This is a genomic window from Actinomycetospora cinnamomea (genome assembly GCF_003096675.1).
GTDB classification, from domain to species: domain Bacteria; phylum Actinomycetota; class Actinomycetes; order Mycobacteriales; family Pseudonocardiaceae; genus Actinomycetospora; species Actinomycetospora cinnamomea.
Window position 1 is genome coordinate 1 of record NZ_QEKW01000004.1, and the last position, 56363, is coordinate 56363.

Genomic DNA, 56363 nt, shown 5'->3' on the forward strand with positions numbered 1-56363 from the left:
GCGGCGCGGGCGGGTTTCGTGAGCTCGATGGCCGGCAGCGAGGTGGGCGAGGCGGTCTCCGAGCTCCACGACCTGCGGCGCACGTTCACCGAGCGCGCGCTCATGGCGGGCACCGACCTCGTCGTGCGCCCGCTGATGCGCGAGGGCGCCACACCCGAGCAGGTCGCGGCGATGACCCTCGGCGACGCCCCTCCGTCGGGCGATCTCCGCCGGCTGCGGGCCAGGCGCCGGGAACTCGGGATCCCGGACGGCGACGACGCCCCGCTCGTCGTCGACCCCACCGGAGCGACCGTGGGTGTCGACGCCCTTCCCCTGCACCTGCGCAAGGCCCGCTCCTACCAGGTGGGCGTCGACGCCAACACGAGCATCTGCCGCGGCCAGCTCGCGGCGCGCTACGGGGTCTGACCGGTTTCCCGGAGCGAACGCGCTGTTCGCTGCTTCTATGCGTTCGAACTCCGCGTTCGCCTCCGGGACATCGAGGCATGCGGGTGGCGCCCGGTGCAGCGAACGCGCTGTTCGCTGCTCTCCTGCGCGCGAGGCGCCCGTGCGCGGCGGAGCGTCCGCTCCGATGGTGTGTCAGGACACCGGAACGACGCGGATGTCGGGGCAGGGACGACCGGCCGCGAGCCGGTACTGCCCCCACAGCTCCGCGACGACATCCGCCTTCTCCTGCCGCAGTCGGCGCGGGCGGGTGTGCGCGACGACGAGACCCGCCGCCTGCATCCGCGCGCGCCGGCGCAACGTCGCGTCCCAGTCCTCGAGCGTGAGGTGGTGCGCGAGCGAGTCGATCTCCCACGCCAGGCCGACGTCGGGGAAGTACGCGTCCGCCTGGGCGAGGTACGTCCCGTCGGTGGTGTAGAGCTTCGGGTTCCACAGCACCGGCGGGAGGTCGCTGTCGCGGTGGAGATCCCGCGCCCAGGCCTCGGCGACCGAGCGCACGCCGGCCTCGAGCTCGTCGAGGACCTGGCGCGGCAGCGCGGTCCCGCGTTGTGAGCCGGCAGCCAGTTCCACCCTCAGTCGGGCGACGGTCGTCCGACCCTTCTGGACGACCTCGGCGAGGACGGCACGGACCGCGTCCCGCCGGTCGAGGCGCCGCACCGTGCAGATGACGGCGCGCTCGAGCGGGGCGAGCGGGAGACCGCCGACGTCGACCGGTGCGGGGAGTCGCTCGGTCCGTTCGATCTCCACGAACGCCGAGGACGTGCGCTGGCGCTGTGCGTCGACGAGGACCAGCAGCCGACCGGCGGGCGACGGGTTCGTCAGCCCGTACCGCCGGAGGGCCTCGCCCCCGCTCAGCACCGCACCCGGCCCCGCGTACAGCAGCGCGGCGGCGGCACGCTGGTCGTCGGTCGGCTCGTCCGGACCCTCCTTGACGACGCCGCGCAGGACTCGCCGGGCGTGGCCGGCCTGGACCCGCCGGGAGATGGTCGACGACGACATCCCGAGCGAGGTCAGGTCGGCGACCGCCGCCACCCCGAACAGGCCGACGGAGGCGATGGCGACGGGATCGAGGCGAGCGCGTCGGGGCATGTGCCCGAGCCTCGCCCGCCTGGCGACGGCAGCGGTAACGACGCCCGCCGCGCCTGTGGACGCATTCGGCGGATGGGGACGGGCGCCCGGACCTGAACACGCCGAACCACGGGGAGCGAACGGGGACTTCGCGCGCATAGAAGCAGCGAACAGCGCGTTCGCTGCAACGGACCCGCTCAGCCCCAGACGTCGCGAGCCACGGAGACGATCAGTTCGAGCTTGGCGCGCTGCTGGTCGGCGGTCAGGTCGTTGCCCTCGACCGTGGAGGAGAAGCCGCACTGCGGGGACAGGCAGAGCTGCTCCAGCGGCACGTACTTGGTCGCCTCCTCGATACGACGCTTGAGGGTGTCCGGGTCCTCGAGCTCGCCGGTCTTGGTGGTCACGAGACCCAGCACCACCTGCTGGTCGCCGCGGGGCAGGAAGCGCAGGGGCGAGAAGTCGCCGGAGCGGGCGTCGTCGTACTCGCAGAAGAAGCCGTCGACCTGCAGGCCGCCGAAGACGGCGTCGGCGACGTAGTCGTAGCCGCCCTCGGCCGCCCACGACGAGCGGTAGTTGCCGCGGCACATGTGCGTGGTGACGCGGAGGTCGTCGGGGCGGTCGCGGAGCACCTCGTTGATCGTGTCGACGTAGCGCTGGTGCATGGTCGTGGCGTCCTCGCCGCGGGCGGTCATCGACTCCCGCTGGGCGGGGTCGTTGAGGTAGGCGAGCGAGGTGTCGTCGAGCTGCAGGTAGCGCACGCCGAGGTCGTAGAGCGCGTGCACCTCGGCGCGGTAGGCGGCGGCGAGGTCGTTCCAGAAGTCGTCGGCGTCGGTGTACACCCCGCCCTCCTGCACCGGGGCGCCCCCGAGGCGGTAGTGCAGCATCGACGGCGAGGGGATGGTCAGCTTCGGCACCGCGGTGGTCACCGTGGACGCCAGCATCGAGAACGCGTCGCCGAAGATCGTGGTGGACAGCCCGATCCGCTGGTCGATGACCATCGCCTTCGAGGTGAAGCTCAGGTCGCCCGAGGCGTTGTGGAACGCGACCTGGACCGACGAGTCCTGCGACGGGCGCACCCCGTCGAGCTGGTACAGGAAGTCCATGTGCCACGACGTGCGGCGGAACTCGCCGTCGGTGGCCGCCTGCAGGCCCACCGACTCCTGCAGCGCCACCACGTCGCGGATCGCCTCGTCCTCGGCGGCCCGCAGGTCGGCGTCGGAGAGGCGACCGGCGGCGTGGTCGTCGCGGGCCTGCCGCAGGGCGGGCGGGCGCAGGAGGCTCCCGACGTGGTCGGCACGGAACGGTGCGGTGGTCCGGGCACTCATGCGGCGGAGGTTATCCGCGCCGGACCGCGCCCGGGCCCCCGTCGTCCCACCCAGTGGAAACCGGATCGCGCAGCGCGTCCGCCAGCCGCCGCGCCCCGTCCCGGACGGCGCGCTCGAGGCGCTCGCGGCGGTCGGCGATGCTGCCCGGACCGCCCGCCGGCACGACCGGGACGGCCACCGCCACGGCGCCCACCAGCGCCGGCGCCCCGCGCGGGCCCGGCACGCGGACCGGCGCGGCCATGCACGCCAGGCGCTCGCGGAACTCCCCGCGGTCGACGGCGAGGTCGCGGCGGCGCACCCCGGCGAGCTCGCGGTCGAGCGCCTCGAGGTCGGTCATCGTGCGGTAGGCGTGCGAGGGCAGGCCGTCGCGGTCGAGGATGGCGCGCCGGGCCACGTCGTCGGCCTCGGCCAGCAGCAGCTTGCCGACGGCGGTCGCGTGCAGGGCGCCCCGCCAGGTCGAGATCATGGGCACCGGGTGCTCCGCGCAGTCGTCATGGGCCACGACCACCACGTCGTCGTCGCGGAACGCCGCGTAGAGCGCGCCCGCGCCGGCGGTCGCGTGCACGTCGCGCAGGATCGCGCCGAGCCCGCGCGGCACGGGCAGCTGGGCGACGAGACGGTCGTGCAGCGCCGGCAGCTTGGGCCCCAGCCCGAAGCCGCGCGAGGCCTCGAGGCGCACGAGGTAGCCGTCGACGACGAGGCTCTCGAGCAGGTGGTAGGTCGTCGACAGGTTGTACTCGAGGCGCCTCGCCACGGCCTTGGCGCTGATCCCGTCGCCGGCCGCGGCGACCACCTCGAGCACCTGCAGGGCGCGGTGCACGGAGGAGAGCGCGCTCACACCCGCCATGACACACGGGTGCGACCCGGGGAGTCCAGATCAGGCGTCCAGCCGGGTGTCCTCCGAGGCCTCGGTGAGCGCGGCGAGCTCGTCGGGGGCCAGCGTGAGCTCGGCCATCGGCAGGATCGTGCCGAGCTGGTCGAGGTTCCGCGCGCTCGCGATCGGCGCCGTCACCGTCGGCTGGGCGGCCAGCCAGGCCAGCGCCACCGCCGCCACCGGCGCGTTGTGCCCGGCGGCGACCTCGTCGAGCACGCCGAGCACCCGCACGCCGCGGTCGTCGAGGTAGGTCACGGCGCCGCCGGCGCGGGCCGAGGCCATCGGGCCGCTGGTGTCGGGCGGCGTGTCGCCCGGCCGGTACTTGCCGGTGAGGAAGCCCTTGGCCAGCGCGAAGTAGGGCATCACCCCGAGATCGGCCGACGCCGCGATCTCGGCCAGCTCGTCCTCGTAGCCCGCGCGCTCGACGAGGTTGTAGTGCGGCTGCAGGGCCACCGGCCGCACCAGCCCGTGCCGGTCGGCGACGGTCAGCACCGAGGTCAGCCGATCCGCCGAGTAGTTCGACACCCCGACGTGGCGGACCTTGCCCGCGCGGACGAGCTCGTCGAACACGGCGAGCATCTCCTCGACCGGCGTGTCCGGGTCGTCCCGGTGGGCGTAGTAGAGGTCGATGCGGTCGGTGCGCAGCCGGCGCAGCGAGTCCTCGCACGCCGCCCGCACGTTGTCCGGCGACAGGCCCGGGCGCTCGGGCCACGAGCCGACCTTGGTGGCCACCACGAGGCGGTCGCGCACCCCGCGGTCGGCCATCCAGTCGCCCAGCACCCGCTCCGAGTCGCCGCCGGTGTTGCCCTCGACGCGCCACGTGTAGGAGTCGGCGGTGTCGACGAAGTCCCCGCCGGCCGCGAGGTAGGCGTCGAGCACGGCGTACGAGGTCGGCGCGTCCGCGGTCCACCCGAACACGTTGCCGCCCAGGCAGAGCGGGTGGACGTCGAGGTCGGTGCGCGGGATGCGGACGCGTGCAGCCATGCCCCCACCGTAGGCACGCGCGGCGGGTGGCACCGGAGGAAGCGACTACGCTGCCCGCCGACCTCCGCGGGAGAGCGACGCCGCTCCGGCGGGCCCGAGGGCGCACCCCGCGCGCGTCCTCCAGCGGACGAGGAGAACCGGTGATCACCAACGCGTTCCGCGTCGAACCCTGGACCATCCACGAGGCCCACGTCGACCTCGACTTCCTGCCCCAGACGGAGTCGCTCTTCGCGCTGGCCAACGGGCACGTCGGGCTGCGCGGCAACCTCGACGAGGGCGAGCCGCACGCCATGCCGGGCACGTACCTCAACTCGTTCTTCGAGTCCCGCCCGTTGCCGCACGCCGAGGGCGGCTTCGGCTACCCCGACGAGGGCCAGACGCTGGTCAACGTCCCCAACGGCAAGCTGATCCGCGTGCTCGTCGACGACGAGCCGCTCGACGTGCGCTACGGCCAGGTGCTCGAGCACCACCGCACGCTCGACATGCGGGCCGGCACGCTCACCCGCCACGTCGACTGGGTCTCACCCGCCGGTCAGCGGGTGACGGTGACCTCGGAGCGGCTGGTGTCGTTCTCCCAGCGCTCGGTGGCCGCGATCTCCTACGAGGTCGCCGTGCCCCCCGACGCCGGGTCCGAGGCCCTCCTGGTCATCCAGTCCGAGCTCTTCGCCAACGAGCAGATGCCCGTCATCGAGGGCGACCCGCGCGTGGCGGCGGCGCTGCAGAACGTCCTCGTGCCCGAGCACCACTCGTTCTCCAGCCACGGCGCCCGCATGACCCACCAGACGCGGCGCTCGGAGCTGCGGGTGGGTGCCGCGATGGAGCACCAGGTCTACGGGCCGGACGACGCCCAGGTCACCAGCTCCTGCTCGAACAACGTCGGGCGCACCACGGTCATCACGCGGCTCAAGCCCGGCCAGAGCCTGCGCGTCGTGAAGTACATGGCCTACGGCTGGTCGAGCTCGCGGTCGCAGCCCGCGATCGTCGACCAGGTCGAGGCCGCGCTGGACGCCTCGGTCTACACGGGCTGGGACGGGCTGGTCGCCGCGCAGCGGGCGTACCTCGACGAGTTCTGGGCGCGGGCCGACCTCGAGATCGACGGCGACCCGCGCCTGCAGCAGGCGCTGCGGTACTGCCTGTTCCAGGTGCTGCAGGCCGGCGCCCGAGCCGAGAAGCGCGCCATCGGCGCCAAGGGCCTCACCGGCCAGGGGTACGACGGCCACACGTTCTGGGACGGCGAGACGTTCGTGCTGCCGGTGTTCATGTACACCCAGCCGCGCGCGGCGGCCGACGCGCTGCGCTGGCGACACTCGACGCTCGACATCGCCTACGCCCACGCCGCGCACCTCGGCCTGAAGGGCGCCGCCTTCGCCTGGCGCACCATCCGGGGCGAGGAGTGCTCGGGCTACTGGCCCGCGGGCACCGCGGCGTTCCACGTCAACGCCGACATCGCCGACGCCGTCATGCGCTACGTCGCCGCCACCGACGACAAGGAGTTCGAGCGGGAGGTCGGCGTCGACCTCCTGGTGGCCACCGCCCGGCTGTGGCGCTCGCTCGGCCACCACGACAGCGACAGCGCGTTCCGCATCGACGGCGTCACCGGCCCCGACGAGTACTCCGCGGTGGCCGACAACAACGTCTACACCAACCTCATGGCGCAGAAGAACCTGCGCGGTGCCGCCGACGCCGCCGTGCGCTGGCCGCGCGAGGCCGAGCGGCTGCACGTGAGCCCCGAGGAGATCGCGAGCTGGCGGTCCGCGGCGTCGGCGATGGTGATCCCGTTCGACTCCGCGCTCGGCATCCACCAGCAGAGCGAGGGCTTCACCCGCCACGCCGTCTGGGACTTCGAGAACACCCCCGAGAGCGCCTACCCCCTGCTGCTCAACTACCCGTACTTCGACCTGTACCGCAAGCAGGTCGTCAAGCAGCCCGACCTGGTGCTGGCGATGGTCCAGTGCCCGGACGCGTTCACCCCGCAGCAGAAGTACGACAACTTCGTCTACTACGAGCGCATCACCGTCCGCGACTCGTCGCTCTCGCCCGGCACGCTGGCGGTGATGGCCGCCGAGACCGGCCACCTCGACCTCGCCTACGACTACCTGTGCGAGTCCGCGCAGATGGACCTCGCCGACCTCGAGCACAACGTCCGCGACGGCGTGCACCTCGCCGCGCTCGGCAGCGCGTGGACGGCCGTGGTCATGGGGCTCGGGGGCATGCGCACCCACGACGGCGGGCTGAGCTTCGCGCCGCGGCTGCCCGAGCAGCTCTCCGGCCTGCGGTTCCGCGTGCAGTGGCGCGGGCGCTCCCTGCACCTCGCGGTCAGCGGCACCGAGACCACCTACACCCTCGAGCACGGCGACGCCCTCGAGCTGCGCCACCACGAGGAGGACGTGAAGGTGGCCGTCGACGAGCCGGTCACCGTGGCCGTCCCGCCGCCTCCGCACGTCGGCGACGTCGAGCAGCCGCCCGGTCGGGCGCCGCTCTTCCGCCGCCACAGCTAGCGGGGAGCCACCGGGACGAGACGGTGGCGCCGGCGCGCCGCGCACACGCCCAGCGCGCGCCAGGGCAGCGGCGGGCCGGCGGCCTGGTAGCGCGTGCGGACGGGGTGCCACAACCCGTCGGCACCGCGGTCCCACCGCGCGACGCCCGGCACCTGGCCCAGCACGGTCACCGAGCTGACGCCGCCGGGTTCGGGGTCGACCGCGACGTCGTAGCCCTCGCCGCCGGCCGGCAGCCCGCAGCGGCAGTGCGTCAGGGTCGCGCGGTGCCCGGTGGCGGTGGTGGTCGTCGTCCCGCAGATCGGCTCGGCGGGCAGGATCCAGGCGTCCCCGGCGGGGGACGCGGCCCCGGTCACGGGGTCGACGGAGCGGTCGGACACCGGGCCCTCCACGTCACCTGGCCGCACGCCTACATGTAGGGCGAAGAGTAGTTCACCGGTTCGGGGCGGCTGCGCTGGCTACCCTCCATCCCGACCGGTGCCGACCCGGCGGCGCCGCGAGCCCCGGAGGACCGGCGTTTGGCCGACCGCACCGACCCCAGCGCGCTGCGCTGGTTGATCGGGCACGAGCTGCGTGCGGCCCGCGAGCAGGCCGGGCACACGCAGAGCGCCGCGGCGCGCGTGCTCGACTGCACCCACGCGAAGATCAACTACCTGGAGCAGGGCAAGAACCAGCAGCGCCCCGACGAGGTCGTCCGGCTCCTGCACTCCTACGGCGCCGATCCCAGCGACGTCGAACGCCTCGCGTCGCTCGCCTCCGCCGCCGACCGGGGCACCTGGTGGGCACCTTTCGCCGACGTCGTGCCCGACTGGCTGCGCACCTTCGTCGGCCTCGAAGGGCTCGCGTCGGCGTCGTTCGCCTACGAGCCGCTGCTGCTCCACGGCCTGCTGCAGACTCGTGCGTACGCCACGGCCCTGCTCGCGGACCCCCTGCGCGTCCCCGTCGTCGACGTCGAGCGGGTCGTCGCGCTGCGCCTCGCGCGCCAGCAGCGCCTGCACGACCCGGTGCGCCCGCTGCGCTACGAGGCGGTCATCGAGGAGACGATCCTCGACCGCCACGTGGGCGGGCCCGCGGTGATGGCCGAGCAGCTCGACCACCTGCTCGCCCTCTCGGAGCAGGACAACGTCGTCATCCGGGTGATGCCCCTCGCCGTCGCCGTGCACGACGGGCTGGACGGCGAGTTCACCCTGCTCGACTTCGACGCTGCGCGATCGATCGGTTACGTGGAGTTCCAGGACGGCGCCGTCTACGTCCAGGATCCTGACCGGATTGGCGGATACCGCACGGCCGCTGCGAGACTGCGCGACGCGGCGCTCCCGGAGGACGCCTCCCGCGAGGTGATCCGGGACCGGCGGGCGGCGCTGGGCGCCTGACGCACGACACCTCGAGGTCGTCGCGACGGGCCCGGTGCCGCACGGGCCCCACCGCTCCCCCTGTGCAAGGAGACTCGGCCATGACCCACGGCACGACCCCCCGATGGCGGACCTCCCGCCACAGCTCCAACGGCGCGAGCTGCGTCGAGGTCCTCGAGGCCGACCGCGCCACCTACCTGCGCGACACCAAGCAGCACGGGCAGGGCCCGGTCGTGCACCTCGACGGGCCGGCCTGGTCGGCGTTCCTCGACGAGGTCGCCCGCGACGCCCCGTCGGCCAACGGTGCGGTCGAGGTGACCGCCACCGCCGAGGGCGGGCGCACCGTCCGCGAGGCGTCGTCCGGCGCGGAGCTGCATTTCCGCGCCGACGAGTGGGCCGCCTTCCGCGCCGGCGTGCTCGACGGGGAGTTCTCGCCAGGCGCGGCCTAGCCGCCGAGCCCGCCGACGGCGCCGCCGTCGTCGTCCCCGCCGTCGCCACCGCCACCACCCGTGCCGCCACCGGGCGCCGGGGCGCTCGTCGTGGCGGTCGTCGTCGTCGGCTCGGCCGGCGGCTGGGTCGTCACCGGGGGCGGGGCGACGGTCGTGGTCGGCGGAGGCGTCGTGGTGCGCCGCGTGGTGCGCTCGGTCGTCTCCTCGACGGTGGTCGTGGTGGTGCTCGACGTGCTCAGCACCGGCGGCAGGACCGGCGGCGCGGCCGGGGCGGGCTCGTCGCGGTTCGACAGCAGCAGGTAGCCGCCGATGCCGCCCGCGAGCAGCAGGCCCACGAGCGCGAGCACCGCGGCCGCGCGCCGGCGTCCACGGCGGGGCGCCTCCCCCGGCGCCGCGCCCGGCTCGCCACCGACCAGCGCGGTCGGGTCGCCGTACCCGGTGCCGTACGCGCCGGCGGCCGCCGCGGCCGCGTAGCCGCCGGGTGGGGTCCCCATCCGGCGGGTGGGACCCGAGGAAGGCCCGCCCATCGGCGCGTAGGCGGTGGGCCCGGTGCCCGGCCCCATCGCCGCCGTGCGCATCGCGCCGCTGCCCGTGATCGGCGCGGGCGCCAGGACCGTCTGGGCGTCCATCCCGCTCTCGCGGGCGATCATGCGCAGCTCGCCGACCACCTGCTCGGTGGTGGGCCGCTCCATCGGCTCGTCCAGCGTCATCCCGGCGAGCAGCCCCCCGAGCGGCCCGGGGAGGTCCGGCGGGATCTCCGGCGCCCGGTGCAGCCGCGCCACGGCCGCCTCGAGCGCGTTGCCCGGGTACTCGCGACGCGCGGTGATGCACTCGAGCAGGACGAGGCCCAGCGCGTAGACGTCCGACGCAGGCCCGACCTGCTGGCCGCGCACCTGCTCCGGCGACAGGTACGACGCGGTACCGATCACCATGCCGGTGGCGGTGATGTTGGTGGCGTCGGCGAGGACGGCGATGCCGAAGTCGGACAGGTGCGGTCGGCCCTCGGTGTCCAGCAGGACGTTGCCCGGCTTGATGTCGCGGTGGACGACGCCGTGGCGGTGCACGTAGGTCAGGGCGTCGGCCAGCGCCGCACCGAGGGCGACGACGTCGCCGAGCGCGAGGGGGCCGGAGCGGATGCGGTCCGCCAGCGACTCGCCCTCGATGAGCTGCATGACGAAGTAGGCGCGGTCGCGCTCCTGGCCGACGTCGTAGATCGTCACCAGGCCCGGGTGGTTCATCCCGGCCAGCGTCTGGACCTCGCGCTGGCGCCGGGACTCGTCGGCCTCGCCGACCCCCGCGGGGAAGAGCTTGACGGCGACGTCCCGCCCGAGGAGCTCGTCACGCGCGCGGAACACCTCGGCCGCACCGCCGCGGCCGATGAGGTCGCCGAGGGTGTAGCGCCCGCCGCCAACAGTGGGCGGCGGGCCCGCCTCCGTCGAACTCACGCCCGCGCGCCTCCTCGTCCCCCGTGCCCTGTCCGGTCCGTCTCCCGGACCCCCGATGTCGGGGTGTCCACGCGCCCATCGTGCCTGGCCGCCCGGCGCGCCCGACGGCCACCCTGCCGCAGACGGCCGTGGGGGCGACACCTCCGGCCGCTCACGAACGGGTGTGGACCCGGTCGTCACGCGGGTACCGTCCTGTCCCGCACCCCGGTACGTGGAGGACCCGTGAGTCGCGACGACTACGCCAAGCAGGGCAAGCAGTTCCTCAACGATCTGCGCGACACGGTCGGCAAGAAGGTCGCCGACAACGAGCAGGGCATCCGTGGCGGTATCGGCAAGGCCGCGCGGTGGTTCGACCAGAAGACCGGGGGCAAGTACCACGACCAGATCGGCCGGGCGGAGGCCAAGGTCGGCGAGGGCGTCGGCTGGGCGGCCAAGCAGGGCGGCCCCGCGAGCGGTGACCCGCAGGCCCCGGGTGCCCGCGCCGGTGAGGGCACCGAGCCGGTCACCCCGCCCTCGGGTGCGGCTCCGGGTGGCCCGGGCGCCGCGGGTCCGCCCCCCGGCGGGCCCCAGGCCGCGGGTGGGTACGGCGCCCCCGGCGGGCCGCAGGCTCCCGGCGGGCCCCGGGCGCCCGGGGGGCCGCAGGCTCCCGGCACCGCGGGCGGCACGGAGGACGTCACCGGTCCCGTCGGCCCGCCCACCGGTGGCCCGCAGGAGCGGCCGACCCGGCCCACCTCGCCTCCGCGCGACGACGCGGCCGACTGGCCGCGCCCGCCGCAGTCGTGACCCGGGTCCTCGTCATCCGGGCCCACACGATCCGGGCCGCGAGCGCGGTCCGTGGCTGACTTCGAGAAGGCCACGCGCCCCGAGGCGGGCGACGAGCCGGGCCGGTACTCGATCCTGCTCGACGCGCAGTGGGGCATCGGCCCCAAGCTGCACGGCGGCTACCTGCTCGCGGTGACGGCCCGCGCCGCGCGCGAGGCCGTCGCCGCGCAGCGCCCGGAGCACACGTGCCCCCAGGCGGTGACCGGGACGTTCCTGCAGGCGCCCGAGCCCGGCCCGGCGACGCTCGACGTGGCCGTGCTGCGGACCGGCCGCGGCGCGTCCCAGCTGCGGGTGCGCCTCGACCAGGACGGACCCTGCGTCGAGGCGGTCTGCGTGCTGGGGCCTCCGGCCGAGCCCTCGCCGCACGACCACGAGCCGCCCCCGCCGGACCTCACGCCCCGCGAGCAGTGCCCCCGCAGCCCGTCGACCACCGACGACGGCCGCGGGTCGCTGCCGCTCATGGACGTCGTCGACACCCGCCTCGACCCGCGCACCACCGGCTTCCTCCGGGGCGAACCGTCGGGCGAGGGCCGCATCTCCGGGTGGGTCGCGCTCGACACCGGCGAGCCCTGGACCCCCGAGGGCCTGCTCGTGGCCCTGGACGTCCTGCCGCCGGCGACGTTCGACATGGGCGTGCTCGGGTGGTCGCCGACCATGTCGCTCTCGGCCCACGTCGTCGCGGAGCCGGCTCACGGACCGCTGCGGGTCACGCAGTGGGTGGAGCACGCCGGCGCCGACCGCATGCACGAGAACTGCCGCGTCTGGGACCCGACGGGCCGGCTGGTCGGCCACGCCCACCAGCTCGCGGCGATCCGGCGCTAGTCGGTGCTCCCGTCCGGGAGCAGGCGCCGGAAGCCGGTGAAGGGGACGAGGGCCTCGGGCAGCGTCACCGAGCCGTCCTCGTCCTGGCACTGCTCGAGCACCGCGGCCATCGTGCGCCCGATCGGCAGCCCCGAGCCGTTGAGGGTGGCCACCTGCCCGCGCCCGCCGTGGGCGTCCTTGGCGCGGATGCCGGCCCGCCGTGCCTGGAACGTCCCGCAGTCCGAGCACGACGAGATCTCGCGGTAGGTGTCCTGGCTCGGGAGCCACACCTCGACGTCGTAGGTGAGCTGGGCGGCGAAGCCCATGTCACCGGCGGCCAGGCGCACGACCCGGTAGACGAGGCCGAGCTCCTGCAGGCAGGTCTCGGCGTGCCCCAGCATCGTCTCGAGCTCCCGGCCGGACTCCTCGGCGGCGCACAGGCGCACGAGCTCGACCTTCGAGAACTGGTGCAGCCGCAGGATGCCGCGGGTGTCCCGCCCGTACGAGCCGGCCTCGGAGCGGAAGCACGGCGTCCAGGCCGTGTAGGCCAGCGGCAGCTCCTCGGCCGGGAGGATCTCGTCGGCGTGCAGGTTGGTCAGCGGCACCTCGGCGGTCGGGATGAGGTAGAGGTCCCGATCGCCGGTACCCGTGCGGAAGAGATCCTCCTCGAACTTCGGCAGCTGCCCCGTGCCGGTCATCGTCTCCCGGGTCACGAGGTGCGGCACCGAGAACTCGGTGTAGCCGTGCCGTCCGGTGTGCAGGGCGAGGAAGAACGACGCGAGCGCACGCTCGAGCACCGCGCCCGGACCGCGCGCGACGCTGAACCGCGCACCCGAGAGCTTCGCGGCCCGGCCGAAGTCGAGGATGCCCATGGCCTCGCCGAGCGCGACGTGGTCGCGCGGGGTGAACCCGAACGCCGGCGGCTCGCCGACGCGGCGGACCTCGACGGCGTCGGCGTCCGAGTCGCCGTCCGGCGCGTCGTCCGAGGGCAGGTTGGGGATCGTCAGGAGCACGTCGCGCAGCGCCGCCTCGGCGGCCTCGACCTCGTCCTCCGCCTCACGGATGCGGTCCTTGAGCTCGCGGGCCCGCTCCTTGAGCGCCGTGAGCTCGGCGGGGACCTCCGTCGACGACGACCCCGCCTTCGCGGCCCTCCCGACCTCGCCGGCCGCCCGCTTCGACTCCGCCCGCAGCTCGTCCACGCGTCCGATCGCCCTGGCCCGGCGCGACGACAGCGCCTCCAGGCCGGCGAGGTCGAGCGTGTAGCCGCGGCGAGCGAGGCGGCGCACCGCCTCGTCACCCAGCTCGAGCAGGAGCCGTGCGTCGTGCATCCGGGTCGGTGTCCTCTCGCGCGGGCCGGTACCGGGACGACGAAGGCCCCGGCCGTCTCCCGACCGGGGCCTTCGTGGTGGTGGGCGAGGGGGGAGTTGAACCCCCACATCCTTCCGGATACACGGACCTGAACCGTGCGCGTCTGCCATTCCGCCACTCGCCCGGAGTGATCTGCTGACGAACGATACACGGGCCCGCGCCGCCACCCCGAAGGAGGTCCGCACCCGCGTCGCGGCGACCGATACCATCGACCCCGGCCCACCGGTGTGGCGACATGCCGGACGGGGCAGCAGGACCGAGGGGCGGCCGAGCGGACGTCGGACGAGGAGGGATCGCGGTGGGGCGCGCACAGCGCTTCGAGCGCAAGCTCGAAGGTCTGGTGGGTGACGCCTTCGCACGCGTGTTCGGTGGCAAGGTCGTCCCGCAGGAGATCGCACAGGCCCTTCGCCGTGAGGCGGAGGACGGCGTGCGAGAGTTGGCAGGTGGGCGTCGCCTGGCGCCCAATCAGTACACGGTGGTGCTCAGTCCCGCGGACCACGAACGCTTGGCCGGCGACGAGGAGACCATCACCCACTCGCTGATCGACGTCGTCGAGGAACACCTCGGCGAGGGCGGGTGGGAAACATACGGTGAGGTCGTAGTCTCTCTGGAGCGTTCCGACGCGCTGCACACGGGACAGTTCCGCACCAGGTCGTCCGTTGACCCCGACGCGTCGCGGCGACGGGCCGCGAGCCCCCGAACCGCAGGAGAACACCCCATGAGTCAGGCACCCGGCCGCTACCCGGACGACCAGCAGGGTCGCGACGGCAACTACGGCCAGCAGGACCCGTACGGCCAGCAGCAGGGCGGCTACCCGCAGCAGGGCTACCCGCAGCAGCAGGGGTACGGCCAGCAGCCCGGCTACGACCAGTACGGGCAGCCCCAGGGCTACCCGCAGCAGGGCGGCTACCCCCAGCAGGGCGGCTACGACCCCTACGGCCAGCCCCAGGGCTACCCGCAGCAGGGCTACGGCCAGCAGCCCGGGTACGACCAGTACGGGCAGCAGGGCTACGGCCAGCAGCCGGGGTACGACCAGTACGGCCAGCCGCAGGCCTACGGCCAGCCCGGCTACGACCAGTACGGCCAGCCCCAGGCCTACGGCCAGCCCGGCTACGACCAGTACGGCCAGCCCCAGGGCTACCCGCAGCCGGGCGGCTACCCCCAGCAGGGCGGCTACGACCCCTACGGCCAGCAGGGCGGCTACGGCGGCCAGTACGGCCAGGGCGGCTACGACCCCTACGGCCAGCAGGGCGGCTACGACCAGTACGGGCAGCAGGGCGGCTACGGCGGTGTGCAGACCCGCCAGCTGACCGCGTCGCTGACGCTGGATGACGGCTCGAACCGCTCCTACCAGCTGGTCAACGGCTCGAACGTCATCGGCCGCGGCCAGGACGCCCAGTTCCGCCTCGCCGACACCGGTGTCTCGCGTCGCCACCTCGAGGTCAACTGGGACGGCCAGCAGGCCACCCTGTCCGACCTCGGGTCGACCAACGGCACCACCGTCAACGGCACGCCCGTGCAGACCTGGCAGCTCGCCGACGGCGACACCATCCGGGTCGGGCACTCCGCGCTGCTCTTCCGCGCGCAGGGCTGACGGCCCGAAGGCCCGACGGCGTGCCCGAACTCGTCCTCCAGATCACGAGGGCCGGATTCCTGGCCCTCCTGTGGCTGTTCGTCCTCGCCGCGTTGCGGGTCGTGCGCAGCGACCTCTACGCGGCTTCGGGTCTGCGGGCCGCGGCGCCCGGCGGCCGACGTCCCCCTCGCGGGGGCACGTCCAAGCCGGCCCGCGGCGGCGGTCGCTCCGGGCCCCGTGCCCTGATCGTCACCGCCGGTGCCCTCGCGGGCACCCGCATCGCCCTGGACGGCCGGCCGATCATGATCGGTCGCGCGGACGACTCCACGCTGGTGCTCGACGACGACTACGCCTCGACGCGCCACGCGCGGATCTCGCAGTCCGGCGACGACTGGTACGTCGAGGACCTGGGCTCGACCAACGGCACCTACCTCGACCGCAACAAGGTCTCCGGACCGACCCGTGTCCCGATCGGCACCCCGATCCGCATCGGCAAGACGGTCATCGAGCTCCGGTCATGATGCGTTGCCCGGCACCCGCGTCCGCCACCCGGACCCGGGTGTCCCCGTCCCATCCCCTTCCGTGCAGGATCGACCCGTGACCCTGGTGCTGCGCTACTCCGCTCGCAGTGACCGGGGCCTGGTACGTCAGAACAACCAGGACTCGGTCTACGCGGGCCCGCGCCTGCTCGCCCTCGCCGACGGCATGGGCGGACACGCGGCCGGCGAGGTCGCCTCGAAGCTGGTCATCGCCGCGCTCGTGCCGCTCGACGACGACGAGCCCGGCGACGACCTGCTCGGCGAGCTCGCCGAGGCGACCGCCCAGGGCAACGATGCCATCACCGAGCTCGTGGCCGAGGAGCCCGACCTCGACGGCATGGGCACCACGCTCACCGCCGTGCTCTTCGCCGGCAGCCGGCTCGGCATGGTCCACGTCGGCGACTCGCGGGCCTACCTGTTCCGCGACGGGGTGCTCACCCAGATCACCCGCGACGACACCTTCGTGCAGTCCCTCATCGACGAGGGGCGGATCACCGAGGACGAGGCCGCCAGCCATCCCCAGCGCTCGCTGCTGCTGCGCGCCCTGACCGGCCACGACGTCGAGCCCGCGCTGACCGTGCGCGAGGCCCGCGCCGGCGACCGCTACCTGCTGTGCTCCGACGGCCTGTCCGGCGTCGTGAGCGCGGAGACGCTCGCCGAGGCGTTGACGATCCCCGACCCGCAGGACTGCTCGGACCGGCTCATCGAGCTCGCCCTCAAGGGCGGCGGGCCGGACAACGTCACCTGCATCGTCGCCGACGTCGTCGACGTCGACTACGGCGAGCACGTCCCGATCTACGGCGGTGCCGCCGGCGACGGCCGCGCCGACCCCCCGCCCGGCGACTCCGCCGCGGCCCGCGCCTCCGCCGCGACGCTCACCCGCAGCGAGCCCGAGCCGCGCCCCACCCCGGCCGCCCCGGAGTCCGCGCGCCGGCGTCCACGCCGCGGCCGGCTCCGCCTGGCCCTCGCCGCGCTGGCGGTCGTCGCGCTCGCCGCCGTCGGGGTGCTCGCGGCCAAGATCTACGTCGACAACCAGTACTACGTGGCCGCCAGCGGCGAGCAGGTCGCGATCTACCAGGGCGTGCCCGGGTCGTTCCTCGGGGTGCCGCTGCAGGAGGTCGTCGGCGAGCCGGGCCCGCGCCTCGCCGACCTCACCCCCGTGGCCCGCCAGCAGCTCGCCGGCGAGGGCATCCGGGCCGCCGACCTCGACGGCGCGCGCGAGACGGTCGCCCGGCTCACGGCGGAGCAGATGCTCCCGCCCTGCGCCCCTCCCGCGCCCCCGGCCGCGGTCCCGACGCCGGCGCCCGGCGCCGCCCCCGGGGTGGCGGGCTCCGCGCCCGTCGCCGCACCCAGCACCGCCGAGCCGCAGGTCCCGGGGCGGGACTGCCGCCAGGTGCCGTAATGGCGCGCCCGACCGCTCCCGGCGCCCACTCCGGCGCGCCCGGGGCTCCCGGCATCGAGCGCCCGGCCGATCGCACCGCCATGCGCCCGGCCGTGGCGGCGGCCGTCTCCACGCGCCGCGGGGTCGAGCTCGCGCTGCTCGCCTTCGCCGCGGTCATCACCACCGGCGCGCTCGTGCTGGTCGAGGCCAACCAGGAGCAGGAGCTCACCTGGGCGCTGCTCTACCTCGGCGCCGCCTACCTCGGTCTGCTCGCCGCCGCCCACCTCGCCGTGCGCAAGTTCGCGCCGTACGCGGACCCGCTCGTGCTGCCGGTCGCGGCGCTGCTCAACGGCATCGGGCTCGTGATGATCCACCGGGTCGACCTGGCCCGGATCGCGCGTGCCGCGAGCCTCGGGAACTCCGAGCCCACGCAGGAGGCGCTGCGGCAGATCGGCTGGACCGCGATCGGCCTCGTGTTCTTCGTCGGTGTGCTGGCCTTCGTCCCCGACCACCGGACCCTCTCGCGCTACGGCTACACCGCGGGATTCGTCGGCCTGGTGCTGCTCGCCCTGCCCGCGGTGCTGCCCGCCTCGCTCTCCGAGGTCAACGGCGCCCGGATCTGGATCCGCATCGGTCCGGCCAGCATCCAGCCCGGCGAGTTCGCGAAGATCCTGTTCGTCGTCTTCTTCGCCTCGTTCCTCGTCGTCAAGCGCGACCTGTTCACCACCGCGGGCAAGCACTTCCTGGGCATGACCTTCCCCCGGCCCCGCGACCTCGGCCCGCTGCTCGTGGCCTGGGGCGTCGCGATGGCCGTCCTGGTCTTCGAGTCCGACCTCGGGACGTCCCTGATGTTCTTCGGGATCGTCCTGGTGATGCTCTACGTGGCCACCGAGCGCATCTCCTGGGTCATCATCGGGCTCTCGATCTTCGGTGCCGGGGCGTTCGCGGCGTGGACGTTCGTCACCCGCGTCCAGACCCGCGTCTTCGTGTGGCTCGACCCGTTCGCCGACTACAACGGGCGCGGCTTCCAGGTCAGCCAGGGGCTGTTCGGCCTGGCCACCGGCGGCATCGGCGGCACCGGGCTCGGCGCCGGCCGCCCCGAGCTCGTGCCGTTCGCGAGCACCGACTTCATCTTCACCTCGCTGGGCGAGGAGCTCGGCCTCGTCGGGATCGCCGCGCTGCTGCTGCTCTACTGCCTGCTGGCCACCCGCGCGATGCGCAGCGCCCTGGCCGTGCGCGACACGTTCGGCAAGCTGCTCGCCGCCGGCCTCGGGTGGGCGATCGCGTGGCAGGTGTTCGTCGTCGTCGGCGGCGTCATCAACCTGATCCCGAACACCGGCATCACGGCCCCGTTCGTGTCCTACGGCGGCTCGTCGCTGGTGGCCAACTATGCTCTGGTCGCCCTCGTGCTGCGGGTGTCGAACGCCGCCCGCCAGCCGGCCGCCGAGAAGCGGCCCGGCGCGGCCCCCGGGCCACACCAGGGTCCGCTCGCTCCCCTGGCCGAGGCCAGCACGGAGATGGTGTCCCGCGACCAGGTGCGCACACCCCCGCACGGCGTGGGCCACCAGCCGGCCGGCCGGCCCGGACCGGGCGACCCCACCGACCGTGCCCCGCGAGGAAGGACCCGAGGAGAGTGAACACCCCGCTGCGACGGGTCTCCCTCGCGGTCATGGTGCTGATCCTGCTGCTGCTGGGGCAGGCCACCTGGATCCAGGTCGTCAAGGCCGACGAGTACCGCGCCGACCCGCGGAACGCCCGCGTGCTGCTCGACGAGTACTCGCGCCAGCGCGGCCAGATCTCGGCCGGCGGCGAGGTGCTCGCCCAGAGCGTCGAGAGCCCCGACCCGGGTGACCGGCTGCGCTACCTGCGTCAGTACACCGAGGGCCCGCTCTACGCGCCGGTCACCGGCTACTACTCGCAGATCTACGGCGCCGGCGGTATGGAGCGGGCGATGGACCCGGTCCTGAACGGCACCGACGACCGGTTGTTCGTGCGCCGCATCTCCGACGCCATCACCGGGCGCGACCCGGCCGGCGGCAACGTCGTGCTGAGCATCGACCCGCGGGTGCAGCGGGCCGCCTACGAGGCGATGACCCGGCGCGGCTACCAGGGGTCGGTCGTCGCGATCCGCCCGCAGACCGGCGAGGTCCTCGCGATGGTGTCCACGCCGTCCTACGACCCCAACCCGCTCGCCAGCCACAACGGCGAGGTCCAGCAGGAGGCGTGGGAGGAGCTCACCGAGGCCGACCCGCCGCGGCTGACGAACCGCGCGATCAGCGAGACCTACCCGCCCGGGTCGACGTTCAAGGTCGTGAACACGGCCGCCGCGCTGGAGGCCGGGCTCATCAGCCCGCAGACCCCGGTCACGGCGGCGCCGCGCATCACCCTGCCCGACAGCACGACACAGCTGGAGAACTACGACGGCAAGCCGTGCGGACCGGGGGCGACGGTGCCGTTCGCGACGGCGTTCGCGAAGTCCTGCAACGGGCCGTTCGCCAACCTCGCGGTGCAGGTCGGCCCGGAACGCCTGCGGGCCATGGCGACGTCGCTGGGCTTCGAGAACCCGGCCCTGACCGTCCCGATGCCCGTCCAGCCCTCCCGGGTCGGCGACCTCGACGACGGGGCCTCGCTGGCGCAGTCGGGCATCGGCCAGCGCGACGTGCGCCTGACGCCCCTGCAGAACGCGATGATCGCCGCCACCGTGGCCAACGGCGGCGTACCGATGTCGCCGCACACGGTCGCGCAGATCCAGGGCCAGGACCTCTCGACCGTCGACACCACCGAACCCGACCGCCTGGCGCGCGCCTTCTCCCAGTCCACCGCCGACACGCTCACACAGCTGATGATCGGCTCGGAGAACAACGGCTCCGGGGAGGGCAAGATCCCCGGCGTCCAGATCGCGTCCAAGACGGGCACCGCCGAGTGGGGTGCGTCGCCGAAGACCAACCCGCCCCACACCTGGTACGACGCCTTCGGCCCGGTGCCCGACCCGCAGATCGCGGTGTCGGTCATCGTCGAGCGCGGCGGCAACCGCGGCGAGGAGGCGACCGGTGGCTCGGTGGCCGCACCGATCGGCCGCGCCGTCATCGCCGCCGCCCTGGGAGGGGACTCGTAGTGGCACCCACGACGGGCTCCCTCATCGGCGACCGCTACCGGCTCGGCCGGCGGATCGCGGTCGGTGGCATGGGCGAGGTCTGGGAGGCCGAGGACTCGCGGCTGGGCCGCACGGTCGCGGTCAAGATCCTCAAGGCGGAGCTGACCGGCGACCCGGAGTTCCTCCACCGCTTCCGCACCGAGGCGCGCACCGCGGGGAGCCTCAACAACGCCGGCATCACGGCCGTGCACGACTACGGCGAGACCACCACCGAGTGGTCCACCGCCAGCGGCACGGTGCAGGTGCCCACCGCGTACCTGGTCATGGAGCTGGTGCGCGGCGAGCCGCTGGCCCAGATCCTCGCGGTGCACGGCCGCCTGGGTGTCGACTACACCCTCGACGTCCTCGAGCAGAGCGGCCACGCCCTCGAGGCCGCGCACGAGCGCGGGCTGGTGCACCGCGACGTCAAGCCCGGCAACATCCTCGTGACGCCGACGGGCCAGGTGAAGATCACCGACTTCGGCATCGCGAAGGCGGTGGACGCGGCGCCGGTGACCCGCTCGGGCATGGTGATGGGCACCGCCCACTACATCGCCCCCGAGCAGGCCGGCGGCGGCGACGCGGGCCCCGCGTCGGACGTGTACTCGCTCGGCGTCGTGGGCTACGAGTGCCTCGCCGGACGGCGACCGTACCTGTCCGAGAACGCGGTGACGGTCGCGATGATGCACATCCGCGACCCGCTGCCGCCGCTGCCGAACGACATCCCGCCCGTGGTCCGGCAGCTGATCGAGGCGACGCTGGCCAAGGACCCGCGCCAGCGCTACGCCACCGGCGGCGAGTTCGCCCACGCCGTCGCCGCCGTGCGCCGGGGCGAGCCGCTCCCGCTGCCGGGCTCCGCGGGTCCGGCGCCCACCGAGCGCGTGAACCCCGCGACCCGGGTGGCGCCGGCGATGTCCCGCGAGCCCTCGCCACCGCGGGGCGCCGAGCGGCCCGACCGCTGGGCCGCGCGCTCCGAGGAACCCCGCCGACGGGGCCCGTGGGGCACCGTCGCCGCGCTCGCGCTCGTCGCGCTGCTGCTCGTCGGCGGGGTGTTCTGGGTGATCAACTCCGCGGAGACCTCGGCTCCGCCGCCGCCCGCGGCCACGACGGCCTCGTCGACGACCACCACCCCGGCCCCGACGACGACGACGCGCAGCAGCCGGACGACGACCACCACGACGACCGCCGGCAACACGGTCAACGTCAACCCGGCGAGCTACTTCGGCCGGACCGCCGACACGGCGACGGCGGGCCTGCAGGAGCTCGGGCTCGAGACCGAGGTCCGGACGGCGCTCGGCAACACCCCCGACGACGAGTCGGCGTGCCGCGTCTTCTCCGTCTCCCCGGCCGGTGAGGTCCCCCGCGGGGAGACCATCACCGTCACCTGTCAGGAGCTCTGACGATGACGACCCCGCGGCTCCTGTCCGACCGGTACGAGCTCGGCCCCGCGCTCGGCTACGGCGGCATGTCCGAGGTCCACGGGGGGCGCGACGTCCGGCTCGGACGGGACGTGGCGATCAAGGTGCTGCGCGCCGACCTCGCGCGCGACCCGCAGTTCCAGGTGCGGTTCCGCCGCGAGGCGCAGAACGCCGCGGCGTTGAACCACCCGGCGATCGTCGCGGTCTACGACACCGGCGAGGCGCCGTCGAGCGACGTGCCGCTGCCCTACATCGTCATGGAGTACGTGGCGGGGCGGACGCTGCGCGACATCGTCAAAACCGAGGGGCCGATGGACCCCTACCGGGTCTGCGAGGTCCTCGCCGACGTCTGCGCCGCGCTCGACTTCTCGCACCGCCACGGGATCATCCACCGCGACGTCAAGCCGGCCAACGTCATGATCACCCCGGACGGGGCGGTCAAGGTGATGGACTTCGGCATCGCGCGGGCGCTCTCCGACGCCCAGCCCGCCGTCACCCAGACCGCGGCCGTGATCGGTACCGCCCAATATCTCTCGCCCGAGCAGGCCCGCGGCGAGTCGGTCGACGCCCGCTCCGACGTGTACTCCACCGGCTGCGTGCTGTTCGAGCTGCTCACCGGCCGGCCACCGTTCACCGGAGACTCGCCGGTCGCCATCGCCTACCAGCACGTGCGCGAGGACCCGCCGGTGCCGTCGTCGGTGAACCCGCGGGTGCCGCCCGAGCTCGACGCGATCACGATGAAGTCGCTCGCCAAGAACCCGTCGAACCGCTACCAGAGCGCCGACGAGATGCGCGAGGACCTCTACCGCGTGCTGAACGGCGAGCGCCCGGGCGCGCCGATGGTGATGACGGCCGAGGAGCGCACCGAGTACGTGACGGGTGGCCACCCCGTGGCCGCCGTGGACGACCGCCACGACGAGGTCGACGAGTTCGCGCAGTGGCAGGCCGAGCAGTCCGAGGCCCGGCGCCGACGTGGCCGGAAGCGCGTGCTCGGGTTCGTCGCGGTGCTCGCGCTCCTCGCGGGGCTGGCGGGCGCCTTCTTCCTGTTCTCCCCGTCGGCCAACACCGTGGCGGTGCCCTCGGTGGTCGGGCAGCCGCAGGCCGCGGCCCTGCAGACGCTGTCGAACGCGGGCCTGCGTCCCACCGTCGTGCCGGTGGCGTCGACGCCGCAGCAGGCCGGACAGGTCGTCACCACCAACCCCTCGGGCGGCATCGACGTGGCTCCGGGCAGCGTCGTCGAGCTGCGCGTCGGGCGCGGGCCCGACCCGGTGCAGGTGCCCGACCTCGTGGGTCAGACCGCGAACGAGGCGCAGGCCAGCGTGCAACGCCTGGGCCTCACGCTCGCCCCGGTGCCCCAGCAGCGCGAGGTCGACGACCCCGGCCAGGTCGGGCGGGTGCTCTCCCAGGAGCCGGCGGCCGGCCAGTTCCTCCAGCCCGGCACGCCCGTGCTGCTGACGATCGGGCGGCAGCGCGAGACGCTGCGCGTGCCCGACGTCGTCGGCCAGGACCGGCAGACCGCGACGACCACGCTCGAGGGCGTCGGGCTGCGCGTCAGCGTCTCGGAGGTCGACAGCGACCGGCCCGCCGGCACGGTCGTGGACACCTCCCCCGGCTCGGGCGACACCGTGACCCGGAACTCCCAGATCACCCTCGAGGTCTCGCGCGGCAGCAACCAGCTGTCGGTCCCCTCGGTGGTCGGTCAGACGCCGTCGCAGGCCGCCCAGACGCTGTCGAGCGCGGGCTTCACCGGGTCGGTGGCCCAGACCTCCCAGCAGGTCTCGGACTCCTCGCAGGTCGGCAAGGTGCTCCGCCAGAGCCCGAGCGCGGGCAGCCGGGCCGGCGCGGACGACACCATCCAGATCGTCGTGGGCGCCCGTGGTGGCGGGAACGGCAACGGGAACGGCGGCGGGGACGACGGCGTCGGCGGCCTCTTCGGCAATTAGGTCGGCGGGGCCGCGGCGAGGGCCAGGGCGCGCAGGCCCTCGGTGAGGTCGTGGACGACGCGGTCGTCCACGGGGTGCCCGCAGGCGCCCATCCATGTGGCGAGCAGCCGGTGGCCGTCCTCGGTGAGCACCGACTCGGGGTGGAACTGGACGCCCTCGAGCGGCAGCTCGCGGTGGCGCATCGCCATGAGCACGCCGTCGTCGGTCCACCCCGTCGGCTCCAGCGCGGCCGGCAGGGTGTCGGGGCGCACGGTCAGCGAGTGGTAGCGGGTCGCGGTGAACGGGGTCCGCAGGCCGGCGAGCACGCCGGCGCCCTCGTGGTGGACCAGCGACGTCTTGCCGTGGCGCAGCTCCGGCGCGCGCTCGACGACCGCGCCGTGCGCGGCCCCGAGCGCCTGGTGGCCGAGGCAGACCCCGAGCAGCGGACGCGCGGTGGTCGCGGCGCGACGGACGACCTCGGTGCTCGCGCCGGCGTCCTCGGGTGTGCCGGGACCGGGGCTGACGAGCACGCCGTCGACCTCGTCGACGAGGTCGACCACCCCGTCGGCATCGTTGCGGAGCACCACGGGCTCGGCGCCCAGCTGCGCGAGGTACTGGACCAGGTTGTAGACGAAGCTGTCGTAGTTGTCGACGACCAGGACGCGCATCCCCCGAGCGTACGGCCGGGCGGGACGGTGGAGTGCACTAGCATGGGCGTCGAGTGGTCCCGCCCGTTCGCGATCCGGAGCCGTCCGTGCCGAAGTCCAAGGTCCGCCGCAAGCCGGCCTACACCCCGCCGCCGAAGGCCGGGCCCGCGCCCGCCGGGCCGTCGCACCCCGCCTACGTCGTCGTGATGCTCGGCGTCGGCCTGCTCGGGCTGGCGTGGCTGGTGGTCAACTACCTGGCCTCCGAATCCATCCCGTTCATGCAGGACCTCGGGCCGTGGAACTTCCTCATCGGCTTCGGGCTCATCGTGGTCTCCCTGCTGATGACCATGAAGTGGCGCTGAACCACACGCGTGTCATTCGTCCACCGCTGTGGACGGACCCTGTGGACAACTCCCGTGCCTGATCCGGACGAGGCCGACCCCGTCGCCTGGGCGGCGCCCTGGCCCGCGGTCGTCGCGGGGCTCCTCGCCGCAGTGGGGTCGGGCGCCTGGGCGGTGGCCGCCGACGACCCGCCCGGCCGGTTGCTCACCGGCGTCGCCGCCGTCGCGCTGGCGGTCGCGGCCGGGATCGGCGCGCTGGCGCGGCCGCGTCTCGGTGTCGACGAGTCCGGTCTCGTGCTGCGCGGGGTGACGGGCACGCGGCGCTGGCCGTGGGAGCGGGTCGACGCCGTGCGCACGGTGCGGATGCGGCGGATGGGCCTGCCCGCGTCGTACGTGGAGATCGAGGCCCGGGACGACGAGGTCCCCGACGGGCGGCTGCTCGTGCTGGGCCGCCTGGAGCTCGGCACGGACCCGGTCGAGGTGGCCGACGCACTCCAGCGCCACCGCGCCCGCGCGGGCCGGCGGGTGCCGCGGCACGGTTCCGCCGGGTCAGCCCCCGAGCGTCAGGGCGCGGACGGCGACGAGCACGACGAGGACCACGGCGATCCCACCGACGGCGAGGAGCCCGGCCGCCGGACGTGACCGTGCCGGGCCGTGCACGAGCACGGCGGCGACGGCGAGGCCCGTCGCCAGACCGCCGAGGTGCCCCAGCACCGACAGACCGGGAATGGTGAACGTCAGGACCACGTTGATCCCGACCATCAGCAGGGCGGGGCCCGGCGAGAGCCGCAACCGGCGCAGCACGATCACCAGGGCGCCCATCAGCCCGAACACCGCGCCGGAGGCGCCGAGCACGGGCCGGAAGGGCTCGCCGAGCAGCGTCACCGCCGTCGAGCTCCCGAGCAGGGAGACGCCGTAGAGCAGGCCGTAGCGCAACCGGCCGAGCACGAGCTCGAGGTCTCGCCCGAGGATCCACAACGCGATCATGTTGAACGCGATGTGCAGCGGTCCGGCGTGCAGGAAGCCCGCGGTCACCAGCCGCCACCACTCACCCGCGGCCACGTCGGCGGGCACCAGCCACGCCGCGGCCACCAGGGGCGAGGCGACGTTGTCCCACGCGCTGCCCGCCGAGAGCGCCGTGAGCACGAAGACGGCGACGTTGACGACGACCAGGGTCGTCGTGACGACGGGCCGCGCCGACGGGCGCACCGGGCCGCCCCCGACCGTGCGCGCGGTCCGGGTGGTGCGCTCGCCCTCGGCGATGCAGTCGACGCAGTGCGCACCGACCGGTGCCGGGCGCAGGCAGTCGGGGCACGCCGGACGCCCGCAGCGGGTGCAGGCCAGCCCGGTGGGCCGGTCGGGGTGGCGGACGCAGTGCGGCGACGCGTCCGGCCCCGCCGAGGGCCCGGGTCCCGGGGCGGTCACGCCGTGCTCACCTCGCGAGTCAGTTGACCGTCACCGAGTTGATGACGATGTCCTGGACCGGGCGGTCGCCCGGGCCGGTGGCGGTGGCGGCGATGGAGTCGACGACGTCGCGCGAGGACTGGTCGGCCACCTCACCGAAGATCGTGTGCTTGCGGTTGAGCCAGGTGGTCGGCGCGACGGTGATGAAGAACTGCGAGCCGTTGGTGCCGGGGCCGGCGTTGGCCATGGCCAGCAGGTAGGGCCGGTCGAAGCGCAGGTCGGGGTGGAACTCGTCGGCGAACTTGTAGCCGGGGCCGCCACGGCCGGTGCCCGTGGGGTCGCCAGTCTGGAGCATGAAGCCGGCGATGACGCGGTGGAAGATCGTGCCGTCGTAGAAGGGCCCGCTGCTGCCGCCCTTGGCGTTCGGCTCGCTGTAGTCCTGCTCGCCGGTCGCCAGACCCACGAAGTTCGCGACGGTCTTGGGCGCCTCGTTCGGGAACAGGCGCACGGTGATGTCCCCGTTGGACGTGTGCAGCGTGGCGGTCGGGTGCTCGGCGGTGGTCACCCGGCCATGGTGCCACCAGGTCCGTGAGACCTTCGAATGGAGTAGCGGGTGTGACGTCCCGGCGGGTCGGGCACTTGCAGCACAGGGCCGGGGGCATCATGGCCGCCCCACGACGAGTGAGGTGAAGTGTTGAGCAGCAAGACTCTGATCGGCGCCAGGGAGGACCTGGACGATCTGCGCAAGGAGGGCCAGAAGGCTCGCAGGAAGGCCGAGAAGCGCGCGCAGAAGGCCGCCGAGCAGGCCCGCAAGGACCGTGAGAAGGCGCGCAAGCAGGGCGCGAAGAAGCGCGCGGAGGTCCGCAAGGACGTCCGCCAGGCCGCCGACGAGGCCCGCCAGCGCGTCCTGGACGCGCGCGCCGAGGCCCGCAAGCGTGCCGAGGAGGCGCAGAACGAGGCCCGCCAGCGTGCCCAGGAGGCCCGCGCGGAGACCCGCAAGCGCGCCAACCAGGCCGCCAAGGAGGCCCGCAAGCAGGCCAAGGCGTACGCCAAGGACGCCCGCAAGCGCCTCGAGAAGTCGTCGGTGCCGACCTCGGCGGACGAGCTGCGCGACCTCGGAGACACCGTGCGCGGCCAGCTCGAGGAGCAGCTGACCTCGGTGCGCAAGGATCTCGCGACGCGCATCGAGCCCCAGGAGACCAAGCGTCGCCGCTGGGGCCTGTGGCTCGTCGTGCTCGCGGTGCTCGGCGCCGGCATCGCCGTCGTCGCGACCCGCCGCGAGCCCGAGCTGCCGCCCGCGCCGCCGCCCGCACCGCGGCCGCGCCCGGCGACCTCGTCGGCCACCACGTCGTCGGCTCCGTCGTCGGCTCCGTCCTCGGCCCCGTCGACCTCCCCGTCGACGGCGCCCGGCTCGGGCGCGGTGCCGTCGCACACGTCGACCGACGCCGTCAGCGGCTCCAGCCCGAACGGTGCGGTCACCTCGGACAAGCCCGCCACCGGCGGCAAGGACTGACACCGGCCCCCGCGCTCGTCGACACGGCCCGTCCCCCGGCCATCGCCGGTCGGGGGGCGGGCCGTCGTGCGTGCGGGGCTCATCGCCCCACCAGGCGTCGCAGCCGGTCCCCGGCATCCACGCCCCGGTCGAGCACCGCGTCGCCCGGGCGCCCGCCGATCACCGCGGCCACGTTGGCGGCGCTGGCCGAGCCCGGCGTGAGGTAGTCGCCGTGCCCGCGGGACGCGTCGAGCACCTGCCCGTCGGGCAGCGCGACCTCCCGCGCCGAGAGCCCCGTGACACCGGGCATCCGGTTGGGGTCCGGGCCGAACCATGCGGTGTCGGCCACCGGGTCGCCCGCGGCCTCGACCACCCACGCGTGCCCCGGCGGCCGTCCGGGAGCGTCCCCGACGCCCGGGCTGCCGAGGTACACCGCGTCGTCCACGCCGTCGGCCCCGCCCGGCGCGAGCGCCGCGGCCGTGACGACCGAGCCGTACGAGTGCCCGATCGCCGTCACGTGCGCGTCGGGTCCGCGGGCGGCGTCGAGACCGTCGAGGAACGACGCGAGACGCTGCCCGCCCTCGTCGGCCGCTCCGCGCCCGAGCACCGACCGGTCGGCGTCGAGCACCTCGTGCACCTGCGGCGCGTCGTAGCCGTACCAGGCCACCGCCGCGGTGCCCGGTCCCGCGGCCGCGGCGAGCGCGTCCAGCTCGCCGAGACGTGCCGGGAGCTCGTCGACACCGGTGGTGAAGCCGGGGGTGTAGACCCCGACGTGGGCGGCCGTGTCGACATCGCCCCGGGCCACGGCGGCCCGCACGCCCTGCCCCTCGGTCGTGCCGGGTCCGACCTCGAGGTCGAGCAGCACGCGCCCCGGGCGGTCGATCGCCGTGGCCACCGCCGTCAGCCGCGCGAGGCGCGTGCGCACCTCGTGGAGCCGCCGGCCGGTCCGCGCGAGCTCCACCGGGTCGCGGGCCCGCGCGAGCCGCTCGGCGGTCGCACGCTCCTCCTGCTCCGCCTGCTGCCGCGCGCCCGCGAGCACGGCACGGTTGGCGCGGTCGCGCACCGCGGCGGGCAGGCCGTCGAGCCCACCGACGAGCGTGGCCCGCTCGCGCTCCAGCACCGCGCGGGCGTCGGGGTCGAGGCCCGCCCACCAGCGGGCGACGGCCTCGGCGTCAGGGCCCCGCCCCCCGCCCGCGGGCACGGTCGCCGGCGGGACGGGCGGCGGGTGCCCGGCGGCGTCGAGGGCCGCGGCCAGGGCCGCGTCGGCGACGGGCGTCCCGCCGGCCCGCCCCGCCGCGTTTAGGGCCGCCACCACCGCGTCGAGGTCGGCGAGCAGGGCGCGGTGACGCCCGTCCAGCGCCGCGCGGGCCGCCGTCGCGGCCCCGGCCGCCGACCCCCGCCACGGCAGCTCGGTGGCCAGCACCATCCCCGCCCGGGCGAGGGCCTCGCGCGCCGCGCGCAACCGGTCGGCGGCCGCGGCAGGCCCGCTCACCGGCCGCCCCCGGCGAGGGCGCCGGCCCCGTCCGCGTCGCCCCGCGCGTAGGCCCCGGCGGCCGCGGCGAGGCGCTCGCCGAACGCGACGAGGTCGGCGCTCCACAACGCCACAGCGATCTCCCACCGGTCGGCCAGCGCCGCCGCGGCGGGACCCGCGCGCCCGCCGGGCACCACCTCCACGCCGCGCACCGCCTCCGCCGGGGCCGTGACCGGCACGGCGAGCGCGGCGGCGACGCACGCCCCGCCGGAGGCGTCGAGCTCCTCGGGCCGCACGACCGGCCCCTCCTGTTCGTCCACACCCGTTCCGACGTGGCACGGCGGCGGACGGATCCGGGGCGCCTCGCGGCCTGGGGACGCACACGGCCGATGGGGACGGCGATCGGCGGATACTCGCCCTCGTGCTCCCCCGCGCCGACAAGAGATCCGCGCCCTCGCCCGACGACCTGGAGGCCGCCCGCGACCGGCTCCTGCCCGACGTCCTCCCCGGACCCGGCGACCCACCCCTGCGGGTGCTGTTCTGCGGCATCAACCCGGGCCTGGTGTCCGCCGCGACCGGCCACCACTTCGCGCGCCCGGGCAACCGCTTCTGGCCGGCGCTGCACGCGGCCGGGTTCACCCCGCGGCGCTTCACGCCCGCCGAGCAGGACCTGCTGCCCGGGCTGGGGCTCGGGATCACCAACGTCGCCCCCCGCGCCACCGCCCGCGCCGACGAGCTGGACGACGCCGAGCTGGTCGCGGGCGGCGAGCGCCTACGTGCGCTGGTCGCCGAGCTCCGCCCCGGGTGGCTCGCGGTGGTCGGGATCGGCGCCTACCGCGTCGCGTTCGCCGACCGGAAGGCCATGGCGGGCCGGCAGGAGCGGAGGCTGGGCGACACAGGGCTGTGGGTGCTGCCGAACCCGAGCGGGCTCAACGCGCACCACACGCCCGCGAGCCTGGCCGCCGCGTTCGCCGCGCTGCGGGGAGCGGTGGACGCGCGATAGCCCCGGGATAGCCCGGCGCCATCCCGGGCACAGGCCCGGCATGAAGGCTGCGCTCTACCGCCGCACCGGCCCGGCCGCCGAGGTGCTCTCCGTCGAGGACGTCGACGTCCCCGACCCCGGGCCCGGCGAGGTCCGCGTCCGGATCACGGCGTCGGGGATCAACCCCACCGACTGGAAGACCCGCGCCGGGCTCACCGGCCAGGACCCGGAGACGTTCCAGATTCCCCACCAGGACGGTGTCGGCGTGGTCGACGCGGTGGGCGACGACGTCGACCCGTCGTTGGCCGGGCAGCGCGTGTGGACCTTCCTGTCCGCCTTCGGCAACCGCTGGGGCACCGCGGCGGAGTACAGCGTGGTGCCCGCCACGCGGGTCCGCCCGCTGCCCGGGGACGCCCCCGACGAGCTCGGCGCCTGCCTCGGGGTCCCGGCCGTCACCGCGGCGCACTGCCTGCTCGTCGGCGGCTCGGGCGGGCCGGGAGCGCTGCGCGGGCGCGACGTGCTCGTCGCGGGCGGGGCCGGCGCCGTGGGGCACTACGCGATCGAGCTGGCCAAGCACGCCGGGGCCCGCGTCGTCACGACGGTGAGCAGCGAGGAGAAGGGCGAGCTGGCCCGGGCCGCGGGCGCCGACCTCGTCGTGAACTACCGGGAGCCCGGCGTGGTCGAGCGGGTGCAGGGCTTCACCGACCACGTCGACCGCGTCGTCGAGGTCGCGCTGGGCGCGAACCTCGAGCTCGACCTCGCGGTGGCCGGCGCCGGAACGGTCATCGCCGTGTACGCGAACGAGCCGGAGGACCCGGTGATCCCGACGCGGCGCTTCATGGTCGCCAACGCCGCCATCCACTACGTGCTGCTCTACGGCGTTCCCGCCGAGCAGCTGCAGACCGCGGTGTCCTGGACCGCCGAGGCCGCCGGCGCCGGTGCCCTGTCGCCCCTGCCCGTGACGCGCTACGGCCTGGACGACGTCGTCGCGGCCCACGAGGCGGTGGAGAACGGGGCGGTCGGCAAGGTCGTGCTCGTGCCCTGAGGGCCTACAGATCGACGTGGTCGATCACGCAGAACTCGTTGCCGTCCGGGTCGCGCAGGACCACGAAGTCGGCGTGGGGCGGGTAGGGCCAGTCGTCCACCCGCGTCGCGCCCAGCGCGACGAGGCGCTCGACGTGGCGCGCCTGCTCGCTGGTGTACAGGTCGAGGTGCACCCGGACCGGCTCCCGTGGCGGCGCGTCGGCGTGCTGGAGCGAGACGGGCAGGCGTCCCGGGTCGGGGTGGACGAGCATCGTGAACTCCGGGTCGGGCTCGGCCTCCCGCACCCGGTAGCCCAGCGCCGCGCACCAGAACGTGACCGCGCGGGCCATGTCCTGCACGTCGACCACCACGGTCGCGAGGTGCAGGTCGCCGACGTCGCCGACGTCGCCGTGGTCGTCGCCGTGGTCGTCGCCGTGGTCGTCGCCGTGGTCGTCGCCGTGGTCGTCGCCCATCCGGAGAGGCTACGGGCTCGCGACGCGTACCTGTGACCTTCCGTCACAGCTACTCGCGGGTTACCTTCTCCCGATGCCACCACGCCAGGGGGAGCACTACGACGTGCTCGTCGTCGGATCCGGGTTCGGGGGCAGCGTCACGGCGCTGCGGCTCGCGGAGAAGGGTTACCGCGTCGGAGTGCTCGAGGCCGGGCGACGATTCACGGACGAGACGCTGCCGCGCACATCGTGGCACGTCCGCGACTTCCTCTGGGCGCCGGCGCTCGGCTGCTACGGCATCCAGCGCATCCACATCCTGCGCGACTGCGTGGTGCTGGCCGGCGCGGGCGTCGGCGGCGGATCGCTGAACTACGCGAACACCCTCTACCGGCCGAAGTCCGACGCGTTCTACCGCGACCCGCAGTGGGCGGGCATCACCGACTGGCGCGAGGAGCTCGACCCCTTCTACGACCAGGCCAGCCGCATGCTGGGCGTCGTCACGCAGCCGTCGTTCACCCCGTCGGACGCGGTGATGAAGCAGGTCGCCGAGGAGTACGGCCGCGGGCACACGTTCTCGCCCACCCAGGTCGGCGTGTTCTTCGGCGCCGAGGGCAAGCAACCGGGCGTCACCGTGCCCGACCCGTTCTTCGGCGGCGCCGGGCCCGCGCGCACCGGCTGCATCGAGTGCGGCGAGTGCATGACCGGCTGCCGCCACGGCGCGAAGAACACGTTGGACCGCAACTACCTGGCGCTGGCCGAGCGGGCCGGGGCCGTGGTGCACCCCGAGACGACGGTGCGCGCGGTCCGCCCCACCGCCACCGGTTACGCGGTCGACACCCGCGGCACCCGCTATCGGCGTGCTGGTCTCCTGCGACGGCAGCACATCACCTACACCGCCGACCAGGTCGTCCTCGCGGCCGGGACCTGGGGCACCCAGTCGCTGCTGCACCGCCTGCGGGACACGGGCGTGCTGCCCCGCATCTCCCGGCGTCTCGGCGAGCTGACCCGCACCAACTCCGAGTCGCTGCTCGGGGCCATGGCGCGGCGCGCCCCCGAGCGCGGCGGGCCGCGCGACTTCACCCGGGGCGTGGCGATCACGTCGTCGTGGCACCCCGACGAGGACACCCACATCGAGCCCTGCCGCTACGGCTACGGCAGCAACGCGATGGGCCTGCTGACGACGGTGCTGACCGACGGCGACGGGCGGGTGCCGCGGCTGGCGAGGACGCTCGGGGCGATCGTGCGCCACCCGCGTACGTTCCTGCGCACGCTGGACAAGCGGCGCTGGTCGGAGCGCACGGTGATCGCGCTGGTCATGCAGTCGCTGGACAACTCGATCACCGTCCGGCGCCGCTTCGGGCGGCTGGTGTCCCGCCAGGGCCACGGCACGCCCAACCCGACGTGGATCCCGGTGGCGAACCGGACGACGCGCAGGATGGCCGAGATCCTCGACGGCGACCCGGGCGGCACCTGGGGCGAGGCGATCAACATGCCGATGACCGCCCACTTCATCGGCGGCTGCCCGATCGGCGCCTCGCCCGACACCGGCGTCGTCGACCCCTACCAGCGCCTCTACGGCCACCCCGGCCTGCACGTGGTCGACGGCTCGGCGCTCTCGGCGAACCTCGGGGTGAACCCGTCGCTGACGATCACCGCCCAGGCCGAGCGGGCGATGGCGTTCTGGCCGAACAAGGGCGAGCACGACCCCCGCCCCGCGCTCGGCGAGCCCTACCGCCGCCTCGACCCGGTGCCCCCGCGCTCGCCGGTCGTCCCCGCCGACGCCCCGGGCGCCCTGCGCCTCGTGCCCCTGGGCACCCCCGTCCCAGGTGGCTCCGCCATCTGAGCGGTTCAGAGTGCCAGAGCACTTCGAAGTGCTCACGTGCGCGGAGGGCACGAGGATCGTCGCGTGCCGGCCGACGCCCTGCTGTTCTCGAACTCCCGTCCGCCGGGCGCCGAGGTGCCCTTCGCCCACGCCGCGGGCCCGCTGCGCGACCACCTCGGCCACCGAACCGTGTGGTTCGTGGGCTGGGCCCGCCACGACCTCGACGCCTACACCGGCTGGGTCGCCGACGCGCTCGCCGACGTCCTGGGCCCGGTGGACCTGCGCGGCCTGCACCGCGAGCCCGACCCGGCGGCGACGATCCGCGAGGCCGACCCCGCGCGGGAGACCGTCCTCGTCGGCGGCGGCAACACCTTCCGCCTGCGCCGGCGCACCGGGGACAACGGCGTCCTCGCCGCCCTGCGGGAGCGCGACGACCTGCGCTACGCGGGCGCCAGCGCCGGCTCCAACCTCGCCTGCCCGACGATCATGACGACCAACGACATGCCGATCGTCGACCCCGGCGGGCTCGACGCCCTCGGGCGCCTCCCCGTGCAGGTCAACCCGCACTACCTCGACCCGGACCCGCACTCGGCCCACCGCGGCGAGACCCGCGAGGAACGGATCGCCGAGTTCCACGAGGAGAACGCCCTCGCCGTCGTGGGCCTGCGCGAGGGCGCGTGGCTGTTCCGGTCCGGCGACCGCCTGACCCTCGACGGCCACACCGCGCGCCTGTTCCGCCGCGGCCACGAGCCGACCGAGCTCGCCGCGGGTACGGACCTGTCGTGGTTGCTCGAGACACCTACCTCCTGACCGACGTCCACACCCGCACCGCCGACGGCACGGTCGACGTCGCCGTGGTCGACGGGCGGGTCGACGCCGTCGGTCCCGACCTCGAGCGCCGCGGTCCCGTGCCGGACGCACGTGGCCCACCTCCCGCCGCGCGAACGCGGAGTTCGCGCGCGTAGAAGCAGCGAACAGCGCGTTCGCTGCGACAGGACCGGGCGCCCGGCGCAGACTGGTGCGCGATGACCACGATGCGCCGTCCGTCCGCCGATTCCCTCCTCGCCGGGGAGCTCCGGTCGGTCGTCCGCGGCCGCGTGCGGTTCGACACCGCGAGCCGGGCGATGTGGTCGGCGGACGCCTCGAACTACCGCCACGTCCCGATCGGCGTGGTGCAGCCCGTCGACCTCGACGACGTGGAGGCCGCGGTCGGCGTCGCGCGCCGTCACGGCGTGCCGCTGCTGCCGCGGGGCGCGAGCACGAGCATCGGCGGCCAGTCGGTGAACGAGGCCGTCGTCCTCGACTTCTCCCGCCACCTCGGCCGCGTCCTGGAGATCGACCCGGACGCGCGCACCGCCCGGGTGCAGCCCGGCGTGGTCCTCGACGACCTCCGCGAGGCCGCGCGCCCGTACGGCCTGACGTTCGGCCCCGACCCGTCGACGCACAACCGCTGCACGCTCGGCGGGATGATCGCCAACAACGCCTGCGGGTCGCACTCGGTGGCGTGGGGCAAGACCGTCGACAACGTCCGCGAGCTCGACGTCCTGCTCGCCGACGGCACGCGGATGACCGTGGGCCGCACGCCCGACCTGGCCGCCGCGCAGCGACGCCCGGGCCGGGAGGGCGCGGTGTACCGCGAGCTCGCGCGGCTCCGCGACCGCACCGAGGGCGTGATCCGCGACGAGCTCGTCGGCAGCCGACACCGCGGCCTCACCCGACGGGTCAGTGGCTACAACCTCGACCAGCTGCTCGACGACGAGGGCTTCGACCTCGCCCGCGCGCTCGTCGGCACCGAGGGCACCTGCGCGACGATCATGGAGGCGACCGTCGAGCTGGTCGAGGCGCCGGCCGCGCGGGCGCTGTGCGTGCTCGGCTTCCCCGACGCCTACGTGGCCGCCGACCACGTCCTGCCCATCCGCGAGCACGCCCCGCTGACCATCGAGGGCGTCGACGTCGGCGTCATCGGCGCGCTGCGCGCGAGCCGCCCCGACGACCGCACCCACGAGCAGCTGCCCGAGGGGAAGGGCTGGCTCTACGTCGAGACCGGCGGCGCCGACCGCGCCGAGGCGACGGCGAAGGCCGAGGCGATCGGGCGGGAGATGGCGCGCTACGGGGCGAGCGCCAAGGTCGTCTCCGAGCCGCGGGCGATGCGGGCGCTGTGGAAGGTCCGCGAGGACGGGTCGGGCATCGTCACCCGCTCCCCCGACGGCGGCGAGGCCTGGCCGGGCTGGGAGGACGCCGCCGTCCCGCCCGCCACGCTGGGCTCCTACCTGCGCGAGTTCGACGCGCTGCTGCGACGCCACGGCCGCCAGGGCGCCTACTACGGCCACTTCGGCGACGGCTGCCTGCACGTGCGCATCGACTTCGACCTGCTCACGCGCCCCGGCCTGCAGAACTTCCGGTCGTTCCTGCTCGACGCCGCCGACCTGGTCGCCGAGCACGGCGGCTCGGTGTCCGGCGAGCACGGCGACGGTCAGGCCCGCGCCGAGCTCCTGGCGCGCACCTACACCCCGGCGCTGCTCGACGCGTTCGGCGCGTTCAAGGCCGCCTGGGACCCCGAGGGACGGATGAACCCGGGCCGGGTCGTGGAGCCGCGGAAGATGGACGACGACCTCAAGGTCTTCGTCGGCGTGCCCACGATCGGCCCGCGCACCGAGCTCGCCTACACCGACGACCGCGGCAGCTTCACCCGCGCCACCCGCCGCTGCATCGGCGTCGCCAAGTGCGTCACCGACTCCGGCGGCTACATGTGCCCGAGCTACCGCGTCACCGACGAGGAGATGCACTCCACGCGCGGGCGCGCCCGGCTGCTCTTCGAGATGGCCTCGGGGCAGCTGGTGCCCGACGGCTGGCGGTCGACCGAGGTCCGCGAGGCGCTGGACCTGTGCCTGAGCTGCAAGGCCTGCCAGCGCGACTGCCCGGTGGGCGTGGACATGGCGACCTACAAGGCGGAGTTCCTCGCCCAGCACTACGCCGGCCGGGCCCGCGAGCGCCCGCGCAGCCACTGGTCGATGGGCTACCTCCCCCGCTGGCTGCGCCTCGCCGGCGCCGTGCCCGGACTGCCGCGCCTGGCCAACGCGCTGGCCCGCCGACCGGCGCTCGCGTCGCTGGCCAAACGGCTCGGCGGCATCGCCCCGCAGCGCGACATCCCGCCACTGGCCCCTCGCCCGCTACATCGCCTCGCCGGGCCGCGCCCGGCCCGGGCGTCGAGCGAGCGCCCGCGCCTGCTGCTCTGGCCGGACACCTTCACGTCGGCGTTCGACCCGGACCTCGCCCTCGACGCGATCGCCGTGCTCGAACACCTCGGCTATCGCGTCGAGCTCCCGACCGGGCCGATCTGCTGCGGGCTGACGTGGCACACCACCGGCCAGCTCGACGCCGCGCGCGCCGTGGTGCGCCGCAGCATCGCCGCGGTCAAGCCGTGGCTCGACGACGGCGTGCCCGTCGTGGGCCTCGAGCCGTCGTGCACCGCGACCCTGCGCCAGGACCTCACCGAGCTCCTCGGCCCCGACCACGAGGACGCCGCCCGCCTGGAAGCGTCCACGCGCACGCTGGCCGAGGTCCTCGCCGGGCACCTCGACGAGCTCCGCGAAGGCGTCGTCACCACGGGGCAGAAGGCCGTCGCACAGGTGCACTGCCACCAGTACGCGGCGATGGGCTACGACGCCGACCGCGCGGTGCTCGACGCGCTGGGCGTCGAGACCGAGGTGCTCGACGAGGGCTGTTGCGGGCTGGCCGGCAACTTCGGGTTCGAGCAGGGCCACTACGAGGTGTCGTCGGCGTGCGCCGAGCGCGGCCTGCTGCCGGCCGTCCGGGGCGCGGGCGCCGACACCGCCGTGCTCGCCGACGGCTTCTCGTGCCGCACCCAGATCCGCCAGCTCGACGACACGGGCCACGAGCCGGTGCACCTGGCCCACCTCGCCGCGACGGCGTTGGGCCTCCGGCCTCGTGAGCGGGAGTCCGTGTCAGGGGACGGGCGAGCACTCACGGGGCCGAAGGCCGAACCATGATCCGGCCCGGCGTCCTGCGCTGGATCGCCTACGCGTTCGGCGCGCGGCTGCCGGTGCGCTACGCGCCGTGGGTGCTGCACGACCTGACCACGCGCACGTGGTTCCTGCGCCACCTCGCGCGCTCGGCGGTGCAGGCGACCCCGGCCGCGTTGCTCGCGCTGCTGCCCGGGCCGGCCTGGCTGCGCGTCGCGCTGCCGCTGTTCGTGCTGGTCTCGACACTGTTCATGGCCACGCTGTTCTCGCCGATGGTGCGCGAGAAGCGGCTCTACCAGCACGGCTACCTGCCCGAGGTGGTGCTGCGCGACGACTAGACGGTCGGGTCCTTGCGCGCCCACACCGCGGTCATCATCCAGCACTGGGTCCAGTAGTCGGGGTCGTCCAGCAACGCCGCGGCGGCGTCCAGGGTCGCCGCGTCGAGGCGACCGCTGTCCAGCACCCTGTCACGCACCTCGGCGAAGAAGAGCTTGAAGTAGAGCGCGCCGCGGCCGCCGCCGCGGATGTCCTGCACGTCGGTCTTGGCCTGGGGCCGGGCGAACCCGGCGGTCTGGACCATCCGGGGCAGCCGACGGCCGATGAACCAGTCGACGCCGCTGTCGCGGCCCCACTCGAGCAGCCCCCGCCACGCCGCGGCCCACACGGCGGGCTCGGTGGTCGGCGCCAGGTGGAAGTCCGGCTCCTGGACCACCAGCCAGCCCCCGGGCCTGACCGCGCCCGCCATCCGCCGGAGCACCGTCGGGGCGTGCTCGGCGATCTGGTGCAGCAGCGCGCGGCAGGTGACGAGGTCGTAGGCGCGGGACGGAAGGTCGCTGGTGCGGAGATCCGCCTGCTGCACGGCGAGGTTCTGCGCGGGGACCAGGTCCAGCAGCGTGGTGTTGACGTCGATCGTGGTGACGCTCCCCGTCGGACCGACGGTCTCGCAGAGCCACTCGGAGACGCTGCCGTTGCCGCCGCCCAGTTCCAGGCAGTGCCAGCCACGGCGGTCGCCGAGGGCGTCGATGTAGCCCCGCGTCCACGGGTCGAGAATCCTCGACATGAGGTCGAGCCGCTGGTACTCGACCGTCGCCGCGTCGTCGAGGATGTAGGGGCGCAGAGCGTTCATCGTCCCTCCCGGGCGCTCGCGGGCCGCCGACCCACTATGGACGGGCCGGCCGGGGGCCGGAAGGTGCACGGCGCTGCCCGTGCCCGCCGGGCCGGTACGGCACACTGACCGCCGATGGAGCTCACCGGCAGCTGGACCACGGCCCTGCCGGCCGCCGTCGTCGATCGTTACGAGCTGCGCGAGACCCGCAACGCCGCGGCCGTCCTCGCCGCGACCAGCCCCCAGGAGTTCGCCGAGGTCTGCGCCGTCCTCGCCGACTTCGTGCTCACCACCAGCGACCTCGTCGAGGCCGGCGGGAACGAGTCGCGGCTGGCCGCCCGCCTCAACGCCGCGTTCCGCACCCGCGGCTGGCGCGAGGGACGCGTCGACACCGTCGTCACGTCACGGTTGCAGGTCCAGCCGTGGGCGCCCGCCGGCGAGCACGGGGTGACGGTGCGCGAGAGCGAGGTCGTCAACGAGGGCTACAAGGTCGACAACGTGAAGGGCCGGGTCGCGCTCGACGTCGAGTGGAACGCCAAGGACGGCAACCTCGACCGCGACGTCGGCGCCTACCGGGCGCTCTACGACGCCGGGCTCATCGACGGCGCCGTGCTGCTCACGCGCACCCACGACGACCTGCGCGAGCTGGCCCGCGAGCTCGCCCGCGCCGCGGGGCGCAGCGACGACGAGGTCCGCAGCCGGCTCTCGACGTCCACCACCACGCACCTGGGCAAGCTCGAGTCGCGGATGACCCGCGGGGACGCCGGCGGCTGCCCGCTGCTCGCCGTCGCGATCTCGCGGCGTTGCTGGTCGCCCGCGGGCGGAGAGCGCGCCCGCCCGCCCGCGCCCGCGCCGCTGATGCTCACCGACGGGTTGCTGTGAGCCACGGCGACCCGGCGGTGTCGGAGGGGCTGTCGGACCCCGGCGCTAGCGTCCCGCCCGCCCCGACCCCGGCGAGGAGGCCCGAAGCGATGACCCTGGCGGCAGCCGCCGACCCCGACGCCGAACCGACCCCGGCGCGTGCCCGGCGCGCGGCGCCCCTGCGCGTCGACGCCGCGCCCCTGGAGAGCGTCGAGCTCCCCCGCACGGCGGGCGGTTGGTCGTGCGTCTACGCCGATCCGCCGTGGCGGTTCACCAACCGGACGGGCAAGGTCGCGCCCGAGCACCGGCGTCTCGACCGCTACGACACCATGACCGCCCCGGAGATCGCGTCGCTGCCGGTGGCCGACGTGGTGTCGGCCAACGCGCACCTCTATCTCTGGGTGCCCAACGCCCTGCTCCCCGAGGGGCTCGCCGTGATGCAGGGGTGGGGCTTCCGCTACGTCAGCAACCTCGTGTGGGCCAAGCGGCGCAAGGACGGCGGGCCCGACGGCCGCGGCGTGGGTTTCTACTTCCGCAACGTGACCGAGCTGATCCTGTTCGGCGTCCGCGGGTCGTTGCGCACCCTCGAGCCGGGCCGGCGGCAGGTGAACATGATCGAGACGCGCAAGCGGGAGCACTCCCGCAAGCCCGAGGAGGCCTACGACCTCATCGAGGCGTGTTCGCCCGGGCCCTACCTCGAGATGTTCGCGCGCTACGCGCGTCCGGGCTGGACGAGCTGGGGTGCGGAGTCGGGCGACGACGTCGCGCCGCGCGGCCGGCAGTACCCCGCCTACCGCTAGTACAGGCACCGACGTTTTCGATGACGCTGCGTCGTGGCGTTGATCCGTCGGGCGGACCTTGATCTCGTTCGCAGTACGCCTCCGACCGCTTGACTCAGGGGTAATCCCCGGTAGTGGCGACATTCCGCCACGCGCTGTGATACTTCCTCGCATGGCGAAGACACCGGAGCTGGCGCGCAACCAGCGGGTGACGGGGGCGGAGCGCACCAAGCTGGGCAACGAGCTGCTCAAGCGGTACCAGAAGGGTGCCAGCATCCGTGAGATCTGCGCCGAGACCGGCTACAGCATCGGACGGGTGCGCCGCCTGCTCGTCGACGCGGGCGTGGAGTTCCGTGGCCGGGGCGGCACGCAGGGCCGCAGTCGCAAGGACGGCGCCAACAGCTCCTGAGCGCGGGTCAGCGCCGGCGGCGCTGCCAGGCGTTGTAGGCCCACTTGAGGCCGACGTCCACGCGGGACCCGTCAGCCGGCAGGAGCCCGATCTGGCGCGCGAACTGCATCTGGTCGAACACCACGAAGTTGCTGGCGATCCGGCCGTCGGTGACCGTGAAGTGGTCCATGCCGTCGAGGTCGATGCGCGCCCCCGAGGGGGCGATGCCCTCCCAGTCACCGCCGGTGTGGGTGCCGGTCAGCCGCCAGCGCAGGAACACCTCGCCCTCGTCGGCGTTCTCCGCGAGGCCCACGATCGTCATGGTCAGGTCGGGCAGGGCGGTGAAGACGTCGGCCCACCACGCCACGAGGGCGTCGGCGCCGCGGACCGTGCGCGGCGGGAGGCGCTCGTAGGTCTCCGGTCCGAACACCTGCCGCAGGGCCTCGGCGTCGTGGCTGTTGATCACGTCTACCGTCCACCGCACGAGGGCGGCCGGGCTCGCGCCGGCGGGAGGGGTCGGCCGGGGCGGACCCGGAGCAGGGCTGGTCCGGGACGGGGACGGGGTCGACGCGGCGCTCACGTCGGAGGAGCGTAGACCGCTGCGCCGCGGGGCACCTTGCCGCTCGGACCCACCAGCCCGGACCAGGGAGGAACACCGCCGATGAGCTCGCAGGTCGCGGCCCAGTGGGTGTCGGCGATCGGCAGTGCCGGGTCGCTGCTCGGCTTCGCCGCCTACGTGTGGATCATGCTGCTCAACCGCAAGGACCAGGTCGAGGTCCGGCAGGAACAGCAGGCCCAGGGCGTCACCGCATGGCTCGACGACGGTTCCCGCCACGACCGCGACGACGACTACGTCCTCTGCATCCACAACGGGGGCGACTCCCCCGTGTTCCAGGTGCGCTGCCTGTTCAGCCTGCCCTCGAGCGACGAGCAGCACAGCGTCTCGATGGCGCTGCTGCCCCCGCAGAGTGACGAGATCCGGTCGCTGCCCTTCGGGTCCGACGACGTGGACCGCGACGAGCTCTACTCGGCGCCCGCCGTGCCGGAGATGCGGTTCACCGACTCCCACGGCACCCACTGGGGCCGCGACAGCAACGGCCAGCTGCACCGCCTCGACCGGCGCGGGGTGCGGCGCAAGCCGTCCTCGCACGGCGGCGAGGACGGCGCCCGCGACGACTCCGAGTGGGAAGAGGCGCACCGCGAGCGCGCGGACGCGCCGAAGCAGGGGTCGTCCCAGGGCGACTCGCCGCAGGACGACGGGTCGAGTGCCGACGGGCACCGCGAGAGCCGCACGGGGGCGCGTGCCGATTCTTGAGGGTGTGTGTGGAAGCCCGTGCCCCGGCACGGGCGAGCGCGCACGAGCCGTCAGGCCAAGGTCAGCACGCGCGGGCCGTCCGGGGTGACGGCCACCGTGTGCTCGACGTGCGCCGCACGGCTGCCGTCGGACGTGCGCAGCGTCCAGCCGTCGTCGTCGTGGACGTAGTCGTCGTCCCCGCCGGCGTGCAGCATCGGCTCGATCGCGATCACCAGGCCGGGCCGCATCTTCATCCCGCGGCCGAGCCGTCCCTCGTTGGGGACGTGCGGCGCCTCGTGCATCGCGCGCCCGATCCCGTGACCACCGTGGTCGGCGAGCATCCCGTAGCCGGCGGCCCGGGCCACCGCGCCGATCGCCGCCCCGACGTCGCCGAGGCGGGCGCCCGGCAGCGCCGCGGCGATCCCCGCGTGCAGGGCGCGCTCGGTGGTGGCGATGAGCTCGAGGTCGGCGGGGTCCGGATCGTCGCCGACGACGAGGCTGATCGCCGCGTCGCCGCACCAGCCGTCGAGGAAGGCGCCGCAGTCCACGCTCAGCAGGTCACCCTCGTCCAGCCGGTACGCCCCAGGGATGGCGTGGACGACCGCGTCGTTGACGCTCGCGCAGATGACGCCCGGGAAGGGCGAGGGCGCGAAGTGCGGGTGGTAGTCGAGGAACGCGGGCACCGCGCCCGCGTCGCGCATCACGTCGTGGGCGACGCCGTCCAGCTCCTTCAGCGACACGCCGGGCGCCGCCGCGTCCCGCACGGCGTCCAGGCACCGGGCGACGACGCGGCCGGCCTCGCGCATCGCGTCGACCTCACCGGAAGTCTTGAGCTCGATCTCGGAACGCCGCAGCATGCCGCGACACTAGCCAGCCGCCGGATCCGGCGTCGGAATCACAGCCGTGTAGTTCGTCCCCAGTGTGGACAAGGGGTGTGGACAACTACCGCCGGGACGGGATGAACTCGTAGTCCGTCGGCTCGAGCCGGGCCACCGCGCGGACGTACTCCTCCATGTACCGCGGCCAGTTGGCGACGATGCGCCCGGACTCGTCGCGGTACCAGGAGTCGCAGCGGGTCCACGCGGTCCCCTCGAACTCCGCCTGGATGCGCTCGTCGAAGGCCTGCTCGACGTCGCGGCGCACCTCGAGCGCCGCGGCCCGCCGGCGCGCGGTCTCCTGCAGCGCCTGACGCACGTAGGCCACCTGGGCCTCGAGGAACACGATGATCGAACCGCCGGAGGTGTTGGTGTTCGGGCCGTAGAGCACGAACAGCGAGGGGAACCCCGGCACGGCCATCCCCAGGTGCGCGTGCGCCCCGGCGCCCCACTCCTCCTGCAGCGTCCGGCCGCCGCGCCCGACGACCTCCATCGGGAACATGAACTCCGTCGTGCGGAAGCCCGTGCCCCAGATCAGCACGTCGGCCGGGTGGTGGCGCCCGTCCTCGGTGCGCACGCCGTCGGGAACGATCTCGGTCACCCGGTCGGTCACCAGCTCCACGTTCTCCCGGCACAGCGCGGGCAGGTAGTGCGAGCTGAACAGGATGCGCTTGCAGCCGAAGGTGTAGTCCGGCCAGGCCTTGCGGCGGACCTCAGGGTCGCGGAGCTGGCGGCGCATGAAGATCGTCGAGTAGAGCCGCCCGAGGCGTCCGACGGTCCGCGGGTGCCGGATCATGATCGTCAGGAACTCGAGGTAGCCCTTGAGGAAGAAGCGCCGGGCGCGGATGACCGCGGGGAAGCGCGCGAAGAAGGCGTGCAACCACCGCGGGTAGGCCCGGTTCCTGCGCGGGAGGAACCAGTTGCCACTGCGCTGGAAGACGGTCATGCGGCCGACCTCGGGCGCGATCGCCGGGACGAACTGCACCGCGCTCGCCCCGGTGCCGACGACCGCGACGCGCTTGCCGCGCAGGTCGACGTCGTGGTCCCAGCGCGCCGAGTGCATCGCGGGGCCGGCGAACGACTCCGCCCCCGGGACCTCGGGGATGGCGGGCGTGTTGAGCTGGCCCGTGGCGAGCACGACGGCGTCGGCCTCCCAGGTCCGGCCGTCCTCGCTCTCGACCCTCCAGGTCATCGTGTCCTCGTCGAGGCGGCACGCGCGGACCCGCACGTTCGGGACGAACAGCCTCTCGATCCCGTACTCGCGGGCCACACCCTGCAGGTAGTCCAGGATCTCGCTCTGCGGGGAGCACAGCCGCGACCAGTCGCTGCGCTGGGCGAACGAGAACGAGTACAGGTGGCTCGGGACGTCGCAGGCCGCGCCGGGATAGCTGTTGTAGTACCAGGTGCCCCCGATCTCCGGGGCGCCGTCGAGGACCACGACGTCGGTGATCCCGTGGTCCCGGAGCTCGACGGCGGCGGCGATGCCACCGAAGCCCGCACCCACGACGACGACCCGCTGACCCGCTGCGCTGTGTTCCTCCACGGCGGCGGACGGTAGCTGGTCGCGCGGCTTTTTGGCAGGCTGCCAACGTCACGGACCCGGGTGACGGCGGGCCGCGGCGGGCGCTCCTCGGGCGCCGGGGGGCGGACCCGTCGAGCGACGGGCATCGTGGAACGGTGAGCAGCTCCGACGGGTACGCCGGCCGCCTCGTCTTCGACGGTGAGTGCGGCGTCTGCACGCGCTGCGTCGACTGGCTGCGTCGCCTCGACGCGCAGGGCCGGGTCGACGTGCAGCCCTACCAGCGCGAGGGCGTGCCCGCCTCGATCGGGGCGACCGTCGAGGAGTGCCGCGGGTCGGTGCAGTGGCTGGGCCCCGACGGCGTGCGCCGGGGCGGCGCCGACGCCGTCAACGCCGTGCTCTCCGTCCTGACGGGCACCGCCCTGCCCTCAGCGGTCTACCGCGCGAGCTCGCGGCTGCAGGAGCGCGCCTACCGGTGGGTCGCCGATCACCGCGGGCGCTTCCCCGGCACGACACCCCACTGCCGGCAGCAGCCGCAGGACTGCTGATCGTGGTCCTGTCCAAGGACCGTACGATACGGTCACGCACGTGTACCGCCCCCGCCTGACGGTCGAGCGCTACGCCGACGAGGTCGCGGGACAGTCCCGGCTCCTCGGCGAGCACCTGGTCGGCGCGGACCTCACGACGCCGGTGCCCTCCTGTCCCGGCTGGAACCTGGCGCAGCTGACGCAGCACGTCGACGAGGGGTTCCGTTGGGTCGAGGCCCTCGTGCGCACCCGTGCCGACGGCCCGGGCGACGACACCGCGATGCGTGTCCTCGACCCCGCACCGGCCACCACGTCCGCCGAGCGCGCCGACCGGATCGTCGCCGCCGGGGCGACGCTCGCCGCGACCCTGCGAGCCGCCGGCGCCGACACCGCGATGTGGACCCCGCTTTCCCCGGGCCGGTCCGGGTTCTTCGCCCGCCGCTTCGCCCACGAGGCGCTGGTGCACCGCGCCGACGCGGCCCTCGCGCTCGGAGTCCCCGTCGACGTGGCCGACGACCTCGCTCTCGACGGCCTCGCCGAGTGGATGGAGCTCGGCGGGCTGCCGCAGATGCTCGACGTCCACCCCGAGCGACGTCGCCTGCTCGGAGCCGGGCGCACCATCCGCGTCGCGGCCACCGACACCGACGACGCCGACGGGGCGTGGCTGGTCGACCTGAGCGGTCCGACGATGGTCCACCGCCGGGGCGAGGACACCGCCGACGACACCGCCGACGACACCGCCGAGGACACCGCCGCCGCGGCCACCCTGCGGGCGCCGCTGGCGACGCTGCTCCTCGTCCTCTACGCCCGTCGTCCCCTCGAGGCGGAGGGGGTCGTCGTCGACGGCGACGCCGACCTGGTACGGACGTGGTGGGAGCACTCCGGCTTCGGCTGAGACGCTGCCGGGCGTGGACGAGGCGGCCGCGAAGACCCTGCACCCCGGGATCCAGCAGGGGCGCGACGCCGTGCTGTGGAAGCTCGAGGGGCTGGGCGAGTACGACGCGCGGCGCCCGATGACACCGACGGCGACCGGCAGGACCTGGGCGACGGCCCGAGCGCCGACCCGGGGCGCGTCGTCGATCCCCGGAGCGGCGTCCCCCTGATGTCTCGGACTTCCCGCCTGGGACGACCGGCGGCCGGCCGCGGACGTTCAGCTCTTCGCGGCGCCGCCGCGTGCCGGGGCCTTGCCGCTCTTCACGGGCTGCCGGGCGGGCTGCTTGGCCTTCGCCGAGCCCTTGGGGTCGGCGGGGTTCGCCGACGAGCTCGAGGACGGCGACGCCGAGCCCGAGGACGAGCCCGAGGACGAGCCCGAGGACGAGCCCGACCCGGACTCCGCACCGGCATCCGACCCGGAGCTCGGGGTCGCGCTCGACGTCACGGCCCCGCCGGCGGGCTCCTCGGCCTCGCTCACCTCGTCGTCACCCTCGTCGTCACCCTCGTCGGCGCCCTCGTCGGCGCCCTCGTCGTCACCCTCGTCGTCCGTCTCGTCCTCAGCGGCCGACGACGCCTTCTTGCTCCGCGTCGACCACGACAGCTCGAGCTCCAGCTCGACCTCGTCCCCGTCGAGCTCGACCTCGATCTCCACCTCGATCTCGTCGCCCAGCGGCAGCGTCAGGACGGGGCCCGAGAGCGACAGCTCGGCCGTCCCACCCTCCCGGATCGCGTCGGCGAGGTCGGCCAGCCAGTCGGCGACCTCCTCGCGCGACAGCGTCACCTCGTGCTCGACCTTCATCTCCGCCATCTCGCCGCTCCCCTTCCCGGGCGCCGCCTCGGTGCCGCGCCGTGTCGGGGTCCAGCGTCGTGGATCAGCGGCCGCGGCGACATCCCCCGGGTGTCAGGGATGTCCGGCCTATCTCGCCAGGAAGTCGAGCACCTCGCGGGTGACGCGGTCGGGGTCGTCCTCCATGACGAAGTGGCCCGCGTCGGGGACGACGACGAGCTCGGCGTGCGGGATGTCGCGGACCAGCCGCTCCGCCCAGTGCGTGGGTTGCCACCGGTCCTCGGCTCCCCACAGGAGCCGCACCGGGACCGCGATCTCCCCGAGCCGGTCGGTCAGCTCCTCCGTGTCGCGCGCGTCGTAGTGGCGCACCTGGTGCTCGACGAAGGACGCCCGTCCCACCGCCGTGCGGTGCGGTGCCAGGAAGGCGCGCAGCTCGTCGCCGCTCATCTTCGCCTCGTCGGCGACGGTCATCCGCAGCTGGCGGGTGAGCATCTCCTCGAACTCCTCGGCCGGCATCGACGCGACGCCGTCCAACCGCGTCCGGATGATCTCTCGCCACGTGGCCGACGGCCACGAGTCGTAGCTGACGGTGTCGATCAGCATGAGGCGGCGGAGGCGCTGCGGGTGCAGCACGGCGATCCGCTGGCCGACGGCGCCGCCGATGTCGTGGGTGATCAGGCTCGGATCCTGGAGACCCAGTGCGTCGAGGAGCCCGACCAGCAGCTCGGTCTGGGCACCGACCGACGTGTCGCGGTCGAGGGGACGCTCCGACGCGCCGTAGCCCAGCAGGTCGTAGGTGACGACCCGGTGGCCCTTGGCCTCGACGGCCGGCGCGACGTGGCGCCACTCGTGGGAGTACGACGGCGTCCCGTGCACGAAGACCACGGGATCACCCTCGCCGCGGTCGCGGTACGCCAGCCGCACGCCGTCGACGAGCAGGTGCCGATCGAGGAGAGTCATGCTGGGTAGACTAATCTACCTAGCGTGGATGGGAACAAGACCGCGAGGCGAGGCTCGGCGCGCGCGAAGCTCATGACGGCGGCGGCCGCCCGCTTCTACGCCCAGGGCGTGGCCTCGACCGGCATCGACGTGATCACCGCCGACGCGGGCGTCGCCAAGATGAGCCTCTACAACAACTTCGCCTCCAAGGCGGAGCTCGTGGCGGCGTATCTCGAGCAGCGCCAGGAGGAGTTCCTCGCGCTGCACCGGCGGCGTCGGGAGGCCCTGCCCACCGGTGCCAGACCCGGCGAGCGCGCGCTGACCGTGTTCGACGCCTACGTCGAGCACGCGGAGGCGGCCGCGGAGTTCCGCGGCTGCGGGCTGCTCAACGCCGCGGGCGAGCTGGCCACCGGGGACCCCGGGCGCGACGCGGTCGCCCGGCACAAGGCCGAGGTCGAGGACCTGCTGCGTGACGCCCTCACCCCGCGGGACGGGGAGCGCGGCGCCGACGACGTCGGGGGTCTCGCCGAGCACCTGTCGCTGCTCCTCGAGGGCGCGATGGCGCGGGCCGGCCTCGAGGGGTCGACGGCACGCCTGCACCGCGCGCGCCGACACGCCGCGATCCTCCTCGCGGCGTCCTAGATCCCCCCGCCGCTTCCGCCTCCGGCGGCATCCTCGATCAACCAGGCGGCGACGGTCAGGACGCCCAGGTTCGTCTCGCGCGACCAGTCCCGGAGCTTCGAGCCGGCCTCCTCGACGTCACAGCCGTAGCGCCGCATGAGGATGTCGGTCGCACAGCTGATCACGTCGTCGTCGATCTTCGGATGATCGTCCTCGGGCACGGGTCGATCCCCTCGGCCCGACTGCCCCATGGGCCAGGAAGTGGACAACGGCTTCGTTTGGGGGGCCTCTGCAGTCTGACAGATGGTCCAGGGCACTGGGTGATGCGCGCCACGGCCCGGCTCCCGGGACAACGGAACCCCGTCGCCGGCAGCGGGGCCACCGACGAGCGGAGCCCCGCCGTCCGGCTGCGCTTCTGAACCGGACCTCCGACGTGCGTGCGGCACGCCGCCCGGACCGGTCCCAGCACACCACCGGGCCGGCGGGCATCCCCTCGTCGCCGCGTACCCAAACCACCCGTGGGCGGGCCGGCTCGCGGCGGCGGTGGCCGGAGGACGGGTGATCTCGCCGACGAGGGACACCTTCTCGGGCCGATAGGCTGGGCAGAGCCGGGTCGCTCGCCGGCATCGGCTCCCCCGAGGGAGGCGCAGGACCCGTGAACACCGAGGCCACGATGACCGCCGCCGCCCTCACCGCGTTCGGCGGTCCGGAGGTCCTCGTCGTCCGGCACGACGTCCCCGTCCCGCACCCGGGGCAGGCACAGGTCCGGGTGCGCGTGAGCGCCACGGCGCTCAACAACACCGACATCTGGACCCGCGAAGGGGCGTACGGGACCGCCGAGGACCCCGACGCACCGGCGGGCTGGCTCGGGCCGATCGCCTTCCCGCGGATACAGGGCGGAGACGTCGCCGGTGTCGTCGACGCCGTCGGCCTGGACGTCACGCCGGAGCTCGTCGGCCGTCGTGTGCTGGTCGACCCGGCCCGCTACGCCCACGACGGACCCGACGCGCCGATCGTGGCGGTGCTCGGCAGCGAGTTCGACGGCGGGTTCGCCGAGTACACCGTCGTCGACGCCGCGCGCGTCCACGACGTCACCGAGTCGCCCCTGACCGACGAGCAGTTGGCCTGCCTGCCGATCGCCTCCGGTACCGCGATGGGGATGGTGGAACGGGCCGGCATCCGGCCCGGGGAGACGGTGCTGGTGACAGGTGCGTCCGGCGGCGTGGGGTTGGCCGCGGTCGGACTCGCCGCCGCCCGTGGCGCTCGGGTCACCGCCGTCACCGAGGCTGCGAAGGCGGCCCTGGTCGAGGAGGCCGGTGCCGCGCAGACCGTCGACCGTTCCGGACCGGGCCGCGACGTGGTCGCGGCGGTGCGCGCGGCGCACCCCGACGGCGTCGACGCCGTGGTGGACGTCGTCGGCGGTGACCAGCTCGCGCGCCTGATCGACGTGCTCGTTCCCGGTGGGCGGGCCGTGGTGGCCGGAGCCGTCGCCGGGCCGGTGCCCGCGATCGACCTCCGTCGGCTCTACCTGCACAACCGGCGGCTCATCGGGTCGACGATGCACACCGCGGCGCACTTCGCGAAGCTGGTCGAGCACGCCCGTGCCGGCGAGATCCGCCCTCGGGTCGCGGCGCGGCACCCCCTCACGGCCATCCACGAGGCCCAGACGCAGTTCCTGCGCCGCGACCACGTGGGCAAGATCGTGGTGATCCCCCGCGGCGTGGACTGAGGCCGGCCGTCGACCAGGGAGACGCCAGCCCACCCTCGGGTACGGGAGCGGGAACCTGCAGTCGCGGCCCGACGGTCGCATCGCTGCGGCTCTGTCGTGGCCTGCCACCGCCGCTGCGGCCGCCGACGACGGGGCGGCCGGACGTGCTCGGCGTTCGCGCCCGAAGCGGACGTGCGCGCGCCGGTCGACGGGCCTGCTCGGCTCAGGCCCCACCGGCTCCTCTCACGAGTCGGCGGTCCGTCCGCACGCTGTGGTCCGCGACGACCGGCCGGGCCGGACTGTTGCCCGTTCTCGGTGTGTGGCAGGCCACGCCGGGCCCGTGACGGTTTGGCCGAAGCCGACGGCGAGAAACCGACTCAGGACGGTGATGCCCCCTGCACGTCAGGAGTGGGCGTCCCGAGTACGCCGGACTCCAGGCCGACCCTGGAACCTCCGGACTGCCCCAGAGGCGAGCCCTCACGAGGGCCGGGAGATTCCTCGATGAGCAACACCACCCTCACCACGACGACCGAGACGACCGAGACGACGGCGCACCTGTCCGACGCTGATGTCGAGGCGCTGGGCGCGGAGCTCGACGCGATCCGCGCCGAGGTCATGGACGACCTCGGCGACGACGACGCCCGCTACATCCGGAGGGTCATCGCCTGGCAGCGCGGGTTGGACGCCGCCGGCCGCGGGATGCTGCAGTTCTCGCTGCTCCCGCCGGCCTGGCTGGGCGGCACCGCCGCGCTGTCGGTGGCCAAGATCCTGGAGAACATGGAGATCGGCCACAACGTCCTGCACGGGCAGTGGGACTGGATGCACGACCCCGAGATCCACTCCTCCACCTGGGAGTGGGACTCCGCTTCGTCGGCGGAGGGCTGGAAGTACTCCCACAACTACGTCCACCACACCTACACCAATGTGCTGGGCAAGGACCGGGATCTTGGCTATGCGGTGTTCCGGGTGGACCCCGAGCAGCCCTGGAAGCCGTGGCACCTGCTCCAGCCACTGATGAACATCGGATTGGCCGCCGGGTTCGAGTACGGCATCGCGATCTACGACATCGAACTCGAGGAGGTCATCGCCGGACGCAAGCCCTGGGCGCAGGCCAAGGACGAGCTCGGCGGCTTGTGGCGCAAGATCCGCGGCCAGCTGCTCAAGGACTACATCGGGTTCCCCCTGCTCTCCGGGATGGCCGCCCCGACCACGCTGCTGGGGAACCTGACCGCGAACATCACCCGCAACGTGTGGTCACATGCGGTGATCTTCTGCGGGCACTTCCCGGCCGGGGCGGAGACGTTCACCGAGGAGCAGCTCGACGGCGAGAGCCGCGGCCAGTGGTATCTGCGCCAGATGCTCGGTTCGGCCAACCTCGACGGCTCCCCGCTGATGCACCTGATGACCGGAAACCTCTCCCACCAGATCGAGCACCACCTGTTCCCCGACATGCCCTCCAACCGCTACGCCCAGGTCGCCCCGAAGGTCCGCGACCTGTGCGAGCGCTACGGGCTGCCGTACACCAGCGGCCCGTTGCACAAGCAGTACGCCAACGTGCTGGCCACCATCGCTCGCCTCGCCCTGCCCGGCGGGACGGCCGTCGACGGCAACCGGGAAGACCCGGGGGCGGCTTCGTCCGGGCCGCGGGACGGCGCCCACACCCCGATCGGCGTCGGCGCGGCCTGAGCCGGCTCAGGACGGTTCGCTCGGTCCAGCGTCTTCGCTGTTGACGGTGGGCGGAGACGAAGGGAATCGAACCGTCAACTCCCGCCCTGCAAGAGATGACCGACTGCGTTGACCAGGGCCCTACCAGCAACATTGTTCGCGCAGGCCGTCACTCGACGCTCGTCCGCCATCGATGATCGACCCTGGCTCGTGTCACGAGGCGTGTGACGAGGCCCGATCAAGAACGTTTCGTTCTGCCGCACCCGAGCCTGTCGCACGGACTATCCACGGGGACAAGGGCTCGGCATTCCGCTGTCCCTGCGGGCGATGGTCGATGGGCCGCCGCCGATGGAAGCTCGAGCATCGGACCGCGACGACGTGGGAGGACTCCGTGACCCAGCCTGGACGCGCCGGTGCGCTCGGCATGATCGAGACGCGGGGACTGGTCGGAGCCATCGAGGCCGCCGACGCGATGGTCAAGGCGGCCAACGTCGATGTGGAGGGCTACCGGACCCTGCGCAACGGCCAGGTGTCCGTGCTCGTGCGCGGGGACGTCGGCGCGGTGACTGCTGCTGTCGACGCCGGCAAGGTGGCCGCGGCTGCCGTGGGTGAGCTCTATGCGTCGCACATCATCCCGCGTCCGCACGGTGACACCGAGGGCATCGTCGACGCGGCTGTCTCCCACATCCGTTGAGCGGACTCAAATCCCGTCGTTGTTGAGCTGCAGCAGACGGAGCGCGACATCGGCCCGCATGCGGTCGTCGTGTCGCGAGAGGTCGAGGCCGGTGAGCTGCTTGATGCGCTCGAGTCGGTAGCGCAGCGTCTTGTGGTGGACGAAGAGCTTCTCGGCGGCCACACGCTGGGAGCAATCGGCGTCGAAGAAGGCGCGAAGGGTGCGGACGAGTGCGCCGTCGTTCTCGCGGTCGTAGGCGACCAGCGGTCCGGTGACGTCGTCGACGAACGTCTGGAGGTCGGGATCGGAACCCGAGCCGAGGAGCAGGCGCACGACGCCGAGCTCCTCGTAGAGCGAGATGTTGCCCCCGCCCAGCCGGTGGGACGCCGAGAGCGCTGTCTGCGCCTCGTTGAAGGCGGCCGGTAGGGCGTCGACCTCGTCGTGCGGGCGGCTCACCCCCCACGAGGACCGCAGGTCGGACACTTCGCCCCGGGTGGCGTCGACCATGCGCTGGACGAGGTCCTTCGCAGCGGCCGAGTCGAGGGCTTCGGCGATCGCGACCACGAGGTCACCCCGGAGCGCGACCAATGCGAGCCGAGGCCCTTCCTCGCGGTCGCGAAGGGCGCGAACGACGTCGCGCCTCAGTCGGTCGGCGCGCGAGGTCTCCCAACCGTGCCGGGCCTCGAGCTCGTCCACGTTGTCGAGGTGGCCGTGGACGACGCGCATCCGGCAGCCCAGCGACACGCCCATCTGCTGGGCCCGGGCTCGGGCCGCTGTCCGGTGCTCGGGCGGACCCTGGACGAGATCCCAGAGGACTTCGCTGAGCGCCTCGTGTCGTGCGCGGCTGGCAGCACGTTCACGGAGTAGCGACAGTGAGCAGGCCATGGCGACCTGGCCGACGACCGCGTCGAGCATCTCCTCGCCAGAGTTCTCCTCGTCCTCCGCTGGCAGGAGGCACACCCAGCCGACCTCGTCGCCGTCGGCGTAGACCGGTTGGAGTCGTGCGGCCGGCGACAGGCCGGCCGTGCGGCGCATGGTGCGGCCCTTGCCGGCCCGCACGGGGAGCTGACCGGGCACAGCGCCGCCGTGGACGGCGAGCGCCACCCCGGCGCCGTCGTAGATGCCGACCTGGCAGCCGAGCTGGGTCGCGACGCGTCGGGCGAGAGCGGGTAGCCCGCCGCCCTCGAGCACGGTCGTGAGCAGGGCGTGCTGCAGCTCGGCGGTCTGCCCGAGCACCCCGACCTGGTGCTTGAGCGCAGCGTGCGCCTTCTCGAGATCGGCGTTCACACGAACCTGTTCGTCGTGGAGGCGTGCGCTGCGCAGCGCGATAGTGGCGAAGTTCGCCAAGGTCACCATCCGGCGCACGTCCTGCTCGGTGAACACCGAGGGACGTCGGCGCCACACCTCCAGCACCCCGAGGAACTCCTCGGGCAACTGCAGCGGCACGGCCAGCGCGGACTCGGTCTGCTCACGCTCGGCGAGGCCGACGAAGTCGCGGCTGATGGTCTTGTCCTCGACATAGCGATCGACCTTGGCCGGCCGTCCGGTCTCGAACACGAGCCCGGCGACACCCATCCCCCGCCGCATCCGCAGCCGTGCGGTGTCGATGACCCGGTGGCCGACGCACGAACGCATCGCGACCTCGTCGCCCTCGCGCAGGAGTACGCCGCAGATGTCGGCGTCGAGGAGCCCGAGGGTGCGCGTCGCGATGGAGAGCAGGAGCTGGTCGACGTCGTGGACGGAGAGCAAGCGCTCGACGACCTCGGTGACGATCACCGTCTCCTCGGCGGCGTCCTCCGCCGCGCGCACCGCGTCCTGACAATCCATGGCGAGCGTCGCCCACACGCATGCCTGGCCGATCAGTGTGCGGGTCTCGTCGGAGGCGCGGGGGCACTCGATCGTCCACGACACCGCCACCCGCCCAGCCAGGACGGCGCGGCTGCCCGCCTGCGGCGCCACGCCATCGACCTCGACGGCGACCTCACCGCCGATCGCGGCGGACGCGGCATCCCGGAGCTCGGCGAGTGCGGCGTCGGCGGAGGTGGGCACTGTCGCGAGGAGGCTGCGCAACCGCTGGGCGCTCTCGGCCCGGTCATCGGCGCGGTCCGCGTCGACCGGCTTCATCGGAACACCTCCGGGAACCGATCGCCTACGGGCGGATCAGCGTCTTGAGCGTAAGTCGCTCGGCGGTCCGGCGATACGCCTCGACGGCCCCGTCGAGACCGACCCGCTCCGTGGCGACCACGCTCGGGTCCAGCACCCCGGCGCGCACCAGAGCGAGGAGGGGTTCGGCGTCGCGCATGACGTCACCGATCGCAAAGGAGAAGGCGAGTTCGTCGGCGAAGGCCCGGCCGGCGGGCACCTCGATCGTCTCGCTCGGGACGCCGACCGAGGCGACGCGCCCGCGCCGGCGCACGAGATCGAGCGCGAGGCCCAGGCCCCGCTCGCCGCCGACGGCGTCCACTACGACATCCGCGCCGCGGCCGTCCGTGGCCGCATCGACGACCTTGCGCGCCCGGTCGGGACTCGCGGCCACGGCGCCTTCCCGAGCGGCGATCTCCCGGCGGTCGGCCACCGGCTCCACCACGACGACGACACCCGCACCGATCGCCTGCGCCACGAGGCTGGCGACCTGACCGACAGGTCCCCCGCCGAGGACGGCCACGGTCTCTCCCGGCTCGGTCCCCGCTCGTCGCAGCGCGGCGTAGCCGGTGGCCGCGGTGTCGCCGAGGAAGACGGCCGCATCGGCGTCGATGCCGGGAGGGAGCGCGACGAGAACCGTGTCGGCGTGCGGCACGCGCACCAGCTCTGCCTGCGCTCCGGCCAACGGCGGCCCGAACACCGTTCCGGTGCCGAAGAACCGACGATCGGAACACTGCCAGTGGTCGCCACGCCGGCACCACCAGCAGCGCCCGCAGGCGGTGTAGTCGGCGCCGACGACGAGGTCGCCCAGCGCGTGCTCGCGCACCTGGTCGCCACGCTCGACGACCTCGCCGACGAACTCGTGCCCGAGGACGAACCCGCGCGGGAGCTGGTCGGGATGGGCGAGCACGTGCAGGTCGGTGCCGCACACCGCCGCCCGGCGCACACGCACGATCGCGTCGGTCGGAGAACACAACCGCGGGTCGGCCACGTCCTCGACGCGGACCTGCCCGCGACCGGCGTGCACCACCGCCCTCACCACGACCCCCTCATGACGCGGCAGCCATCGCCCCGAGGCGCTCGCGGATCCGCTCGCCGGCCGCCCGGAGCGCGGCGATCTCCTCGGGCGCCAGCGGGATCGTCACGATCTCGCGGAGCCCTGTGCGGCCGAGCCGGACGGGCAGCCCGAGGTAGACGTCCCGGATGCCGTAGGAACCATCAGCGAGCACGGCGGCCGACATCACCTCGTCGCTCTCGCGGACCATCGCGAGCACCATCCGCGCCGCGGACATGCCCGGCGCCATGAATGCGCTGCCGGTCTTGAGGAGGCCGACCACCTCGGCCCCGGAGCCGCGAGCCCGGTCCACCACGGCGTTGAGGCGCGCCGGAGGCACGACCTGCGCCAGGGAGGAGCCTTCGTGGGAGGCGCGCGAGAGCGGAATGACCATCTCTTCCCCGTGGCTACCCAGCGCGATCGCGTCGACCGATCGCGGGCGGACGGAGCCCTCCACCCCGATCAGGGCCTGGAACCGCGCGGTGTCGAGGACCCCGGCCATGCCCAGCACCCGCGAGGAGGGGAAGCCCGAGGACGTCCAGGCGTGCTGGGTCATCTCGTCGAGAGGGTTGGTGACGACGACGATCACGGCCTGCGGCGAGGTGGCGGCCACGCGGCGTGCAACGTCCCCGACGATCCCCGCGTTGGTGCTGACGAGGTCCGCACGTGTCATCCCCGGTTGCCGGGCCCTGCCGGCGGTGACGACGACGTAGTCCGCGGAGCCGGCCTCCTCCACGGTGCCCACGCCCCGGACGCGGGTGGTGAAGTCGGAGAGCGGAGCGGTGTGCTGGAGGTCGAGGGCGATGCCGGCCGCCCGTCCCTCGTCGATGTCGACCAGCACGACCTCGTCGAAGAGGTCGGCGTCGGCCAGGCGCATCCCGGCGACCATGCCGACGTGGCCGGCACCGACGACGACCACGCGTCCGGTGCGTCGGGGACCGTCGTCGAGCCCGGCGGGCAGGGGCGCACCCCGTCGAAACAGCGCCGGGGACGGCGGCCGCATGGCCCGCACCGGCCCGCCCGTCCCCGGCGAGCCGACCGAGGGCGGGAGCAGGGGCGTCGCCGGCGAGGGAGCCGGCGAGAGGGGAGCGTTGGGCCGGGCCCCGGCGGTCGTCACCGACGTGGTCGTGCCTGGCGACCGGTCCGTGGTCCCCGACGACATCGGCAGGGCGGACGCTGGCGGCCGGTCGAGGGCGTCGGCGGACGTGACGGCGACACCGAGCTCCTGGGCGCGGTCGCGTGCGAGCGGGGTGACGAGGTCGCCCGGAGCGACGCGGAGCGCGACCCCGCGAGCCGCGGCGGCCTCGACGTCGGCCGTGCCCCACACGGCGGTCACCGCTCCTGACCTTTCATCTCCTCGAGCGCGGCGACCGCGGCGTCACGCGCGGACTGCACCTCGCTCTCGGTGCCCGAGAGGAACATCCGGCCGAAGCGGCCGACCGCGCGCAGCTCGATGACGGTGATCGACGCCGCCTTCTCGGCCTCG

General features: G+C 74.2%; 56 protein-coding genes, 1 tRNA gene and 1 pseudogene (1 of these 58 running past the window's edge). 33 read left to right on the plus strand and 25 right to left on the minus strand.

Features of this window, described 5'->3' with window-relative positions; genetic code table 11:
* Positions 1–405: pseudogene (locus tag C8D89_RS09200) on the plus strand (metal-sulfur cluster biosynthetic enzyme); the annotation flags it as partial.
* Between the two features lie 171 nt (positions 406–576).
* Here the strand turns inward: C8D89_RS09200 and C8D89_RS09205 are convergent.
* From C8D89_RS09205 to C8D89_RS09220, 4 genes are all read right to left on the minus strand, one after another.
* Positions 577–1530, minus strand: coding sequence for a hypothetical protein (locus C8D89_RS09205; RefSeq protein WP_116707846.1), 954 nt, complete (start codon positions 1528–1530; stop codon positions 577–579).
* A gap of 176 nt (positions 1531–1706) precedes the next feature.
* Positions 1707–2834: a 5-methyltetrahydropteroyltriglutamate--homocysteine S-methyltransferase gene (locus tag C8D89_RS09210; protein WP_116707847.1), complete on the minus strand. Its 1128-nt coding sequence runs from the start codon at positions 2832–2834 to the stop codon at positions 1707–1709.
* Between the two features lie 10 nt (positions 2835–2844).
* On the minus strand, positions 2845–3672 hold the full coding sequence (locus C8D89_RS09215) for an IclR family transcriptional regulator (protein WP_243417979.1): 828 nt from the start codon (positions 3670–3672) through the stop codon (positions 2845–2847).
* A 39-nt stretch (positions 3673–3711) separates the two neighbouring features.
* Entirely contained in the window at positions 3712–4692 is a 981-nt protein-coding gene (locus C8D89_RS09220) for an aldo/keto reductase (protein ID WP_116707849.1), read from the minus strand.
* 140 nt (positions 4693–4832) lie between these two features.
* On the opposite strand from C8D89_RS09220, the gene C8D89_RS09225 reads away from it, so the two are divergent.
* Positions 4833–7190: a glycoside hydrolase family 65 protein gene (locus C8D89_RS09225; protein ID WP_116707850.1), complete on the plus strand. Its 2358-nt coding sequence runs from the start codon at positions 4833–4835 to the stop codon at positions 7188–7190.
* Here C8D89_RS09225 and C8D89_RS09230 read toward each other — a convergent pair.
* Positions 7187–7567, minus strand: coding sequence for a hypothetical protein (locus C8D89_RS09230; protein WP_116707851.1), 381 nt, complete (start codon positions 7565–7567; stop codon positions 7187–7189). The two genes, C8D89_RS09225 and C8D89_RS09230, sit on opposite strands and share 4 nt — an antisense overlap.
* A 138-nt stretch (positions 7568–7705) precedes the next feature.
* On the opposite strand from C8D89_RS09230, the gene C8D89_RS09235 reads away from it, so the two are divergent.
* Complete coding sequence (locus tag C8D89_RS09235; RefSeq protein WP_116707852.1) at positions 7706–8560, plus strand: helix-turn-helix domain-containing protein; 855 nt, start codon at positions 7706–7708, stop codon at positions 8558–8560.
* A gap of 80 nt (positions 8561–8640) precedes the next feature.
* Complete coding sequence (locus C8D89_RS09240) at positions 8641–8988, plus strand: DUF397 domain-containing protein (protein ID WP_116707853.1); 348 nt, start codon at positions 8641–8643, stop codon at positions 8986–8988.
* Here C8D89_RS09240 and C8D89_RS09245 read toward each other — a convergent pair.
* Entirely contained in the window at positions 8985–10433 is a 1449-nt protein-coding gene (locus C8D89_RS09245) for a serine/threonine-protein kinase (RefSeq protein ID WP_133251857.1), read from the minus strand. The genes C8D89_RS09240 and C8D89_RS09245 overlap by 4 nt on opposite strands.
* A gap of 222 nt (positions 10434–10655) precedes the next feature.
* Between C8D89_RS09245 and C8D89_RS28710 the strand changes: the two genes are divergently transcribed.
* Complete coding sequence (locus C8D89_RS28710) at positions 10656–11216, plus strand: antitoxin (RefSeq protein WP_165825617.1); 561 nt, start codon at positions 10656–10658, stop codon at positions 11214–11216.
* 51 nt (positions 11217–11267) lie between these two features.
* Positions 11268–12077, plus strand: a complete 810-nt coding sequence (locus C8D89_RS09250; RefSeq protein ID WP_116707855.1) for a thioesterase family protein — start codon at positions 11268–11270, stop codon at positions 12075–12077.
* Here C8D89_RS09250 and serS read toward each other — a convergent pair.
* On the minus strand, positions 12074–13384 hold the full coding sequence (serS, locus tag C8D89_RS09255) for a serine--tRNA ligase (protein WP_116707856.1): 1311 nt from the start codon (positions 13382–13384) through the stop codon (positions 12074–12076). The genes C8D89_RS09250 and serS overlap by 4 nt on opposite strands.
* A 78-nt stretch (positions 13385–13462) precedes the next feature.
* Positions 13463–13548 (minus strand) — tRNA-Leu (locus C8D89_RS09260).
* 174 nt (positions 13549–13722) lie between these two features.
* On the opposite strand from C8D89_RS09260, the gene C8D89_RS09265 reads away from it, so the two are divergent.
* From C8D89_RS09265 to pknB, 7 genes are all read left to right on the plus strand, one after another.
* A complete protein-coding gene (locus C8D89_RS09265; RefSeq protein WP_116707857.1) occupies positions 13723–15018 on the plus strand; it encodes a DUF3662 and FHA domain-containing protein in 1296 nt (431 codons plus the stop codon).
* Between the two features lie 20 nt (positions 15019–15038).
* Positions 15039–15518, plus strand: a complete 480-nt coding sequence (locus C8D89_RS09270) for an FHA domain-containing protein FhaB/FipA (protein ID WP_116707858.1) — start codon at positions 15039–15041, stop codon at positions 15516–15518.
* Between the two features lie 76 nt (positions 15519–15594).
* Positions 15595–16938: a PP2C family protein-serine/threonine phosphatase gene (locus C8D89_RS09275; RefSeq protein WP_116707859.1), complete on the plus strand. Its 1344-nt coding sequence runs from the start codon at positions 15595–15597 to the stop codon at positions 16936–16938.
* Between the two features lie 80 nt (positions 16939–17018).
* Complete coding sequence (locus tag C8D89_RS09280) at positions 17019–18554, plus strand: FtsW/RodA/SpoVE family cell cycle protein (protein WP_243418014.1); 1536 nt, start codon at positions 17019–17021, stop codon at positions 18552–18554.
* Positions 18551–20032, plus strand: a complete 1482-nt coding sequence (locus C8D89_RS09285; RefSeq protein ID WP_116707861.1) for a peptidoglycan D,D-transpeptidase FtsI family protein — start codon at positions 18551–18553, stop codon at positions 20030–20032. Before C8D89_RS09280 ends, C8D89_RS09285 begins: the two co-directional genes overlap by 4 nt.
* Positions 20032–21450: a protein kinase domain-containing protein gene (locus tag C8D89_RS09290; protein ID WP_116707862.1), complete on the plus strand. Its 1419-nt coding sequence runs from the start codon at positions 20032–20034 to the stop codon at positions 21448–21450. The genes C8D89_RS09285 and C8D89_RS09290 overlap by 1 nt, the downstream gene beginning before the upstream one ends.
* A 2-nt stretch (positions 21451–21452) precedes the next feature.
* Positions 21453–23411, plus strand: a complete 1959-nt coding sequence (gene pknB / locus C8D89_RS09295; RefSeq protein WP_116707863.1) for a Stk1 family PASTA domain-containing Ser/Thr kinase — start codon at positions 21453–21455, stop codon at positions 23409–23411.
* Here the strand turns inward: pknB and C8D89_RS09300 are convergent.
* The gene (locus C8D89_RS09300) at positions 23408–24058 is read right to left on the minus strand and encodes an aminodeoxychorismate/anthranilate synthase component II (RefSeq protein ID WP_116707864.1); all 651 of its coding nucleotides are present in this window, start codon (positions 24056–24058) and stop codon (positions 23408–23410) included. The two genes, pknB and C8D89_RS09300, sit on opposite strands and share 4 nt — an antisense overlap.
* Before the next feature lie 86 nt (positions 24059–24144).
* Here C8D89_RS09300 and crgA point away from each other — a divergent pair, with 86 nt between their 5' ends.
* Together crgA and C8D89_RS09310 are read left to right on the plus strand one after the other, a co-directional pair.
* Entirely contained in the window at positions 24145–24399 is a 255-nt protein-coding gene (gene crgA, locus C8D89_RS09305; RefSeq protein WP_116708157.1) for a cell division protein CrgA, read from the plus strand.
* A 54-nt stretch (positions 24400–24453) separates the two neighbouring features.
* A complete protein-coding gene (locus C8D89_RS09310) occupies positions 24454–25020 on the plus strand; it encodes a PH domain-containing protein (protein ID WP_116707865.1) in 567 nt (188 codons plus the stop codon).
* Here C8D89_RS09310 and C8D89_RS09315 read toward each other — a convergent pair.
* Together C8D89_RS09315 and C8D89_RS09320 are read right to left on the minus strand one after the other, a co-directional pair.
* Complete coding sequence (locus tag C8D89_RS09315) at positions 24928–25803, minus strand: rhomboid family intramembrane serine protease (RefSeq protein WP_116707866.1); 876 nt, start codon at positions 25801–25803, stop codon at positions 24928–24930. The genes C8D89_RS09310 and C8D89_RS09315 overlap by 93 nt on opposite strands.
* A 19-nt stretch (positions 25804–25822) precedes the next feature.
* Positions 25823–26347: a peptidylprolyl isomerase gene (locus C8D89_RS09320; protein WP_116707867.1), complete on the minus strand. Its 525-nt coding sequence runs from the start codon at positions 26345–26347 to the stop codon at positions 25823–25825.
* A gap of 129 nt (positions 26348–26476) precedes the next feature.
* Here C8D89_RS09320 and C8D89_RS09325 point away from each other — a divergent pair, with 129 nt between their 5' ends.
* Positions 26477–27295 carry a cell envelope integrity protein TolA gene (locus C8D89_RS09325; RefSeq protein ID WP_133251859.1) on the plus strand — a complete coding sequence of 273 codons (819 nt, stop codon included), beginning with the start codon at positions 26477–26479 and terminating at the stop codon, positions 27293–27295.
* A 79-nt stretch (positions 27296–27374) separates the two neighbouring features.
* On the opposite strand, the gene C8D89_RS09330 is transcribed toward C8D89_RS09325, so the two are convergent.
* Together C8D89_RS09330 and C8D89_RS09335 are read right to left on the minus strand one after the other, a co-directional pair.
* Positions 27375–28766 (minus strand): alpha/beta hydrolase, encoded by a 1392-nt coding sequence (locus C8D89_RS09330; RefSeq protein ID WP_116707869.1) that lies wholly within the window; start codon positions 28764–28766, stop codon positions 27375–27377.
* Entirely contained in the window at positions 28763–29065 is a 303-nt protein-coding gene (locus C8D89_RS09335; protein ID WP_116707870.1) for a hypothetical protein, read from the minus strand. Before C8D89_RS09335 ends, C8D89_RS09330 begins: the two co-directional genes overlap by 4 nt.
* Before the next feature lie 101 nt (positions 29066–29166).
* Here C8D89_RS09335 and mug point away from each other — a divergent pair, with 101 nt between their 5' ends.
* Both mug and C8D89_RS09345 read left to right on the plus strand, forming a co-directional pair.
* Positions 29167–29748 (plus strand): G/U mismatch-specific DNA glycosylase, encoded by a 582-nt coding sequence (gene mug, locus C8D89_RS09340; protein ID WP_116707871.1) that lies wholly within the window; start codon positions 29167–29169, stop codon positions 29746–29748.
* Positions 29749–29788: 40 nt separating this feature from the next.
* Positions 29789–30772 carry an NADPH:quinone reductase gene (locus C8D89_RS09345; protein ID WP_116707872.1) on the plus strand — a complete coding sequence of 328 codons (984 nt, stop codon included), beginning with the start codon at positions 29789–29791 and terminating at the stop codon, positions 30770–30772.
* A gap of 4 nt (positions 30773–30776) precedes the next feature.
* Here the strand turns inward: C8D89_RS09345 and C8D89_RS09350 are convergent, their stop codons facing one another.
* On the minus strand, positions 30777–31223 hold the full coding sequence (locus C8D89_RS09350) for a VOC family protein (RefSeq protein ID WP_116707873.1): 447 nt from the start codon (positions 31221–31223) through the stop codon (positions 30777–30779).
* A gap of 73 nt (positions 31224–31296) precedes the next feature.
* Between C8D89_RS09350 and C8D89_RS09355 the strand changes: the two genes are divergently transcribed.
* From C8D89_RS09355 to C8D89_RS09375, 4 genes are all read left to right on the plus strand, one after another.
* The gene (locus tag C8D89_RS09355) at positions 31297–33045 is read left to right on the plus strand and encodes an FAD-dependent oxidoreductase (RefSeq protein ID WP_116707874.1); all 1749 of its coding nucleotides are present in this window, start codon (positions 31297–31299) and stop codon (positions 33043–33045) included.
* A 63-nt stretch (positions 33046–33108) separates the two neighbouring features.
* Positions 33109–33834, plus strand: a complete 726-nt coding sequence (gene pepE, locus C8D89_RS09360; RefSeq protein WP_116707875.1) for a dipeptidase PepE — start codon at positions 33109–33111, stop codon at positions 33832–33834.
* A 215-nt stretch (positions 33835–34049) separates the two neighbouring features.
* Positions 34050–37034, plus strand: coding sequence for an FAD-binding and (Fe-S)-binding domain-containing protein (locus C8D89_RS09370; RefSeq protein ID WP_207787146.1), 2985 nt, complete (start codon positions 34050–34052; stop codon positions 37032–37034).
* Positions 37031–37345 carry a DUF5313 family protein gene (locus tag C8D89_RS09375; protein ID WP_116707877.1) on the plus strand — a complete coding sequence of 105 codons (315 nt, stop codon included), beginning with the start codon at positions 37031–37033 and terminating at the stop codon, positions 37343–37345. The genes C8D89_RS09370 and C8D89_RS09375 overlap by 4 nt, the downstream gene beginning before the upstream one ends.
* On the opposite strand, the gene C8D89_RS09380 is transcribed toward C8D89_RS09375, so the two are convergent.
* Entirely contained in the window at positions 37342–38133 is a 792-nt protein-coding gene (locus C8D89_RS09380) for a class I SAM-dependent methyltransferase (protein WP_116707878.1), read from the minus strand. The genes C8D89_RS09375 and C8D89_RS09380 overlap by 4 nt on opposite strands.
* A gap of 114 nt (positions 38134–38247) precedes the next feature.
* On the opposite strand from C8D89_RS09380, the gene C8D89_RS09385 reads away from it, so the two are divergent.
* From C8D89_RS09385 to C8D89_RS09395, 3 genes are all read left to right on the plus strand, one after another.
* The gene (locus C8D89_RS09385) at positions 38248–38994 is read left to right on the plus strand and encodes a BglII/BstYI family type II restriction endonuclease (RefSeq protein ID WP_116707879.1); all 747 of its coding nucleotides are present in this window, start codon (positions 38248–38250) and stop codon (positions 38992–38994) included.
* Positions 38995–39083: 89 nt separating this feature from the next.
* Positions 39084–39773, plus strand: coding sequence for an MT-A70 family methyltransferase (locus C8D89_RS09390; RefSeq protein WP_116707880.1), 690 nt, complete (start codon positions 39084–39086; stop codon positions 39771–39773).
* A 151-nt stretch (positions 39774–39924) separates the two neighbouring features.
* Positions 39925–40161: a helix-turn-helix domain-containing protein gene (locus C8D89_RS09395; protein ID WP_116707881.1), complete on the plus strand. Its 237-nt coding sequence runs from the start codon at positions 39925–39927 to the stop codon at positions 40159–40161.
* 7 nt (positions 40162–40168) lie between these two features.
* On the opposite strand, the gene C8D89_RS29120 is transcribed toward C8D89_RS09395, so the two are convergent.
* Complete coding sequence (locus tag C8D89_RS29120) at positions 40169–40720, minus strand: ester cyclase (protein WP_341477312.1); 552 nt, start codon at positions 40718–40720, stop codon at positions 40169–40171.
* 81 nt (positions 40721–40801) lie between these two features.
* On the opposite strand from C8D89_RS29120, the gene C8D89_RS09405 reads away from it, so the two are divergent.
* The gene (locus C8D89_RS09405) at positions 40802–41455 is read left to right on the plus strand and encodes a hypothetical protein (protein WP_207787147.1); all 654 of its coding nucleotides are present in this window, start codon (positions 40802–40804) and stop codon (positions 41453–41455) included.
* Between the two features lie 50 nt (positions 41456–41505).
* Here C8D89_RS09405 and map read toward each other — a convergent pair whose 3' ends face one another.
* On the minus strand, positions 41506–42291 hold the full coding sequence (gene map, locus C8D89_RS09410) for a type I methionyl aminopeptidase (RefSeq protein ID WP_116707883.1): 786 nt from the start codon (positions 42289–42291) through the stop codon (positions 41506–41508).
* An 85-nt stretch (positions 42292–42376) separates the two neighbouring features.
* Positions 42377–43852, minus strand: coding sequence for a flavin-containing monooxygenase (locus tag C8D89_RS09415; protein ID WP_116707884.1), 1476 nt, complete (start codon positions 43850–43852; stop codon positions 42377–42379).
* A 134-nt stretch (positions 43853–43986) separates the two neighbouring features.
* Between C8D89_RS09415 and C8D89_RS09420 the strand changes: the two genes are divergently transcribed.
* From C8D89_RS09420 to C8D89_RS30955, 3 genes are read left to right on the plus strand one after another with little or no spacing between them, the layout of a single operon-like run.
* Positions 43987–44376, plus strand: a complete 390-nt coding sequence (locus C8D89_RS09420; RefSeq protein ID WP_116707885.1) for a thiol-disulfide oxidoreductase DCC family protein — start codon at positions 43987–43989, stop codon at positions 44374–44376.
* Between the two features lie 40 nt (positions 44377–44416).
* On the plus strand, positions 44417–45250 hold the full coding sequence (locus C8D89_RS09425) for a maleylpyruvate isomerase N-terminal domain-containing protein (RefSeq protein WP_116707886.1): 834 nt from the start codon (positions 44417–44419) through the stop codon (positions 45248–45250).
* 13 nt (positions 45251–45263) lie between these two features.
* Positions 45264–45458, plus strand: coding sequence for a DinB family protein (locus C8D89_RS30955; protein WP_341477313.1), 195 nt, complete (start codon positions 45264–45266; stop codon positions 45456–45458).
* Between the two features lie 47 nt (positions 45459–45505).
* Here C8D89_RS30955 and C8D89_RS09435 read toward each other — a convergent pair whose 3' ends face one another.
* Both C8D89_RS09435 and C8D89_RS09440 read right to left on the minus strand, forming a co-directional pair.
* On the minus strand, positions 45506–46096 hold the full coding sequence (locus C8D89_RS09435) for an amphi-Trp domain-containing protein (protein ID WP_116707887.1): 591 nt from the start codon (positions 46094–46096) through the stop codon (positions 45506–45508).
* Between the two features lie 108 nt (positions 46097–46204).
* The gene (locus C8D89_RS09440; protein ID WP_116707888.1) at positions 46205–47035 is read right to left on the minus strand and encodes an alpha/beta fold hydrolase; all 831 of its coding nucleotides are present in this window, start codon (positions 47033–47035) and stop codon (positions 46205–46207) included.
* Positions 47036–47059: 24 nt separating this feature from the next.
* On the opposite strand from C8D89_RS09440, the gene C8D89_RS09445 reads away from it, so the two are divergent.
* On the plus strand, positions 47060–47656 hold the full coding sequence (locus C8D89_RS09445) for a TetR/AcrR family transcriptional regulator (protein WP_243417980.1): 597 nt from the start codon (positions 47060–47062) through the stop codon (positions 47654–47656).
* On the opposite strand, the gene C8D89_RS09450 is transcribed toward C8D89_RS09445, so the two are convergent.
* Positions 47653–47856 carry an ANTAR domain-containing protein gene (locus C8D89_RS09450; RefSeq protein ID WP_165825619.1) on the minus strand — a complete coding sequence of 68 codons (204 nt, stop codon included), beginning with the start codon at positions 47854–47856 and terminating at the stop codon, positions 47653–47655. The genes C8D89_RS09445 and C8D89_RS09450 overlap by 4 nt on opposite strands.
* Positions 47857–48290: 434 nt before the next feature.
* Here C8D89_RS09450 and C8D89_RS09455 point away from each other — a divergent pair, with 434 nt between their 5' ends.
* The 3 genes from C8D89_RS09455 to C8D89_RS09465 all read left to right on the plus strand — a co-directional run bounded on the left by C8D89_RS09455 (position 48291) and on the right by C8D89_RS09465 (position 51702).
* Entirely contained in the window at positions 48291–49364 is a 1074-nt protein-coding gene (locus C8D89_RS09455) for a zinc-binding dehydrogenase (protein WP_341477314.1), read from the plus strand.
* A gap of 480 nt (positions 49365–49844) precedes the next feature.
* Complete coding sequence (locus C8D89_RS09460) at positions 49845–51029, plus strand: fatty acid desaturase family protein (protein WP_116707890.1); 1185 nt, start codon at positions 49845–49847, stop codon at positions 51027–51029.
* 370 nt (positions 51030–51399) lie between these two features.
* Entirely contained in the window at positions 51400–51702 is a 303-nt protein-coding gene (locus tag C8D89_RS09465; RefSeq protein WP_341477315.1) for a BMC domain-containing protein, read from the plus strand.
* Between the two features lie 6 nt (positions 51703–51708).
* On the opposite strand, the gene C8D89_RS09470 is transcribed toward C8D89_RS09465, so the two are convergent.
* The 4 genes in view from C8D89_RS09470 to C8D89_RS09485 are tightly spaced (at most 25 nt apart) and all read right to left on the minus strand, a layout consistent with a single transcriptional unit that may run on beyond the window.
* Positions 51709–53805 carry a helix-turn-helix domain-containing protein gene (locus C8D89_RS09470; RefSeq protein WP_116707892.1) on the minus strand — a complete coding sequence of 699 codons (2097 nt, stop codon included), beginning with the start codon at positions 53803–53805 and terminating at the stop codon, positions 51709–51711.
* 25 nt (positions 53806–53830) lie between these two features.
* Complete coding sequence (locus C8D89_RS09475) at positions 53831–54865, minus strand: alcohol dehydrogenase catalytic domain-containing protein (RefSeq protein WP_243417981.1); 1035 nt, start codon at positions 54863–54865, stop codon at positions 53831–53833.
* A gap of 7 nt (positions 54866–54872) precedes the next feature.
* On the minus strand, positions 54873–56213 hold the full coding sequence (locus tag C8D89_RS09480) for a malate dehydrogenase (RefSeq protein ID WP_243417982.1): 1341 nt from the start codon (positions 56211–56213) through the stop codon (positions 54873–54875).
* On the minus strand, positions 56210–56363 hold the 3' portion of the coding sequence (locus C8D89_RS09485; protein WP_116707893.1) for a BMC domain-containing protein. The gene runs 479 nt beyond the window's last position; 154 of the gene's 633 nt are visible here — the last part of the coding sequence; its start codon lies beyond the right edge, outside the window — the gene reads right to left on this strand; its stop codon occupies positions 56210–56212. Before C8D89_RS09485 ends, C8D89_RS09480 begins: the two co-directional genes overlap by 4 nt.

What these genes read in the sequence shown, in the direction of transcription:
- C8D89_RS09380 (WP_116707878.1), bottom strand. Translation starts at nt 38,133, where the DNA reads ATGAACGCTCTGCGCCCCTACATCCTCGACGACGCGGCGACGGTCGAG.
- C8D89_RS09355 (WP_116707874.1), top strand. Translation starts at nt 31,297, where the DNA reads ATGCCACCACGCCAGGGGGAGCACTACGACGTGCTCGTCGTCGGATCC.
- C8D89_RS09280 (WP_243418014.1), top strand. Translation starts at nt 17,019, where the DNA reads ATGCGCCCGGCCGTGGCGGCGGCCGTCTCCACGCGCCGCGGGGTCGAG.
- C8D89_RS09350 (WP_116707873.1), bottom strand. Translation starts at nt 31,223, where the DNA reads ATGGGCGACGACCACGGCGACGACCACGGCGACGACCACGGCGACGAC.
- map (WP_116707883.1), bottom strand. Translation starts at nt 42,291, where the DNA reads ATGCTGCGGCGTTCCGAGATCGAGCTCAAGACTTCCGGTGAGGTCGAC.
- C8D89_RS09220 (WP_116707849.1), bottom strand. Translation starts at nt 4,692, where the DNA reads ATGGCTGCACGCGTCCGCATCCCGCGCACCGACCTCGACGTCCACCCG.
- C8D89_RS09370 (WP_207787146.1), top strand. Translation starts at nt 34,050, where the DNA reads ATGACCACGATGCGCCGTCCGTCCGCCGATTCCCTCCTCGCCGGGGAG.
- C8D89_RS09405 (WP_207787147.1), top strand. Translation starts at nt 40,802, where the DNA reads ATGAGCTCGCAGGTCGCGGCCCAGTGGGTGTCGGCGATCGGCAGTGCC.
- C8D89_RS09470 (WP_116707892.1), bottom strand. Translation starts at nt 53,805, where the DNA reads ATGAAGCCGGTCGACGCGGACCGCGCCGATGACCGGGCCGAGAGCGCC.
- pknB (WP_116707863.1), top strand. Translation starts at nt 21,453, where the DNA reads ATGACGACCCCGCGGCTCCTGTCCGACCGGTACGAGCTCGGCCCCGCG.
- C8D89_RS09440 (WP_116707888.1), bottom strand. Translation starts at nt 47,035, where the DNA reads ATGACTCTCCTCGATCGGCACCTGCTCGTCGACGGCGTGCGGCTGGCG.
- C8D89_RS09240 (WP_116707853.1), top strand. Translation starts at nt 8,641, where the DNA reads ATGACCCACGGCACGACCCCCCGATGGCGGACCTCCCGCCACAGCTCC.
- C8D89_RS09345 (WP_116707872.1), top strand. Translation starts at nt 29,789, where the DNA reads ATGAAGGCTGCGCTCTACCGCCGCACCGGCCCGGCCGCCGAGGTGCTC.
- C8D89_RS09210 (WP_116707847.1), bottom strand. Translation starts at nt 2,834, where the DNA reads ATGAGTGCCCGGACCACCGCACCGTTCCGTGCCGACCACGTCGGGAGC.
- C8D89_RS09385 (WP_116707879.1), top strand. Translation starts at nt 38,248, where the DNA reads ATGGAGCTCACCGGCAGCTGGACCACGGCCCTGCCGGCCGCCGTCGTC.
- C8D89_RS09300 (WP_116707864.1), bottom strand. Translation starts at nt 24,058, where the DNA reads ATGCGCGTCCTGGTCGTCGACAACTACGACAGCTTCGTCTACAACCTG.
- C8D89_RS09375 (WP_116707877.1), top strand. Translation starts at nt 37,031, where the DNA reads ATGATCCGGCCCGGCGTCCTGCGCTGGATCGCCTACGCGTTCGGCGCG.
- C8D89_RS09395 (WP_116707881.1), top strand. Translation starts at nt 39,925, where the DNA reads ATGGCGAAGACACCGGAGCTGGCGCGCAACCAGCGGGTGACGGGGGCG.
- C8D89_RS09460 (WP_116707890.1), top strand. Translation starts at nt 49,845, where the DNA reads ATGAGCAACACCACCCTCACCACGACGACCGAGACGACCGAGACGACG.
- C8D89_RS09435 (WP_116707887.1), bottom strand. Translation starts at nt 46,096, where the DNA reads ATGGCGGAGATGAAGGTCGAGCACGAGGTGACGCTGTCGCGCGAGGAG.
- C8D89_RS09390 (WP_116707880.1), top strand. Translation starts at nt 39,084, where the DNA reads ATGACCCTGGCGGCAGCCGCCGACCCCGACGCCGAACCGACCCCGGCG.
- serS (WP_116707856.1), bottom strand. Translation starts at nt 13,384, where the DNA reads ATGCACGACGCACGGCTCCTGCTCGAGCTGGGTGACGAGGCGGTGCGC.
- C8D89_RS09205 (WP_116707846.1), bottom strand. Translation starts at nt 1,530, where the DNA reads ATGCCCCGACGCGCTCGCCTCGATCCCGTCGCCATCGCCTCCGTCGGC.